Genomic DNA, 52110 nt, shown 5'->3' on the forward strand with positions numbered 1-52110 from the left:
TGATTGGTTATTTTTAATTGATTTGATGCGGTTTATTCAGGTTTTATGATTGGGCTATGAATAATCTAGGTTAAAGGTAATTTAGTATGAAATTTTTATGAATCCTACCAATTTACTAGATTATTAGACATAATTTTTTCTACATGATTCGCATATAAAAAAGACATTACAAAATATTATTTTCATAATCTGTAATGTCTTTCAAAGCTTTCAATTAATATCGTTTATCTACGCTCTAATCCAAATGATTGTGCTATAGCCTCTGCAGTTATTTGCGCAAGATGAGATCTATAGCTACTCGTTCTTAATAATTGATTTTCTGCATAGTTATCAATAAACAGATACTCTACCAATAAAGCAGGCATAGACGTATTACGCAAAACACTAAAGTTTGCTGTTTTTTGACCACGATCAATAGCTGATAGATTTTTCATTATATAATTATGAATCGTTATTTGTCTAGCTCTTGTTTCTTGACTGACATTTCCACTGTGGATAAAAGTCTCAAATCCGCTTGTTGTACCATTATGAGCATTCGTATGAATACTTAAAAAGAAATCGGCACCCCAAGCATTTGCCATTTTAGACCTATCTTCTAACTCAATAAATCTATCTGTTTCTCTTGACAGGTTTATATCCACATAAAGATATTGGTTCTGTAAAATATCAGCTAGTTTTAAAGCGATATCTAATACAACATCTTTTTCGTCTAGTCCGTAGCCTTGTCCACCTGGATCACGACCTCCATGACCTGGATCTAGGAAGATCTTAACGACTTTCTCATTTGCAATATCGTTAATTTTTTTGTATGTGACTTCATCAACAATCCCATTAACAATTAAGCCGTGATCTCTTTGGAATAACTTCACTTGTTCTTCCATATAAGAACCGTAAAGACTAGTCACAAGAATTCTTCCATAACCGAATAAATTAAGATTATGCTTAATCTCATTTATTTCAACATGTCGATTGTTAAGTTGGAAAGGGCTGTTGTATACTTCATCAAGTTTTAAAGATGTTTGCGCATCCATCTTTCCGGTTACCGGTATTCCGTAGTATGCTTGGAAATCCTTGACTCTATCTTCGGTATAATCGCCAAAATAATCCGTCACGAGTATGCCAGAAAAGCCTACTCTATTTAATTTAACTTTAAACTCTGAAATAGCTGGATGTCGGTTACCTTTTTGAAAAACTGTTACAGAAGTTAATTCCTCTAGCCTATCCAACGTCACCGCATCAACAATACCATTCTCAACTAAACCTTGGCTTTCCTGGAATTCGAGCACTTTACGCTCCATGTACGCACCATACAAGGTTGTGACCGTGATACCACCAAAGCCTAATTGATTTAACATTCGCTTAATTTCTGGTGTATCGTCGTGACGTTGATTCATTTGAAATGGGCTATAGTAGACCTCATCAAGCTTCTGGATCGTTGCTCTATCTGTTCTACCTGTCACAGAAAGGCCATAGTATCTTTGAAAATCTCTTACACGATCTGCTGTGTAGTCACCGTAGTAATCCGTAACAAGGATACCAGAGAAACCAATCCGGTTTAATTTTACCTTAATTTCCGAAATGTTAGGATGTCGATCACCTACTCGGAAGTCAGTTTTAGAAGCCTCAGCATTTAGTCTATTTAAAGTCACTTCGTCAACAATACCGTTAGCTTTAAGTCCATAAGCCCTTTGAAAATCTTTTACTCTGTCTTCCATATACTCACCATAGAACGTTGTAACAGTAATGCCACTAAAGCCTAACTGATTCAACTTTCGCTTGATGTCTTTAATATCATTGTGTCGTTGACCAAGCTGGAATGGGCTGTTGTATACTTCCTCAAGCTTCTGAATTGTCGGACGATCCAATCTTCCATTTTGAGAAAGGCCATAATATGCTTGAAATTCCTTTACCTTGCGTTCCATGTAATCACCAAATAAATCAGTTACAGTAATCCCTGAAAAGCCGACACGATTTAATTTTACTTTTAAATCGGAAATGGTCGGATGACGATCACCTTTTTGAAAAACAGACGGAGTATTGTTTAGGGAAAAAGCTCTTGGTTGTATAGCTTCTTCTTCAACTTCAACAACTTCTTTAGTCTCAGAAGCATCTTCATCTGGTTCCATGTCGTTTTGATTGATCTCAGGTTCACTCATATCTTCTATGTAAACCCCTTCAATCTGTTCATCGCCAACTGTTTCGGATTCATCGCGCGCTTGTGGTTTTTCTTTATTTTGTTTTGTTTCTGACTCTGCTATATCTGTTTTATCACTATTGGATTCTTTATTAACAATTTCTTCGTCGGCATGTTCACCTAATTCTACAAGACTACTAACTTGTGATTGATCAACAGCTTCCCCATCTATAAAAGTATTACTCTCCGAATCTTCGAGTACTAACTCAGCTTGGCTGGTTAACGGACTCAAACAAAATAGAGTAAGCAGTAACAATCCAATCCATGTTTTTTTCATATGTCTCACTTGAGTTTCACCACCTTTATTTTTTATCCTCGATAATTTCCCAAAGACAAAAAAATGAGCGAGGTTTGTCATTTTTTTGTGTCAGTTTAGCTCTGATAACTTATGGAAAAGTAGAAATTTGATCACTATTACCATCATAACATATTGGGTATGATAATCAACCTAATAATATATCTTTATCGTTAATTATGCATTCAATTATTGGTGCTAGTTTTACAATCAAATTATTTAACTTACACTTCAATCCTAAATTGGGCGATAATATTTTAAATGATTTGTTTGTATTTTTTACCAATCATAGTTTTGTTTAATATGAGTGTATCTTACCGTGATAATGGGTAATTACTAAATTACACATGTTTATTAAATAAGTATTAAGGTCTGAAAGTAAATATAGGTGGAGATGAATCTCATGAAACAAAATATATTAACACACTTAAAAGACGCACTGCCTGATGATGTCGTTACTTACCAAGTCTCAATTTACACAGTTGCTCTAGAGGCTTGGAGACGGGGACTACGGGTTAAATTTTTTAATTCTAGTAGAGGGTCTAAATACCCCTCACAGGCTTATCGATATTCAATATCAGATGGTAAAAATGAATATCACTTTGCTACGGCAAGAGGTTCAAAAACGACAAAAGAAGCGATAGAGGTAGTTATCTATAAATCAAAGTGTTACGAACAACTCAGAAAAGCAAATGTTCCCATTCCCGAAGGCGATACATTTTCTTTTACGGAAATATCCATTGATGAAATGATTGCTTATGGAATCTCTATCGGATTCCCCTTAGTTGTAAAGCCTGTTGATGGTGGCGGTGGTCAAGGAGTAGTAACGCACATTAAAGATGTTAATACATTAAAGGAAAGTATTTTATTCATTAAAAATGAACTTAAAAAAGATAAAGTCATTATTGAAAAGTATTTTACTGGCTTCGATTATAGATTTTTTGTAATAGAAGATCGGGTGATTGGTGTTACAAAGTCATATCCTTCCTATATTATTGGTGATGGAAAAAGCAACATCAGAGAACTTTGTAAAATAATGAATAGAAAAATAAAAGCCAATATAACAACTCGTGCTAGAACAATTGTCATTGATGATGATTTAATTTCTTGTCTTGAAGAACAAGGTTTGAGCCTTACTTCTATTCCCAAAAATAAAGAAAGAATCTTTGTTAGAAGACATGGCAAGCATCTCAACCTAAGATTAAATGTAGATTGTACAGATGAAATTGATCCAAAATTCAAAGAGTATGCAGTGAAAGCCTTAAACGCAATAGATGGACTCCCATATGGATCAGTCGACATGATTATTAATGAAGAAACTAATGAAGGAGTTATAAATGAACTTAACACAAGAGGTGAAATTATGATGCATATTTTCCCTATGGAAGGTGCGGCTAGAGATGTACCAAAAGCCATTGTTGATTATTATTTCCCAAATACAAAAAGAAAAACTGACTCTCTATATTTTGAATTTAAACCCATTAAAGATATGTTTTTAGCTGGTTTGGCCGATGAAATCCTAATCCCGCCTCTCCCTGAAGATACTTTATATGAACAAAAAATAGATATTAGAGGTGCTAATTTAAAAGGTTTCTATCTTAATGGGATATACAAAAGAGCGGCTAGAATAAGATTAATGGGAACAATCGAATTGATTGAAAATAAAAAAATTACCATGCGCTTAGTCGGTGCAAAAAGCAATTTAGAAAAATACAATAAATATCTTAATAAGTTTACGACTAGAACAGCAGAAATCAAATCCATTGACGTAAGTGATTATCATATACAACAAGATCCACAAATTATAAACTTAAAATTAACTGAGAAAAAAACGATCATAGAGACACTCAAATAAAACATGCATGATTTAAAGTAAGTGTCAAATAATCCCCACCTGCTTACAGATGGGGATTTAATATATGCTTTATATCGAAATATTCGCTTACTCTTTTATATACAGATAATTAGCGTTAGTGAGTTGCTACTTCCTGACTCACTAACGCTTTATTTTGCTCATTTAATTTATCATTTCAATGCTTCAACTTACACTCATTTTTTTATCTTAATTTCTTTTGGATCGAACCGTACGGAATGACTCTGTTAGCCGCCATGAGGTACTTTCCTTGATATAACGGTCTCGCTTTTGTAGTTGTTGTTTTTGTTTTGTTAATCTTGCTTTATCTTTCTCAGCTCTTTTTAGAAGTGAACCAATATTTTTTAGTCGATCAACATCAATGCTCTCGTCCATTGAAAAGCCACTTTTCACAGGACTATTCCAGTTTTCAATTACAACGCGTTTCACTTTTGCAATTCCATTGTTCGCTTTAATCAGACTCTTAAGTTCCTCGATTTTTGCCATACTTGAACTAGCGACAATCACTTCAATCTGGTTCGAATCTAGAATTGTAATCTGACCACTGATATCCAAATCAAGTGCTGACTCTTTTATATATCTCTGAAATCTTGCACCTTTTCTATTTGTTTTAACAATCATACGTCTCGTATAAATTTTTCCTACCAATGCCGGTAAAACGGTCACTTCTTGAGCAGAACGATTTTGTAAAGGCTCAAGTACAGCATTTAAGTCAAAATAAATTTTTTCTCGTTCTGTTTCTGTTCCTATTGTATCCGGAAAATAGTAGTCAACGATTCCTGATGGAATATCCCGAGCTTGTCCTTCCATCGGAAATAAAATGCCACCAATTTGTGCGGTTGGATTTAACTCAATGACAACAGCACCTTTTTCGATTGGACTATTTATATCAACAATAATGTCGACCCCTGCATGATATAAGCCAGGTACAGCCTTTACTGCATTAATTGCAATTTGCTTCATCTCTTGTGGGATCTCATCTGTCACGTCGATCGGGTCCCCACCAGCAGAAACGTTTGATTTTTCTTTAAGTAAAATTTTCTCACCTTTTTTTGGTACACTATCTAACGTATACCCAGCAGTTTGAATATACTCCATCGTTTCATCATCTAAATCAATTAAACAACTGTATAGTCTAGCATTTTTCATGCGTGCACCATTTTTTAGGTCTATTAATTCTTTAATAGTATGCTTTCCGTCAGCAATAACATTGGCTGGCAGTCGGTTATATGCAGCAATTACTTTATCTTCAATTACATAGACACGATATTCTTCTCCTGGCACATATCGCTCCAGTATTACATTTTCATATTGTGACTTGTGTCTGACAAAATCAATAGCTTTTTTCAGCTCTGAAATCGACTTGATATTTGTTACAACACCATTACCTAAACTAGCATCAGTTGGTTTAAAAACAAGCGGAAATTTGATTGTTTCTGCATACTCAAGAATCGCTTCATCTGAATCCTCTTTTGTAAACTTTCTTCCCTCGGGAACTGGGACACCTTTTTCTTTTAAAATTGTTTTTGTCAAACTCTTGTCGGATCCTATTTCAACAGCATCATTAGCTACTTTATCTCCTCTTGTTCTAAAGAAATAATGTGTTTTTGTTTCTGAACTTAACGAAAATAAACGCCCAGGAGGGTTTACACCAAAAGTAATCATATTATCATATTTGCCTGAATCAATTGTATACCACTTTAATGTTAAGCCACGACGCCACCCTTCAACTGCTACAGCGTAGGCACATAATTTTGTTTTTCTAGCACCTCTTACTATCTCGTTTGTAAGATGAGGTAGCGATATTACTGGATTATTTACGACCATTTTTAACATCCTCCAACTATTTTCCACGCACTAATTTTTTTAATACTTTCACTATCAATCCAATAAAACGGATTGGTGCCGTTAAACGCCAAGAAAAACTCCTATGATATTTATTGATTTTTTCACTTAATTCTTGGATATCACTATCTAGCTGTTTATTCTCAACTTGTAGTTGCTGCAACTGTAATAGTTGCAATTTACGCTCAGCTTTGATTTCAAAACCTACCTTTACAGGTTCAGACCATTCTTCAGTGATGATCTCTTCAACTGAAGATCTTTCTGGATCAGACAATATTGCCTGATCAAAATTGTTAATTATATCCGGATCATTGCCCATAACAACTACATCAATTCGATCATCTTCTCGACGTTTGACATAGCCACTTACCTTCCCTTCAAAGGCTCGCTTTCGAAGTCCTCGATGATAACCCACATTTAAGACGTCACCCGAAACAATAAATCGTTTACCATATATTTTTCCTTTGAGTGGAATAGACACCTTTGTCTGTGTAACAACTCGATTATTCAATGGCTCTAATAAATCATAGAAATCAAAGAATAATGGACTCTTGTACGGATCATTCTTAGTTTCAGGGAAGTAATAATCAATTATAGCCGATGGAACATCACGAGGTGTCCCATACATCGGAAATACTAGTGAGCCAATTTGAGCGGTTGTATTTATTTCTATAACAGTAGCTTCTCCACTTTCAGAAATTATTAAGTCTATTGCAGCATGATTTAGCCCTGAAATTGCTGCAATTGTTTTAATAGAAATATCTTTAACCTTCTCTGATAAGTCATCTAATACATCTCTCGAATCTCCACCAATCGAGATATTACTTTTATCTGTTAAGTACAACTTCTCACCTTTATCTAATATAGATGATAGTTTAAATCCTTGGTCTTTAATGAATGTTTTAAGTTCTTTATCAATCTTGATTAAACAAGAAATCAATCTCGGATTATGCTTTCTTAAATCGTTTTTAGCTTCAATTAATTCTAGAATCGTCGATTGACCATCACCAACAACGTTTGCAGGGATACGTTCAATTGCGGCGACTACTTGATCATCTATCACATAAAGTCGATGATCAGTTCCACTATATTGACGTTCTATTAAAATACTGACTATCTTAGGATTCTCTCTAAGCTTATTAAAAGCAATTGTAAGTTCTTGATCGTCTTTTATGTTTAAATGAACATCACGACCAAAGCTTCCCTCTACTGGTTTTATCACAACTGGATAGCTGATCTGATTTGCATATGAAAGTATTTCTTCAATTGTAACATCAACATTAAAAGATTTTCCTTCAGTTACATTAATACCATTTTTCTTAAGGGTTTCTTTTGTTCGTGCTTTATCCATCCCTATTTCTACGGCTTCATTGGTTACGACATCTCCTCGTGTCCGAAAGAAATAATGGGTTTTTGTCTCTGAACTTAATGAAAATAACTTTCCTGGTCGATCAACATACCATGTTTTCATGTTTTTAAAGTGCTCATCATCTTTAACATGCCAACGTAGTGTTAAGCCTCTACGCCAGCCTTCTAAGGCTATAATATACGCATCTAATTCAAACCCTCTTGCTTCGTACATTATTTCGCTATTTAAATTCGGTAACCACGATGTATTAGGTTTTTCCATTATGCATTTCTCCTAATGTCCTCAATTATATTATCAAAAAGTGTAAATTTTTTTCCGTTTATTAAATCTGTATTTAATCGTGCTTCTGCTTCTAAGTATAACTGACCGAGTTTTTGATCCGTTTTTAAATCGAATTGATCGAAGTTTCCTGGTTTAGGGGTAAATTCACCAAAGTATAGACCCTTATCTGTTCGTAAAAAATCAATTCGCATAAATGGTGCGGGGATTTGTAAAGATAATTTCAGTGCTTGATCAATTTCTTTTGCAACTACTCCCAAACCCTCAAATTGTTGTTTTTCATACTTACCAGTCTGTATCCGTTCTCCTCTCTTATCCCACCAACAATACCGTGCTTTAGTTGTTCGATCCACTTCCAAGATAAGCCCTACCTCGCCATAGAAACAATAAAATTTCAAGTCTCTAGCAGGTTGCTCTTCATTGAGTCGGAGAAGCTCTTCACAATACCATAAGTCTTTAGAGACCTTACCACTTTTTAAATCATCAGTCATTGCTTCAATTAATTCTGACCAAGCGAATAATTGTCGCTCTCTTTTAATATCAAATATATTGGTTTCATCTTTAATTAAATAAACACCACGCCCACCATCTCCAAAAGCCGGTTTTATTACTATCGCGTTCTTTTTAGGAATTGTTTTAATTGTATATACATGATCATGTTGTTTAGGATAAGGTATAGTTAATTGTTCGACAAAGCGATAAGCAGTCTTTTTATCATCTAAAATTGTTTCAGGCAATTGATTGGTTAATTGCTTTAGTCTAAAACGTTTCACTAATTGATCACTAAATGAATCAAGGTGAGAGCCTGATATGTTGCGTTGCTCATATTGACGAATCAAGTATTCTGGAAATTGTGCACGCTTGTAAAGTAAGGCCGTTTTTTCATATAAATAATTTTTTAATTCCTCACTTTTTAAGTGCCTATGCGACCTTGTTAATTGATCAATTATACGTTTAATTTGTTCTTGTCTCTTTTGTTCTTCGTCTACAAGTTTATCGATAAAATCAAAAGTCCAACCTTCTTGATTTAAAAGTTTAACAATTTTTCCTTCAGAATTGATATCTAACTTTTTCAATCCTTCTATCGCGCGATTTATAAAATTTAATTGGCTTTTTTGCTGATTAAGTAGATATTGTTTCTTCAAGAGTTCTTGTTTCAGCATAATATTTTCTTGATGGATGGCTCGACCTCTGAAGAGTATTGAAAAATATATTTTGACATAAGAAAAAGGACGTAAAATTTTGCTTAATTTAAAGCGGCGGCTTTCCTTGATATGTTTAATATCTTTTTCTAAGCGTATTGTTTCACGAGTTAGCTTATCTAAAGTCAGTTCTTCTTGATAAGTATGTGCCATTTGCTCTTCTTTAGCTATCTTGTTCAAGTCCATCATTCGTTCACCTCATAAATTTAAAACCTTTTTCTATCCAAGTCAGTAATTTATTTTTTTCTATTAGCTTAAAGCGATATTGAAGCTCACCATACTCATCTAACAAGTTCTTTCTCTTTAGCTTTAATGATTGGATTTGATCACTTAATTCTTCATTTGTCATTGATCTCAACCCTTAATTTTTTATTCTTGTATAAAAAATTGTTCAATATTTTTTTGTTGTCTACTTGTTAATTTATGACTCAACTCATTGTTAAGGCTTTTAGTATATATCTCTGGTAAATATAATTGTTCATGGTCAAAAGCATCTGGTGTACCAATAATCGATAATTCAGTTCTTGCTCTTTCGCCGTAACAGACAACACTAATTTTGCGCTCATTAATTAAATGACGTACCTCTGCTGATATAGGTAAATCAGGAGTTTCACCGTATCTATAAACTTGGACAATACCTACTTTTTGTTTTTTGTTAGTTAATTCTGTTAATTTTTTGATGATATCACTAATATTTTGATTAGCTTCTCGAAAATCAGCACTATAAATGACATCAAACGCTCTAAATTCTCCTTTAGAGACGTCACGTTCTGGCAACATAGGATTAGGTGCTTCAAATGGTCTATTAGACTGTGGGTAATCATAATAAAGATTAGATGCTGTTTGATGATAATTTAATTGAGCATCTCGATATTCCTTTCGAACACCCATAAAATAACCTGGAAATCCAAAGACTGAATTTCCTGTTAATGAGTCTGCTGATTGTCGCTGAAAGGACAATGGACCAATCGGAAGCTCTACAACTGCTTTAGGACCAAAAATATGTTTAATTCTCATAATAAATTCTGAGTCAGCCGCAAAACGCACACTATCCCAATGCCCCAATTTATCTAACACTTCTTTTCGTCGAAACATAAATGAAGACATATTACTGAATATATATTGACCCGGTTTTCCTCGTCGATAAAAAGATAACTCTTCTGTTGCCCTTGCTTGCTCTGATGTATTCCCCATTACTTTATTATTTGCTAGTAAATGTCTTGCTTGTCTTGCTAATTTTTCTGGATGTGACCAATCATCTGCATCATTAATTGTGATAAAATCACCTGTAGCGTGTTGGAGTGCAATATTTCTCGCAACATATGGTCCACTATTCTTCGGTGTTTGATAAAATTTTACTCTTGGTTCTGAGTCTAAATAAGATTGAATAATGGATGCAGTATGATCTGAACTGCAATCATCCACAACAATTACTTCGATGTTTGTCCATGTCTGATCGAGTATGGATTCAATAGCCGTTCGAACTTGGTCACCTGCATTATAGACAGGAATAATCACTGTAATCTTTGCTCGATTACTTTGCTGATCACTTTCCAGTTGATTTGTTTCTAATTGATCATAATATGATAAATCGATGCCTTTATTTAAGTGAACAGGTTCAATATTATAAAGTTTTAAAGCTTTATTGATCCACTCTATTCGCTCATTAACATTTTCAACTGTATTTGCGAAGGCTAAATATAAATCTGGGTGCTCTCCTATCTTAATTGCTTGCTTTAAAACATCTTTTGCCTGATTTAGCTTCCCGAGTAAATGTAAGTTTTCCGCTGCTAAAATTGCTCGCTTCCGTTTCTGTTCTACAGTTATTTTCTCTTTGCGTAATCGATCTAAAAAAACCAAACTTTTATTTGCATCATCTACTGTATATTGATCAGCATGCCAAATAGCCAGCTCAAAGCCAGCTATTTCAGTTAACAAAGGATCTTCAGTCTGATTAAATAAGTTAAGCATTTCTTGGTACCCCGACTTCTGAAAGCCTAAGTTTTTCAGTCGATATTTCGCATGATTTACTTTCCGCATTCTTGCTTGTTTTTGACCTGCACCAAGTAGCTTTCTTAATTTGTCCTTCGCTTGATCAGAAAGACTATTTTTTAAAAATTGCTTTACGTATTTTGGAACAAGCCTGTCATAAATAATCTGTCCTAAGTCTGATAATTTATTTCTTATAGCTTTTAACAATTTAGTTCACCCGTCTTTTTCTTGCTCTATCTTCACTTGCTTTTTCGCGATAGCTTGCAACAACTTCTTCTGCTTTTCCATCCATAACAATTTCACCATTATCTAACCATATGACCCGTGTACATACTTTTTCAACAAAATTCATACTATGAGAAACGATAATAACAGCCTTAGCTTCTTCCATCATGTCTTGAATCTTCTCACTTGCCTTTTGCTGAAAAGACATATCACCTGTTGATAGGGCTTCGTCAATAATAAATATATCTGGTTCTAGAGCTGCAGCTATACTAAATCCTAACCGCGCTCGCATTCCACTAGAATATCGTTTAATTGAACGGTCCATCGCTTTCTCTAATCCTGCAAATTCAGCAATATTTTTTAGATTACGCTCAACAACATCTTTAGGGATACCGAGTAACATTCCATTTAAATAAACATTATCAGTCCCTGATAATTGTCTATTAAATCCTGTCCCATAGTTTAATAATGCAGTTGTCTGACCATTAACTGTTATTTCTCCTTCATCTGGCTTTAATATTTGGGTTATAACCTTGCATAATGTGGTTTTACCAGCTCCATTTCGACCGATTAAACCTATCACTTCTCCTTCATTAATTGTAAAAGAGAGGTTTTTTAAAGCCCAATGATGATCTTTTCTTAATTTAAAGTTTATACCGACATTTTTCAAATCAATAGCAACATTGTCTCTCATTTCAGTATCAATGTTTTTTAACTGAAGCCTCTTAGTTACTCTACGTTTTGCTCTCGGCACAGTTTTTTCATAAAGACTAATCACAGTATCTGGATCGCCTACTTCTTGAATCTTTCCTTTTTCAAGCCAAATTACACGATCACAGTGTCTACGTGCAAAACGATGACTATGTGTAACGATAATAACCATTTTCGCTCGGCCTACAAGTTCTTTCATTTTTTCAGCTGCCTTTTTACTAAAGGCTTGATCCCCAGTATTTAATGCTTCATCTAATATTAATATCTCCGGATCCAAGTGAGCAGCTACACTAAACCCTAATCGTGCACGCATCCCACTTGAATACTTTTTCATCGGTTGATCAAAGAAATCTCCTAAACCGGAAAATTCATGTATATCATCTATAGCTTTATCAATATCCTCTTTTGAGATCCCGATCATAAGCCCGTTTAAGTAAACATTCTCGCGTCCACTAAGTGTTCGATTTCTACCGATTCCATATGAAAATAATGCTGAGACTTTTCCTTTTACAGTGACATTTCCTTCATCAGGAGATAGAATGCCAGTAAGGACTTTACATAAAGTCGTTTTTCCTGAGCCATTTGAGCCTACTATACCTAATATTTCCCCTTTATAAGCTTTGAAGTTAACATCTTTAAGTGGCCAAATGGGTTTTGATTTAGCTTTGTTGTCACTTTCTTTTCGACCAAGATAATCAATCATTAACGATTTATAATCATCAATATTATGCTTAGATTTATATACAACACCTAGATTTTTCGCTTCAATAATGACTTCTTTGGATAAACTCATTTTCTAACCTCTTTTATTAATTAATCATCTTATAATGATTTAATTATTTTATGTTCATTCTTCCTGTAATGGTTTAATAAATAAAATAACACTACCATCGAACCTAAAGCAACAATTCCAAGAGCATTTAAATTTGGAGTTTTAGCATACATTAAAACATCACGATATGCATTCAGAATAATACCGATTGGGTTTATTTCTACAAGATAAGCATATTTTTCAGGTAATAGTCCTCTTCCCCAAATAACAGGTGAAGCATAAAACAGAATTCGGGTTGCATGTTTTGTTAAATTATTTATATCTCGAATAAAGACAGAGAAGTAACCAATTCCAAGACTAAGTGCTAATAGGAATATAAGTTGGATTAAAATGATTATTGGTAGAAAAATAATTTGCCAACCTGGTACAACACCAAACAATATCATGAAAATAGCAATTACAAAAAGCCCAAAACTGAAGTTAAACATTTCGCTAAGTGTTGTTGATAAAGGAAAAATAGCTTTTGGTAAGTATACTTGGTTTATAATTGATGAATAATTCGTGATGGATCGAGATGATTTATTAATCGTTGCATTCATCCATTTCCAAACGACGAGTCCAATTGCCAAAAATACTGGTAAATCAGGTTCAGACCGTTCCATTATAACAACTCTTAAAAAGTAAAATATCAAGACATTAAGTAATGGGTCAAGTAGCCACCAGAAATAACCTAAATAACTATCTCTGTTGTCTGCCTTTTGACCAGACATAATGAGATAGACTATTAAATCCTTACGTTTATACATTTCTTTTATATAATTGATCATATTTCACACTCCAAATTATAGATTGAAGATACCTATTTCATGTACTTTATATAAGCCCTTAATTTTAAAAAAGCATATTGGACAAAGTACCAACTTGCAACAGGTAAACTTAGCTTTTCTACATCGCGAAAAACGCGCCAGTTTTGTTTTGCCATTTTTATTTTGTTACTTGATAAAGAATTACCTCGGACACGATAGTTTGCGAGTACTTCTTGGATACCGATTGGTTGGAAACCTTTACGCGTTAACTCAAGCCATAAAGCATAGTCTTGTCTCGATCTCATATCAACCATTTGTAGAGTTCCAGTTATTTCTTGATTAATCATCACAGTTAAACAACCTATTTTATTTTCTTTTAATAATTGCTTATAGTTTTGTGTCGTTGGTACTGAGACTTCCTTTATTTCTATATGCCCATCGCTATCAATTTGAACTCGATTATAAGCTGTAAAAGTAAAAGCTAAATTGTTTTTTTCCATATAGGTAACTTGTTTAGTTAGTTTATCGGGTAGCCATCTGTCATCACTATCTAAAAATGCAATATATCGACCTTTTGCTTTACGTAGACCGGCATTTCTAGTTTTAGCCGTACCACCATTTTCACGACGTTCGATCAGTTTAATTCTTGGTTCATTTTCAATATATTGTTTGATTACCTCTACTGTCCGATCTGTAGAATGATCATCAATAATAATCATTTCCCAGTTTTGATAGCCTTGAATGAGAACTGATTCGATCGTATCACTAATAAACTTTTCAGCATTGTAAGCTGGTGTAATAATCGACACCAAAGGATTGGAGTTTTTATCTTCCATTTTATCCCGCCTAATTTCCAATCATTTTTATCATGGTCTACATCCCCTTATTGGGCGATCTCTTTATACCATGTTATAAGTTTTTCTTCTTCGACTTGCCAATTTAATTCATTTAGAATCGCTCGTCTACCGTTATCAACCATTTGCTTGCGTTTTTCTGGGTTAGTCTTCAATTCGTGAATCGCCTCTTCCCAGGTGTCTGAATCAGTTGGATTAACCGTAATTCCGCATTGGTACCGGTCAATGAACTTTTGCCAAACAGGAAAGTTAGAGCATATAATCGGAATACCAGCTGTCATATATTCAAAGAACTTCGTTAATTCTTTTCGTTTATAATGCTCTGTCGGTGGAAAGATTGCTAATCCCGCAAGCCAATTTTTTTCAATATAAGCTTTATCAATGTCTACACGTTCAACAAAGCGGTCAATGCCGGTGAAGTGGAGTCGATCATTGCTATTACCAGCGAGTGCATTCATTCTTTCAGCAATCTGAGCATCACATTTTCCGTAGAAGTAGACTTCAGGTTTAGATGGGAGTCTAGGTAAAGTCGCGTGTAAATCTGAGCCCCTCACTTCAGTTACATTACCAGTATAAATGAGTGCATTTGATAGCTTCTGCTGATTACGATCTGCGCTAATCAAATCTTCATTTAAAATTGGATAATTTAAAATTTGTTCGCCTTGTGGGTAACGCTCTTGATAGTACTTTTCAGCCAAGGTTAATTCCATTTCTTTAATGAAAAATCCTTCAATTTTATTGTATAGTTTTGCGATCGCTTTTCTAATCGGCTGTTTCAAATAATCTTTTTGTAATATACCCGTGTAATAATCTTCGTGAACATCATAAATAACTATATTGTTTTTTTTCTTTAATAACCAGCCGACCCATAACAGTTCAGGATCGTGAAAGTGATAGTAATCTGCTTGTTCTTTTTTTGCTAAGCGATAAGTCTGCCATGTTGAAAGGAGCATTCTCACTATGCGATTTTTGCGTTTCTTTGTTGCGATTAATCGAATGCCATCCTCCGTAACGACTTCGTCTCCTGTGCTTTTATTTTCTAAAGAAACGATTAGACTGACATTGTAACCAGCTTTATCTAAAGAAAGACATTCTTTATGATATATTCGTGTGTCGAAAGGATGATGAACAGTCGTTAAATGAACGACTTTTTTTTGTTTTGCCAAATTAGACATCCTCCTAGTATTCTATTGTAACAGATTTTCAAAAGTTGATTGATACTGCTTAACGATCCTATCAGCGTTAAAAAACTGAACCCGCTGATAACCCTTGTCTATTATATCATTAAGCGGTTGATTTGCTAAATTCAAGATGGCTAAAATATTTTCAGCGATCTCGTCAACGTTCCCAACTTCTACTAGGCGTCCATACTTTCCGTTCTCTAGAATTTCAGCTGGGCCAGATCTACAATTTGTTGACACAACAGGAGTGCCAGTCGCAAGGGCTTCTGCCAATACGTGACCAAAACCTTCGAATGTTGATGTTAAAACAAATAAGTCAGCTGCTTCAAAGAACAAGTATGGATTGTGTTGAAAGCCAACAAAGTGAACATGTTCACTTACATTTAGATCTTGTGTTAGGGTGGTTAAGTCTTCTAATAGCGGACCTTCGCCTAAAATAATTAACCGACTTTTAATTTGTTCATTGATTTTTGCAAAAGCTTTAATTAATGTTGTTTGATCTTTTTGTGGAACAAGGCGTCCCACATTTATAATCGTTTTCCGGTTAGATTCGAAAAGTGCTTGATATTCTGATTTTAGCTGTTCTGTGGTTATCCTTTTTTGAATTTCGTTTATATCAATTGGATTATAAATGACCTTGATGTCTTTGGGATTTAATTTATATCGCTCAATGAGATTGACTTTAACACCTTCGGATAGTGAAATGACTTGATCGGATAATTTATAAATACGGCCAAAAGCTCTTAATTTTAGTCTTTCAATAAAATCGCCATCTAAATTCGATGCTTCTCTGACAACACTTTTTGCTTTAGTAAATGATAAACGTGTTGCTAAAATCGCGATTGTATTGACTCTTGGAATTGTACTAAAAACAATATCAATCTTTTCTGTTCGAATTATTTTTGCCAATTTAAAAATCGAACGGCTTAACCTTTGCGTGTTTACTTTTTTAAAAATTACATCATCTTTTATTTCTGATTCATAAGAACCGTTATAATCTAGCGTCACAAGAACTGGCTGATATTTTTTACGATCTAAATTATTAATAATATTTAGTAGAGTTCGAGCGGCTCCACCAGCTCCCATTTGGTAAATAAAAAAAAGGATTTTAATTTTTTTCATTATTTCCAGCCTTTCACGAAATTTGATCAAGTACTACAATGAGATCTAATCATATTCCAATTTATCCTTTGTGAATTTATTTGCCATTTTTTAGTGATTGCTCTTGTAGTTGGCTTTTCTTCTTTTATAAGTATGTTTAACAACTCGCAGTAATGGGGTTTTTCCATTTCCAATTACCCCAACCATTTCTGCAAAAGCCTGTAGTATTAACAACAAAGCTACAGAAAGTACAACTGTAACAATTAATGAAGACTTAGTAAATAGAATCGCAATTAAGCCAAATAGTGCCGAAAATGCATAAATAATTAACACGGTTGCTCTGTGACTAAAGCCTGCTTCTAGTAGTCGATGATGAATATGCTTTTTATCAGGTAATAAAATGTTCTCTCCATCAAGCATTCGACGTACTATTGAAAATAATGTATCAAATATTGGGATTGCCAAAATAATGATTGGTAAAATGAAACTAAATAAAGTTACATTTTTAAATAAACCAAGGGTTGAAATAACTGCTATTGAGTACCCTAGAAACATAGCACCGGTATCTCCCATATATATTGTTGCTGGATAGAAATTATGGTAAAGGAATCCCATGTTACTAGCAATTAAAACTACAGCTAAATATATAACGATGTTATTACCATCCATAATTGACATTACTAATATACTAATTAGACCAATTGTTGTTACACCTGATGCTAGACCATCTAAGCCATCAATCAGATTAATCGCATTAGTGACTCCAACAATCCAAATTACGGTAATAAATATTGCGAAAAATTGATTAAATTCAATCATGCCAAGAAAAGGTAAAGTGATTTTTTCAATCATAACCCCACCTGACATTACTACTATCGCCGTAGTTAGTTGACCTAATAATTTAACAAGTGGTCTTATTTGATATTTATCATCAATTAGACCAACAATAACGATAATAATCCCACCAGTTATAATTGCTGGCATAACTGGCTCATTCAAACGTAAATACAACAGGCTGATAGCAACTCCAACAAAAATTGCCAAACCACCTATTCGTGGTGTTACATGCCGATGAATTTTTCTTTTGTTCGGTTGATCAAGAAAGCCAAATTTAAATGCAATCTTCTTGACTGGATAAACTAATAAAAATGTTGAGATTAATGCTATAAAAAATGCAATAATTAATTTTGTTATATTCATTTTCGCCCCTACTCTATTTTGTCTTTAAATTTTTGCGTTGTTAGATAATAATTTCTCTCTAATTAGACCTTTTCATTACAGAAAAGTTTCAAGTTACTTTACTTTAATTTTAACGAACAAATTCTTTGCAGTATCCTATTAAAACAACATAGACAGTATACCATAAATAATTCGGGAAATTGTGTAATATCTATATGAAAATTAGGAGGATTTAACGGATGATAAGTATGTCTTAACTTCTTTATCTATTGGTTAAACACTTAACATCATCAGTAATACATTGTGAGTGGAGTAAAATATGTAGAGTTTTTACAAGTAGTATGGATATAAGCTCCATACACTTTCGAGTGATATATTACTTGAAAGTGTATCATTTAATATATCACCCGATTTTGTGCATTTTATTAACTTTTAGACTTTGTTTTATTCTTCTTCGTCCTCTGGCGTGATTCGATTTTTACCACCTTCAGATTCCTCAGGTGCGTCATTATCGTTAGTATCGCCTGTGTGTCCGGTGTCATCGGTTTCTTGATCCATTTCATCCTGGTTCATGTCACCTTCATCAAACATTTCGTCTGTCTCTTCTTCCATATTATCTATGTCGTCTTGAATCTCTTCATCGATCGGTTGCTCATTGTCTTGCGGTTGTTCCTCATCTTGCATACAACCAGCTAGTAGGCCTATCGTCATTAGTGAAATCAGCAGTTTGGCTAGCATCTTGTTCACCTCTTTTCTTATAATTTACATCCATAGTTTGTCCTTGTAGTAAGATTCTAAACAAACTGATTTTAGTTTTTTTGAAGAAGGATTTGTGTACGAGTTTGGCGATTTGTTCTGAAGTTGGGTGAAATGCTCTCAAATTCAGTGATTTGCTCTCAAATTCAGTGATTTGCTCTCAAGTTCAGTGAAATGCTCTCAAGTTCAGTGAAATGCTCTCAAGTTCAGTGAAATGCTCTCAAGTTCAGTGAAATGCTCTCAAGTTCAGTGAAATGCTCTCAAGTTCAGCGAATTGCTCTCAAGTTCAGCGATTTGCTCTCAAATTCAGTGATTTGCTCTCAAGTTCAGTGAAATGCTCTCAAGTTCAGTGAAATGCTCTCAAGTTCAGCGAATTGCTCTCAAGTTCAGCGATTTGCTCTCAAGTTCAGCGAGTTGCTCTCAAGTTCAGCGAGTTGCTCTCAAATTCAGTGATTTGCTCTCAAGTTCAGTGAAATGCTCTCAAGTTCAGTGAAATGCTCTCAAGTTCAGTGAAATGCTCTCAAGTTCAGTGAAATGCTCTCAAGTTCAGCGAATTGCTCTCAAGTTCAGTGATTTGCTCTCAAATTCAGTGATTTGCTCTCAAGTTCAGCGAATTGCTCTCAAATTCAGTGATTTGCTCTCAAATTCAGTGATTTGCTCTCAAGTTCAGCGAATTGCTCTCAAGTTCAGTGATTTGCTCTCAAATTCAGTGATTTGCTCTCAAGTTCAGCGAATTGCTCTCAAGTTCAGTGATTTGCTCTCAAGTTCAGTGATTTGCTCTCAAGTTCAGTGATTTGCTCTCAAGTTGGAGGTATTGCTCTCAAGTTCCAGTTGTGCACGAGTTTGATGATTTGTGCACAAGTCAGCTGTTTTATGCACAAGTTCCATGATTTGTGCACAAGTCAGACGATTTATGCACAAGTTCCGTGATTTGTGCACAAGTCGGCACTTTTATGCACAAGTTCCGTGATTTGTGCACAAGTCGGAGTTTTTATGCACGAGTTCCGTGATTTGTGCACAAGTCGGCGGTTTTATGCACAAGTTCCGTGATTTCTGCACAAGTCAGCTGTTTTATGCACAAGTTGACCGATTTACGCACAACTTCAATTAGAATCGTAAAATAAAAAACTCCCCCACGTCAAATTCTGTGAGAGAGCTTAGCTTGGTTATTGAATCGCGAACATGATTTCTGCTTCGCAGGCAACTTCGCCGTCAACGGTTGCTTTGGCGCGGCCTTTTCCGATTGGGCCTTTTAGGCGGATGATTTCAACTTCGAGGGTCAATACATCGCCTGGTCGAACTTGTCGTCTGAACCGTGCTTTGTCGATGCCGGCGAGAAAGCCGATTTTTCCTTTGTTTTCTTCTTTACTTAAGATTGCGACGGCTCCAGTTTGTGCGAGTGCTTCTAGGATTAAGACGCCTGGCATGACTGGGTAGTCTGGGAAGTGGCCTTGGAAAAACGGTTCATTGATCGTGACGTTTTTCTTTCCAACAACCCGATTTTCTTCAATTTCAAGAATTTGATCGACTAATAAAAATGGATAGCGGTGTGGAATGATCGCTTTAATTTCTTCACTGTTTAACATCGTTATCTCGCTCCTTTAGTACCTGGTATTTATTTGGTGAAAATTCTGTCTTATCCATTCGGTAAAAAAGCAGGTTAACCGGATCACGATTAAACTGCTTTTGTTTTTTTAAATGAAAAATTCTCCAACGTGATGTTCCGTTATTCGACTCCTTTAATGATGTCGAGGACTTTTTTCCAGAAGTCAAAAGTGAGTACTTCCAAGGCGTCGGTTCCGTCACCGAGGATTGTGTATCCGACGATCATACCTAGAATGAGTGCAAAAACGGCTAGCAAGAAAATCACAACCAGGCGAAGCCAGATCGGGAAAATACGGCGAATTGGAGTTTTTTCTCGTTTTCGCTTTTGTTTTTTCTCGACGTGTCGATTGATCCGTTTTTGTTGTTTCGCTTGAGTTTGTTTTTCTTGTTCAGTTACATTGGTACTTTGCATAGGTAGAGCTCCTTAGCGTAGTTGATTAATCAACCCGCGCATTTGATCGTGCATTGTAATTGTGCGTGCGTTATATTGGTAAGCACGTTGTGTTTGTAATAATTCTGCCATTTGTGTCGCGAGATCGACGTTTGATTGTTCGAGTGTACCGCTCTGGATCTCGTTATCAAATTGATCGACCGCCGTAACAATATCTTCTGCGACGTAAGCCGCTTCTGTTAGATCTGGTAAACGGAAGAGGTTTTTTCCTGCTGGTTCTAAAAATTGTGGTCGGACCGCTTCAACAAGTGCTAGTCCGTCTTCAACAAATTCTGTTCCGCCACGACGTGTAACAATTTGTCCGATTTCGTTAATTCGAATGTCTTCAATATTTTCATCGAAAATGATTGCTCCACCGGTTTGTCCAATCACTGGGTGGCCATCGCTAGTTGTTAGCATCAATTGTCCACCGTCGATTGGTTGCAAGTAGAGTGTTCCGTCACGTGTGTAGCGTGTTTCGGTGTTACCATTTTCGGTCACTTCGATCTGCAATAAATGGTTGTCGCGTAGTAATGCGATATCTAAACCGCGGTTCGTTACATTTAACGCACCGGCTGATAGATTGATATTCGTATGGCCAATGCGTGCGCCTGAACCTAAGCGAATCCCGTGTGGTGTTTGTCTACCTGGTGCGTTGGCAGCCTGATCTCTAAGGTTATCAATATTTTGATAGATTAGTGATGAAAAATTAGCTGACTGTGATTTGTAACCACTCGTATTTAGGTTTGCGACGTTATGACTAATTAAATCTAATTTATTTTGTAGCTGTCCCATCGTAACGGCAGCTTGAATATTCATTCGGCTCATCTGATCTCGCCCCTTATGTTAGTCGTCCGATTTGATTAACAGCAATATCCATCGATTGATCGTAAGCTTGAACGACTTTTTGGTTCGCTTCAAACAATCGGTAGGCTTGCATCATGTCCGTCATTGTTTGAACAAGGTCAACGTTTGAGTTTTCTAAATAGCGCTGTTGGACGGCAAAAGATACTCCGGCCATACCACGCGCGTCAACCGCTTCGCCTGCTCCTTCTGTAAATGTGAACAAATCATGATCATCTTTAATCAAATCATTCACATTTTCCGTATAGGCAATATTTAGTGGAATCATTGTGCCACCGATTTCGAGTTCACCTTCACTTGTAACACTGAACACTTGTCCATCTGTGAAAATCGGGTCTCCCGCTTGGTTTAGGACATAGTAACCTTGATTCGTTGTCAAGTATCCCTCACCATCGATGGTGAAATTCCCATTTCGAGTGTAGCGAACATCCCCGTCTCCATTTTGAACGGCGAAAAATAATCCGCCTGTTTCATCTGGTAACTCAACATTGATCAACGCCATATCCGTTGTCATACCGGTTTCCTGAAGGCCACCTTGTTGGTGGTCGGCAATTGTTTCTTGGACATAGACGCCTGTATTCAACGAACCAATTGCTTGTTGAGTCGGCACCGAAAACGGTCGAGTCGTCGGAATATTTTCTTTCCCTATTCGGTTAATCAGCAGTTCGGGAAATGCTCGAATCGCTGCTTGATCCTGTTTAAAACCAGGTGTTTGTGCGTTTGCTAAGTTATTCGACAATGTCTCCTGACGACGCTGTTGCGCCTTCATCCCGCTTGCCGCTGCATAATATCCTCTTAACAAGTCACCTCTCCCCTTCCATGACAAATAAGCATCACCCCTATATTAGCATAAATTCTACAATATAGGGCAATTTCAATGATTTTTTATCAAAAATTGTGGAATTTTTGGCTGAGAAAATTAGATAATTGATTTTCTTTCGATTTTGTCGATATTTTCTAACATCAGGCCTGTCCCTTTTGCGACACAGTGCATTGGTTCTTCGGCTAAGAAGACTGGGACTTTGAGCTCTTCTGCGAGCAGTTGGTCGATGCCGTGGATCAGTGCGCCTCCACCTGTTAGAATCACGCCTCGATCGATGATGTCTGCTGATAATTCTGGTGGTGTTTTTTCCAAGACATTTTTAGTTGCTTGGACGATAATACCGACTGATTCGCGTAGTGCTTTTTCGATTTCGGCTGATCCGATGGTGATTGTTCTTGGTAGGCCTGTGACCATATCGCGACCACGGATATCAATTTCTTCGTTGCGTCCGTTTGGAAACACAGTTGCGACGTGGACTTTAATATCTTCGGATGTGCGCTCACCGATTAGTAATTTGTACTGGCGTTTAACGTAGTTTAGGATTTCAGTATCAAATTTGTCACCGGCCATTTTGATCGATTGGGCGGTAACAATGTCGCCCATTGATAGGACGGCAACATCTGTTGTTCCTCCGCCAATGTCAACGACCATATTTCCGCTTGGTTGGAAAATGTCCATTCCTGCACCGATTGCGGCAACTTTCGGTTCTTCTTCTAGATAGATTTTTTTACCGCCTGATTTTTCTGCGGCTTCTTTAATCGCTTTTTGTTCAACTTTAGTAATGTTAGTCGGGCAGCAAATAAGCATGCGTGGTTTCGAGAACATGCCTTTTACTTTAATTTTATTTATAAAATATTTTAGCATTGCTTCAGTCACGTCAAAATCAGCGATAACACCATCTTTAAGTGGGCGAATCGCTTCAATATTTCCTGGTGTTCTTCCGACCATTCGGCGGGCTTCTTCCCCAACTTCTAATACGCGGCCAGTCGTCCTGTCCATCGCGACAACTGAGGGTTCATTTAAGACGACACCTTTTCCTTTTACATGAATCAAAACATTCGCTGTACCTAGGTCAATTCCAATATCTCTTGCAAACATGTGTACGATCCTCCCTATGTAAGTATCTTCCGATAATTTCTTATGCATCTAATAGTATATAATAGCATATATAGGTAAGTAAAGATAAACTATTTTGATTAGATTATGTCAAATTTCAAAATTCATTTATTGTTTTTGAAAATTTAGTTGATTTGTTTTTTTGCGAGAGAAATGTAGAGAGGATCAATGGTGTTGCTTAGCCACGAATCGACTGTTGTTGGTATTTGCGCTTGGTCGCTTCACCACCTCTTAAGTGGCGGATCGATTTGTGGTATTCGAGAATTTGTTTAACTTCTTTGGCAAGAGTGGGGTTGAGCTCGGGCAATCGATTTGTTAAATCTTTGTGAACAGTGCTTTTCGAGACGCCAAATTCCTTCGCGATCGTTCTGACTGTTTTTCGGGTGTCAATAATGTATTGCCCTGTTCTGAGTGTTCTCTCCTTAATATAATCATGCACATCATTTGCCTCCTCTTGTTGTCTGGTCAAGGTGTGGGAGTTTGGATAGCACGAATGGATACTGACTGATTCAGTTGTGATTGTGAAAAATCCTCAGACCTTCTTCATTGTTTGTACCATTTTATTAATTAAAACGGTTGAATATGCGTGATGGAGGGGATTTTATTGCGCGTTGTGTGGTTATGTAGGCTTGTGGAAGGGATTCGTTACGCAAACGGAGTGGTTGGGGTGGGATTTGGATCTGATTGGGAGTTATTCGTTACCCCTGTGACGAGTTTTCGGCAAGACAGGGCACGATTAGGGGGTATTCGTTACCCCTGTGACGAGTTTTCGGCAAGACAGGGCACGATTAGGTGCTATTCGTTACCCTGTGACGAGTTGTTTGATGAGACAGGGCACGATTAGGGGGTATTCGTTACCCCTGTGATGAGTTTTTCGACGAGACAGGGCACGATTAGATCCTATTCGTTAGAAATCCCCTTGATCAGGATGACGATCTCTGATGATTAGCTCCTATTCGTTAGAAATCCCCTTGATCATGGTGACGATCTCTGACGATTAGCTCCTATTCGTTAGAAATCCCCTTGATCAGGATGACGATCTCTGACGATTAGAGCCTATTCATGAGAAATCCACTCGATTAGAACCACGATCTCTGACGATTAGCTCCTATTCGTAAGAAATCCACTCGATTAGAACCACGATCTCTGACGATTAGCTCCTATTCGTTAGAAATCCCCTTGATCATGATCACGATCTCTGACGATTAGAGCCTATTCGTGGCAGATCAGCTGAATTACCGACCGATCTCTAAAGATTACCAACATTCCAGGTCAACCAAACCTTCTCACTAAAAGTTAAAGACCGAACGCATTATTTGAGTTCGGTCTTTAGGTGGATCCTCTGGCTTAGAAAATTTCTCCGTGCTCGGGATCGCTTAGAATTCCGACACGGCCTGGATCTCTATAGATTTCGCCATGTTCGGGATCTCCAAAGATCTCACCGTGTTCCGGATCTCTAAAAATCTCACCATGCTCGGGATCACTAAAAATTTCCCCGTGCTCGGGATCGCTGGCAGCCTCGACAGAAGGTGTAAAGTCTAGTTGTGCGACTGACAAACCAGTAACAATCATGAGTGTTAAAATAACCTGAGTTACTTTACGCAACATGTTTGTCACCTCCTTAGTTTTTATATGAATCAACTGAAGCTACAGCGTTTGCAATGCTGTTAGTGGTAGCCGTGCAAAAAAGTGATCGCTACGGTGCTCTAGGAATTCATTATACGATTGAAGTAGGATGCGACGATCTTGGTAAGCACGCCCGATATAATACTTGGTGAATGGCGTATCTTCAGTTACTTCTGATAAAATACGTTTAGCTGTTTTAAAATCCCCCCGTGCTAAAGCTAGATGTGCTTGTTCACTTTTGTTTGGTGTTTCTATCCCTTCAGTCCGTTTAAAATGTGCATAAATAAATGGTTTATTTGAATTCTGCACGGCTGATATTAATTTTGGCAAGTTATTTTTTTCAGCGAGACGAATCGTTTCATTTAAATGATAATTAGCTAAATCAAAATCATCAAAAATATACGATAAGCTCATGTTGATGTGCAAATTCGCTAAATACCGAATATTCGTCGTGTTAACTAATGATTCAAAACCATATTTCCTAGCCAAAACCATTTCATTCCGCTTCCAATAATGGTGGAATAACACGAGATTCAGGCGTTGCTTCAACAAAGGCGATAAAATCGGATCATTAACTTGCTTAAGTTTATCCGTAAGTGGGTCTAATCTGTTCGCAACCGCACTGTAATCAAAGATATCAAAGTAGATTGAAATCTCTAAAAAAAGCTGGATACATTGTAATTCAACTTCATCTGTCCGAAAGCTTTGTGCTAATTCAAGTAATTCACTCTTAGACAATGTTCGTTTTTGCTTCATCATGATCAAATTATAGAGATTCGCCCACTCTCGGTTTCGTTTCGAGCGACTCTGGTTATTTTGTTCTAACAACTGGTCAAAAGCTTCCATGTAACCATTCATTAGTAAAAACTCTAAACCGATACATTGTGAATATGAGTCGGTTGTTTTGAGAAAGTAGGTTTTTAATTTTTCAGGGTGCGATTCAACATCATGATGTGTTTTTAACCAACTCAAATAATGGTCAGCATCTCTAAAATCTGCTAGTCCATCTATCTTAGACATTGAATTCCCTTCCCTTCATTCCCATCTATTTATATATACCCATTATTACATATTTTCATTTTTTTACAAGGAGTTTTTGTAAATATATTCAACTATAAACAATGAATATGACAAACTGTTCAATAATTCAACCTTTTTCGCAAAAGACAGATTAAAAAACCCAGTACTTTATTATAAGTACTGGGTTTTCTGAGATCAAGTTTGCGGTTTTGGTAAGCTTGTTTCGAGATCTGGATTTTCACGTTCTTGATCTGGTTCAGTTGGCGCCTCGCTTGCTTCAACAGTCAAATCTGCCACTGATTGATCAATATACAACTCTGGATTAACCGGCTGATCATCTTTACGAATTTCAAAATGGACATGAACACCTTTATCCTTATTGAAGACGTTCGTTCCAGCATGGGCAATCACTTCACCTTGAGCAACACTCTGCCCTTCCTTCACCTCAACATCAACCAAGCTCGAGTAGTATGTCGTCACATCATGATCATGCTTCATCTGAACAACAAGCCCAAGCAACGGATTTTCCTTCACTTCAACAACTTCACCACTTAAAGCAGCGACGACCGGTAACGGCTCATCATTTGTCGCAGCAATATCAATGCCTTGGCTCTGGTAGTATTTATTGTTGTAGAATACAAGTGCTTGTTCTTGATCCTCTTGATCCGCCTCATGATCATAAAACTTAGTCACAATCTGCGTCTTACTCTCAGCCAAAATTGGTAAACTGACATTCTCCACAGGTGTCGTCACCGGCTCAGATGGCTCATCCAAACCAAGCGCCTGATCACCCCTGAGCTCATCTTGATAATTAAAATCAAGATCTAAATCTGGCTCCGAAATTCGATTCGTATTTTGAAACCAAAGTACACCAGTTAACAACAATGCCGCAACAACAAGATAAAGCGCCGGGAAAAAACCTTTCTTACCAACAATCCGCTTCCAGTGGTGCTTAAGACCACGCTTTTCCTCTTTCATATTTATCACCTCAGCAACCATTGTGATCAGAAAGAGGCATTTATATACATTTAAATTATTTTTTTAGCAAAAATATTAATCAACCCGCGCCGTCACCCACTCCAACTGAGGTAACTCCCCCTCACTCAACTGCGAAATCTCAACCCCCTGATAATAGTGCGCGACGATCTCCGCATACGTCTTCCCTTCCTCCGCCATCCCATTCGCTCCGTACTGACTCATCCCGACCCCATGACCAAAACCCTTCGTCGTAAAAATCAAATGGTCATCCTTTTGCTCGATCTCAAAATCAGTTGAACGCAAACCCAAAACTTCACGAATTTCTCTTCCTGTGAAAAATTCTCCACCCAACTGAACCGTTTTTACCCGACCACTATTTGTATACGTTGTCGGCGCCTGTTCAATTTGCACGTTAAGCTGAATCCCAAGCAGTGACTCAACATCAGCAATCGCGATACTCTTCTGATCTAAGTATCTTGGTGAAACAACATCCCACGGACTTTCAACACTGACCAAATAAGGCAAAGGATTTTCCCAATAGTCTTCGGCATTTTCTGTCTTACCATTACTCGTTGAGAAAAAAGCAGGTGTAATTGGTTTTTCCTGATACGTTAAGATTTGTCCGGCTGTTCCGAGCACGGCGTCAGTAATTTTTTCCATTTTCCAGTTAAAATCAGTCCCCCACTGTTCCTTCAGTTCATCTTGATTTTTATAAACCTGATGCTGAACGGTATCGGTAATGATTGGTTCTGGATCAACGGAGCCAGTTGATAGCATATACTGAACGATATATGTTCGGGCTGCTAAAGCTTGGGCTTTTAATGCCTCCAACTCAAATTCAGCTGGCATTTCAGAAGCAACGACACTCGCTACATATTGTTCAAGTGGAATCGATTCGACTTCATTTGAAACCGATCGCTCGACATGAACAGTGAGCTCACTTTCATTCGTTAGATCTATGACGTGATCAACGGACTCACTCGTTACCCGCTCTACTTCGTCTTTTGAAAATAGTAAAATAATTAATGATGGTAGGCTCAAAACCAAGATGGACGTTGTGACAATTAAAATGACAATCGGTTGAACTGACCTGCGCTTCGACTGTTTAGCTAAAATCATTAAGCCCTCCAATCTAAATATGGTAAACATTATACTCTATGAAAGGGGAAGTTAAACTATGACGGTTTATTGAGTTAATGATTTAGTTGAAGAACGCACGTGATTTTCACTCTAGGCGGACGCGTTCCGTGGGCATGGCCTCAACTTTTATTGTTCCACTGCCGTGTCACAATAAGGATTTTCGGACTCATGCTATTCCCACAGGAGTCGCCGCCTGCCGTTACAATCACTGGATTAACTTTCGTCAAATTTATTGAATTAAAATGATTATATATAAGGTTTGCTAAATATAATGACTTGATGATTAGCAGTTAGCCGAACCGTAGACTCCAGTGGGACCAGCACGAGCTGAAGATCCACCTAGGAAAGCGATCTTCTTTCCTAGGTTAGCTGAAGCCGTGCCCACGGAACGCGAAGGTTCGGCTAACTGCGGGTTTAAATCAACCAAATCTAAAAAACTCCCCTTAGGGTTAGGTTAATTTTTTGTTAGAAATTAGCCTAAGCTTAAGGGGAGTTTGGACGGTTTATAATGAAGAGACTTGTTCGACCGTTTCTTCTGGTGTAATTGTTGAGCTTTCGTTGACACGTTCGATGTCGGCACCGAGTGCGCGTAAGTTTTCAACAAGGCCGACGTAACCACGGTCGATGTGCTTCAGTTCAGTGACGCGTGTATAACCGTCTGCGACGAGGCCAAGCAAAACAAGCGATGCACCTGCTCTTAGGTCTGTTGCTTGAACTTCTGCACCTTGTAATTCACGATCACCTTTAATGACGACACTTCGTCCCTCAATTTTCATATTCGCATTCATGCGACGAAATTCTTCGACGTGCATGAAGCGATTTTCAAAGACAGTTTCTGTGACGATACTTGTACCTTCAGCTTTAAGCATGAGTGTCATCATTTGTGACTGCATATCGGTTGGGAAGCCTGGGTATGGCAATGTTTTGATATCAACTGGGATCAGTTTTTCCGGTCCAATGACACGAATACCATTTGGTTCTGGGATAATCGTGACACCCATTTCTTCAAGTTTTGACACGATTGCACGACAGTGGTCAATTTCTGCACCTTCAACGAGAACATTTCCACCTGTTAGGGCAGCTGCAGCCATATAAGTCCCTGCTTCAATGCGATCAGAAATAACGGTATGTTCTGCACCTTTTAGTGTGTCAACACCGTAGATCTTGATCGTTTCTGTTCCAGCGCCAATCACTCGGGCGCCCATTTTATTGAGGAAGTTTGCTAAGTCAACAATTTCAGGTTCTTTAGCAGCGTTTTCGATAATTGATTTTCCTTTAGCAAGTGTTGCGGCCATCATAATATTTTCCGTTGCACCAACACTAGGCACATCCAAATAGACCTTTGCGCCTTTCAAAGGTTTATTTGCATATGCTTCAACATAGCCATTGCCTACATGGACTTTTGCTCCGAGTGCTTCGAAGCCTTTTAAATGTAAATCAATCGGACGTGATCCAATTGCACAACCGCCTGGCATGGCAACTTTCGCATGGCCATAACGAGCGAGCAGTGGTCCTAAAACGAGTACCGATGCGCGCATTTTTGTCACGTATTCTAATGGTGCTTCTGTAAGTAACTGATTAGTCGCATTGACGGTTAGTTGGTTATCTTTTAAATTAACATTTGCGTTCATATGTTTTAAAACATCTTTTATTGTGTATACATCTGCTAGTGCAGGGACGTTATTGATTCTTGATACACCTGTAGATGCCATCAGTGTTGCGGCGATTACGGGTAAAACAGCATTTTTTGCTCCTTCAACCTTAACTGTTCCGAATAAACGGCTACCACCTTTAATGATTATTTTTTCCAAGATGCATTCTCCTCTAAATTTCAAAGTCTATATATCATTAGTATTCAGTCATTAGGATAGGTGTGCCTATCATGATTTGTTTTTCTTGATTCGACCTTTGTCTGACTGAAATCTGTACGTTCATTTGTTCATTTCCATAAGGTATCTGTTGGTTAAATTGTGTTGTATAGCCTGAGATGACTGTTAGATCAGGCTCTTCAATTCTATCAATCTCTTGATAGTTTAAGTTTTTTTGGATTTCCGCAAAAAAATATCCACTTAACATCATATCATGACTAGATATCTTTAAACAAGCATATTGTTGCTTTTCTGTTGTGTAAATAGTGGAAATAAGTGATTTAACAGTTTCAGCATAATCATCGGTTCGATTCATGTGGTTAACATTTCCTAAAAGCTGATAATTAACGGCTTGATTGACTTGCTCGATCGAATCGATGATTGTGATTATTTCATGTAGATCATCGTTTAGCTTGCGTTCGTATTGATTGACTTCATTTGTTTTTTGAAAACCTGCTCTGATCAGGGCGAGTTTAATTTGTTCAGTTTCGCTTGTTGTGAATGTTTCTTTAATTGTTAGTTCACCGAATTCAATTGGGTAGTCGTGTTGGTCGGCAAATTGAATCAGTTCGTCTAATGGTGTTTCAACTTTAGTTGGCATCGGCATAATCAGTTGAATCATCATTAAAACAAGTAAACTATGAATCATTATTTTCATTTGTTTCTCCTCAGTTCTTTTTAGTACCCAGTATCACCGAGGAGGATTGGTTTTATTCATTTGGTTTAGTATAACCTTCCCGATTTCTAAAAAAGTTAACCTGTTTTTTGTGTTTGAGGTTGGATAGATGGTTTGGATTGTTGTTGTGGCGGGGATTGTGTTTGGTGAGGCTTTCTGAAAAAGGAGGGGGGATTGTGATTTTTCGCGGTTGGAAAAATCACTGGGGTGGTTAAAACAAGTATGATATTTGTTGTGTCCAATTGATTAAGTCAATGAAAAAATGACTGACGGTTGAACCGATTGTAATTGTTAAGAAGATGATTACAATCCGTGCTTCTGTGATGCGGTTTTTCTTAAACAGCTCGTCTAAGCGGACGGCCTGAAGTACTTGCCAGGTAATAATGATAAAAATAAAATGTGAAATCATATTGACAAGTGCTTGTGTGCCAAGGTTTTGTAACATGTTTATTCCTCCTTCGATTTGTGTTATTTCCCGGGAAATATTAGCGGTTGATGTCGAATGTTTATAAGAAAGTTGTTTCTTACCTACTAAAAAAACTTTAACATAGCTCGTGCAATTGTTAAAGTTTTAATGTTGGATCAATTGTTGAAATGAATTGTGTTGGTGGTCAGATTCAATTGTGACATTGATTAAATAATGGTTGAGCGGTTTGCTATCAGAGAGGTCGATTTCTGTTTCAAGTAGTCCCGCTTCAATCCCATCTGCATAATAAAGTTGACCGAGATACGCGAATGTGACTGGGTCATAATGATCGACAGTTAGTGAGTCACTCTGATCGGCAATTTGAAGTCGAAGATGATAAATCTGCTCATCTTTCGTACTTTGCTCGAGTTCAAAACCAGCAATTTGGGGAAACTCTGCTGTTTGGTTAATAAATAAATACGGTAAATCATAATTCTCTTCCTCGATCGTTACAGTTAAATAATCTTGATGGATTCCTGTCTCAAGTTGTTGCGGTCGAATCGATAGTTTGACTTCAATCGGCGTTGGCTCGTTCGGTTCGAGTATTGTTGTCATTGGTAGCGTCCATTTGATTCCCTGTTTAATCTGCGGTCGCTTGAATGCGAGCTTGATCGGCTCAGTCGTTAGATTAGTCACCGTTAATCGATGGGTCTGCTCGTTGATTCGTTGATCAATTAGACCAAAGTTAATCGTTGAATTTTCAATTAAAACTGGCGTTTGAAGACTTTCAGTTAAATTGACTTCTCCCATCCCTTGCTCAATCGGCGCTTGATTTGCTAGTCGGGTTGCTTGGGTGAGCAGGGCTGCTTTTAATTGGGCTGGTGTCCAAGTCGGGTGTGCTTGTTTGAGAACGGCGAGTACTCCAGCGACATAGGGGGCAGCCATACTCGTTCCTTGTAAGCTTGCGTAGCCGTCGGGAACTGTGCTGATGATATCAACACCAGGTGCGACGAGATCAGGCTTGATCTGCCAATTGGCGGTAACCGGACCACGTGAACTAAAATTGGCAATTTTATTCTCATGTATTTCATATGTTGTCTCGAGCCAAACAGTCGGATTCGTTTCGACTTCTGATTTGAGCCATTCACCGTCGGCTTGTGAAATAAAGACGGCCGGTAAATCGATTTCGCCATCAACACCTGCTTCGATCGGCTCCGGGGAATCATTGTAGATCACTGCCGCTTCTGCATTCGCTTGTTGAGCTTGGGTGAGTTTTTCATAAAAACTGATCTCCCCACGTTGGAATAAGACGATTTTTCCGGTTAGATCCGGGAGTGGCTCAGTGCCTAAGCCGTGGTCTGCGATTGGATAATCTCGGGTGAGTGTCCAGTCTGGGGTATTGGCAATTTGGCTGAATTCGATTTGTTTTCTGTGCTTTGGTTCGGTCAAGATCGGTGTTTGGTACATTTGGGTTGATGCGCCGACTGCGATCGCGTCGGTGGCGGTAGCTGGTGAGCCGACCGTCCATTCGTCTGGACCTGAGTTTCCGTTGGCGATCACGACTGTGACACCGTGTTTGATCGCTTCGTTGACGGCTAGACTAGTCGGATAGTCTGGCCCGTTAACATTGTTGCCGAGCGAGAGGTTGATGATGTCCATCCCGTCGGTGACTGCTTTTTCGAGAGCAGCGATAACTTGAACAGATGTGCCTGTGCCACCAGGACCAAGTGCGCGATAGCTGTAAAGTTCCGCATCTGGTGCGACGCCTTGGAATGTGCCATTCGCTCCGATGATTCCGGCAACATGGGTGCCGTGGAGGGTAGGGTTCCCTTGAGTAGGGGTCGTTTCCATCGGATCATCGTCAAAATCAACGAGATCGTAGCCACCTTTGAAGTTGGGCGCGAGATCTGGGTGGGTATAGTCGATGCCAGTGTCGATCACGCCAATTTTGATTCCCTTTCCAGTGTAAGTTTGGTCGGTGGGTTTCGGTTGTGCTGGCAAGTCTAAGTCGGCTTGATTGAGTAATTGGATGTTTTCAGGTGTCACCGTGTAAGTTGTGACCGGATATGCTTGCTTTACCGCATCAAGTTCACCGATGCGATCGAGCTGGTGTTTGCGTCCTTCAATCGCAATTCCGTTAAAAAGGGTGTCGAATTTTTCGAGAATTGTGACTGATGGGAAATATTTTTCAAGCTCTGTTTCAAAGTCTGTTGCTGAAGTATGTAATTCGAGTAGTATTTTCGTTGTATGATGTTGTTGGGCGCTAGTTGGGAGTGGCAGCGCGATGAGTAGAAGAATAATTAATAGACTATTTCTCATTAGTTCCACCTCTTTTTTTATTGTAGTATGGTTTGTTTGGTGAAAAAAAATACATTCTAGGAATTGCTCTCAAGTTGAGCGATTTGTTCTCAAGTTCAGCGATTTGCTCTCAAGTTACGCGATTTGCTCTCAAGTTCAGCGATTTGCTCTCAAGTTACGCGATTTGCTCTCAAGTTACGCGATTTGCTCTCAAGTTCAGCGATTTGCTCTCAAGTTGAGCGATTTGCTCTCAAGTTACGCGATTTGCTCTCAAGTTCAGCGATTTGTTCTCAAGTTCAGCGATTTGCTCTCAAGTTCAGCGATTTGCTCTCAAGTTCAGCGATTTGCTCTCAAGTTCAGCGATTTGCTCTCAAGTTCAGCGATTTGCTCTCAAGTTCAGCGATTTGCTCTCAAGTTCAGCGATTTGCTCTCAAGTTCGTCGAATTCCTCAATACACAGCGAACCATTTTTGAAAAATAAAAAAACTGCCTCTATAGAAGAAGCAATTTTTTGGTAGTTCTATTTATTTTGTTCCGAAGAGGCGGTCGCCTGCATCGCCTAGTCCTGGAACGATGTAGCCTTTTTCGTCGAGTTTCTCGTCAATTTGTGCGAGGTAAATGTCGACGTCAGGGTGTTTTTCTTGTAAGTATTTGACACCTTCTGGGGCAGCGATTAGGCAAACAAATTTAATGCGTTTGGCGCCGCGCTTTTTCAAGGAATCGATCGCGTCTACAGCTGATCCACCTGTTGCAAGCATCGGGTCAACAACGATTAATTCACGCTCAGAAATGTCGCTGGGCATTTTGAAATAATATTCGACAGGTTGTAATGTTTCAGGGTCGCGGTATAGTCCGACGTGGCCGACTCTTGCTGCTGGGATGTGGCGTAAAACTCCATCAACCATGCCTAAGCCTGCTCGTAAAATAGGAACGATCCCAATTTTCTTACCGCTTAATACGTTTGATTTCGTTTTTGCGACAGGTGTTTCAATTTCGATTTCAGTTACAGGCAGGTCGCGTGTGATTTCGTAGGCCATCAGACCAGCGACTTCATCAACTAATTCACGGAATTCCTTTGTTCCTGTGTCTGTTTTTCGAATATGTGTGATTTTGTGTTGTATTAATGGATGATCCAGTACAAATACATTGCTCACGTTCGATCACTCCTTTTAAGATTATATATATCTCTAAAATTGTACAGAAAATCGTGGTTGCTTTCAAGTGAAGTTTGAATGTTTTTGCGATATTTATTAATTAGGTCTATTTTCAGACGAAAAAGTCGAAACACAACTCAGCTTGTTTCGACTTTTTAATTTAATTATAAATTGGGAAACGATCTGTGAGTGCTTTGACTCGTTGTTTCGCTTCTTCAAGTTTTGCTTCGTCTTGATGATTTTTTAAAGTAAAGGCAATGATTGAGCCGACTTCCTTAAGTTCTGCTTCTTTAAAGCCACGTGTTGTGACAGCTGCTGTTCCGACGCGAACACCACTTGTAATAAATGGTCCTTCAGGGTCAAAAGGAATCGTGTTTTTGTTCGTTGTCATGCCGATATCGTCGAGAATTTTCTCAGCGTCCTTACCGGTGAGGTTCAGCGCGCGCACATCAAGCAAGAGCAGGTGATTATCGGTTCCACCAGAAACGAGGCGGATTCCCTCTGCTTCGAGGCTCTCAGCAAAAGCTTGTGCGTTTTTAATAATTTGCGCTGAGTAATCTTTGAAGCTTGGCTCAAGTGCTTCTCTGAGTGCCGTTGCTTTAGCAGCAATCACGTGCATTAGCGGGCCACCTTGCATGCCTGGGAAGACTGATGAATCAATCTTTTTCGCGTGTTTTTCTTTTGTCAAAATCATGCCGCCACGTGGACCGCGGAGTGTTTTATGTGTCGTCGTTGTGACAAAATCGGCGTAAGGAACTGGGTCTGGATGGTGACCTGTTGCGACAAGTCCTGCAACGTGTGCCATATCAACCATCAGGTAGGCGCCAACTTCATCAGCGATTTCACGGAATTTTTTAAAATCAATTATGCGCGGGTATGCACTTGCACCTGCAACGATTAATTTCGGTTTAACTTCGAGCGCTTTTTCACGAACGGCATCATAATCAAGTACCTCAGTTTCTTGATCAACACCGTACTCTTCAAAGTTATACAGTTTTCCACTGAAGTTAACTGGGCTACCGTGCGTCAAGTGCCCACCGTGAGATAGATTCATTCCAAGCACTGTATCGCCTGGTTCTAGAAATGCAGAGTAAACGGCCATATTTGCTTGTGCGCCAGAGTGTGGTTGCACGTTCACATGCTCAGCACCGAATAATTCCTTAGCGCGATCACGGGCGAGGTCTTCTGCGATGTCGACATACTCACAACCACCGTAGTAGCGCTTGCCTGGATAACCTTCAGCGTATTTGTTTGTTAAAACTGAGCCTTGCGCTTCCATAACTGCCTGTGAGACAAAGTTTTCTGAAGCAATCAGTTCAATTTTATCGTGTTGACGTGCTCTTTCTTGTTCAATCGCTTGGTACAATTCTTGATCACTTTCTTGTAAAAATTTCATCCTAATCGTTCCCCCTCAATCCTCTTTTGTAAAAATATTATTTGATCGTAGATGCGTTTGCTCTACTGAATAATAAACAGTTCAGGACCCCTTTTTTCTAGTTGCTAGGATTACATTTTGTCATGAGGACCAGTTTTTTTGTTAGCGATCTTAAGCTTCGTAATCAGAAACTTTGTCGATTCGACGTTGGTGACGACCACCCTCAAAATCTGCGCCAATCCATGTTTTAACAATTTCCTTTGCGAGGTCGACACCAATAACACGTGCACCCATCGCTAGGACGTTTGAGTTATTATGTTCGCGTGTGACGCGTGCTGTATAAACGTCATGGACCAGTGCACAACGGACGCCTTTAACTTTGTTCGCAGCAATTGACATCCCAATTCCTGTCCCACAAACAACGATCCCGCGGTCATATTCACCTTTAGCAACAAGTTCGGCTGCTGGAAATGCGTAGTCAGAAAAATCGACAGAATCTGCTGTATTTGGTCCTGTATACGTTGCTTCGACGCCAAGTTCTTCTAAAAATGGCTTCAGCTCTTGTCCTAGTTCATAGCCAGCATGATCTGCTGTAACAATTACTTTCATGTTTCATTCCACTCCTCATAAAATATCATTATGTCTATTGTACTCATTTTTTCGCTTAATTAATAGCTAATTTCTCATTATTCTGGCAACTTTTCGATTAATTTATCGATTGCTTGATCAATTTCTTCGTATGCTTGTTGATAGACAGCTTCGTCTTGGCCAAACGGGTCAGCGATATCTAAGTTTGGTACCTTTTCTTCAAGTCGAGCAATTTCATCTTGCTCTTCTTGGAAAAATGTACTTAGGTCATGGGCGTGTGCTTGGTTAACGAGGGCACGTTTTTCTTCAATTTTTAAGCGCGCCTCTTTAAGCGCTTGCCAAATCGCTTCAACCTCGTCACTAACATACTCTTTTAGTGTATATGTTTTGCCAAAGCCCGCTGGAAAAAGAGACACAACCGCATGTTTATGTTGATTTGTCATCGTCAAAATTAAATCAGCCCAGTTAATCAGATCATCCGTGATTGGTTGTGATTCACCACTGAACTCAATTTTGTTTGCTTTAAGTGTGGTGATTGCCTTTTGATTTGTCGGTTCGCCAGCTATCGCTGCGATTCCTGCCGATTGAACTTTGAGATCTGATTTTTGTTGAAAAATTGCTTCTGCCATCGGACTTCTGCATGTGTTCCCTGTGCAGACAAATAGTATCTTCATCATTTCTCCCCTTAGCTTTTTTAATCCTCTAAATCATATCATATCAGAGGGATTCAACCAAGTTGAGCAAACCGATTTTAGTGCGTTGTCTTTGATGATTAGGGTGAGTTTTTAACGAAAAAAAGAGATCGCTGAAAAGCTGATCCTCGGATTAGAACTAGATTTTTTAGTGAAGTCTGATGAATCGTGCGGATAACAACCGCTATGATTAGCTATAAAAAATAATCTTCAGGCCGATTAGGCAGAGGATTGCGCCGCTGATCCAGGTGAGTGAACGGTCGAGGTTGCGTTGGACTTTTTTCGCGATTAGTAGGCTTGTCCAGGCGGCACACATCGAGACACTGCCGAAGAGTGCGATTGCCAACGTTGTTTGAAAGCCGGACATGCCGAGGCTGATGCCGACAGGAAAGCTATCGATGCTGACTGATAATGCGAGCATAATGATTGCTGGGATTGTTAATGTTCTGGGTGGTGCTTGGCGGATTTGTTCGGCGAAGGTTTGAAAAACGAGGTGGGCGCCGATGCCGAATAGTAAAAGACCGCTGAGTAGTTCGGCAAGGTGTGTGATTCGGTCGATCAGGATGCTACCGATCAGGATGCCGAGCAGTGGAATGAGCATGTGAAAGAAGCCGATCCAGAGGCCGATGGTGGCGATTTTTTTCAAGCGGAGTGGGCGGAGGCCGATGCCGAGGCAGACCGAAAATGCGTCAAAGGCGACGACAATTGAGAGTATTAGCGGTGTGAGCATTGAGCGTAGCATGGAAATCCTCCTTAAGCAGACGAGCTAACTTAAGTTTATGCTTGGCCAAATAAAAAAATGACTCGGTGATTCACCTGTCATTTTCTTCTGTTTCAATCCGATCGGCGGCTTTGTATAGGCGGTTCATAATCGCTTGACCAAGCCCATCTGTCGGAAAAACCTCCGCCAAAATAAGATCGACTTCCGTTTGTTTAAAAGCTCTGAGTGATTGGTAAAGCTGGTTTGCGATTGTGGCGATATTTTCGATCGTGCCACACATATGAATCTGGTCAGCACTAAGCGTGGTTGCTAGTTCCTCGCTCGCCAACACACCGACCTTTTGCCCGTTCGCTCGGTAGTGATCAATTTTTGCTTGAAAAAAATCTTTGTCGCCATCGATTAAGACTAACGGCACGTCCGGTTGATAGTGAGTATATTTCATTCCGGGTGATTTCGGTTCGTGTTCGGCAATCGCCACGCTAGTGATTTCAATCGGATAACCGAGGACTTCCTCGATCTCTAATTGTGTCACGCCACCTGGTCGAATAATTTCTGGTTGATCCCCGGTACAATCAACGACTGTCGACTCCAAGCCAACACCTGTTGATCCGCCATCTAGAATCGCTTTGATTTTTCCATTTAAATCTTGAAACACATGGATTGCGCTCGTCGGACTCGGTTTCCCGGAAAGGTTCGCGCTCGGCGCCGCGACCGGCAAGCCAGCTTTTCTAATCAATTCTTGTGCAGCCGGATGATCTGGAATGCGAACACCGATCGTGTCTAAACCAGCCGTCACCTGAGTGGAGATTTTTCCGTTACTTGGTAGCACAACCGTTAACGGTCCGGGCATAAAAGCTTCGATTAATTTTTTCGCATCGGGCGAAATTTCTGTCACGTAGCGTGCGATCTGCTCAGTGCTCACAACATGAACGATGAGCGGGTTATCAGCCGGCCGTCCTTTAGCTGAAAAAATTTTCTCCACCGCTTCAGGATTTGTTGCATCTGCCCCGAGACCATAAACCGTCTCAGTCGGAAACGCAACGACTTCCCCCGCTTGAATATATTGAGCGAACTGATCTGTCGCCTCTTCATTCCAGATTAAAAATTCTGTTTGCATTGACATAAATGAGTCCTTCCTTCATCTTACAGAGTTATCCACAGCTTATTAACAAGCTAAATTCACCATGCGCCTATTTTAGCGGTTAATTTAAATTTACACAAGTCAGTTTTTGGTGATTGTTTTATTAAAAAATTGACTCGCCTTGATTTCCAGTCGGAATATGGATCTAAACCCTGCCATGATGGCGTTTCTGTGATCAATTGATCTAGATAGGCAAAAATTAAGCAAAATCAATGATTAAGAAAACTTTACAAACGCTTAATCATGTAAAATTAAAAGTCGTGTAAGTGTGGGTGGATAACTTACACCCGCCTGTGTATAAGTTGTTGCTAACTGTAGCTATAGCCTAACGTGTCTGTCGCAGTCGTCCAACGCTTAAAACCAAGCAAATTTAATAGCTCAATTAGCGGCTCTTCTTTCGTTTCGACGAGCAAATGATCGGCATCTTGCCGGTCGACCTTTTCGAGAATGTGATAAAAAATTTCAATCAATTGCTCTGAATGATCGAGTTTGGTCACAACAAATTTTGTTAATTTGTATGTGCCCTTTTCTAATTGTTCGAGTTCGACAAAGCCAATGATTCGTTCTTGATGCTTGATTAAATACGTCACAGAGTCGGTTAGATTTTGATTAATTAGATCTTGAAAAGGTAATTCATTTACGCTTTCTTCTGCTTGCAGTTGGGTCAATCGCATCTCAATCGCTCCCTCTCATCGTTTTCTAGTTTAGTCTATGAAAGTTAGCAATCAATCATGATAGATTACTTAAACCATTCGAGAAAAAAGAATGAAATTTTTGGCGCTTCATCTGCTGTTTCTTCCTCGTCGGTTGCGACAGTCGTTCCAGCTGAAAAGTCAAGAAAGCATAATGGTGGAAATAAGACACACCACCAGTTCGAACCTTCCCCTTCACCTAACGTAATTAAAATTGCTTCATATTCTCCAGCCGGATAAACGTAGCGATCATATAGCTTAGCGGGAAATAAAACTTCCGGATTGTAGTCAACAGTGTAGTCAATTGATGAGCCGTGTTCGCGTAATGTGGTCGCGACAATTTGGTCAATTTGATCGAGACGTGACTGAATTTTTTCACGTGCTTGCTCGATGCTCGTCAGCTCTTCAACCCAGTCGGTAATTTCTAAATTAACCGCATCACGAATCGCATATTTTAATTGTTGATCTCTCGGATCGTCACTCTCCGCTAAAATTCTCAGCCTGATCGCCTCATCTGGAATGACTTGATAAGTGTCAGTTCGCGGTTGATTTGTCAGTAAAAGTAGGCATATAATTAGTGCTTGAATCAGCTGTTTCATTTCGTTTCCCCTCCGAAAATTGATCATACGACTAGTATCACCAGAAGGGGAATCTTTTAAACTAGCAGTTTGCGAAAATGATCCGATCTTTTTTGTTAATATCTTGGATCACTTCAACTTTGCTCGTCGGAAAAGCTGACTGAATCAGGCTTTTGACGGCTTCAGCTTGTTGATGCCCGATTTCAAACGCAAGCGCACCAGTCGGTTTGAGCACTGATTTTGCTTGCTCAACAATTGTTTTGTATGCTGCCAAACCTTGCTCGTCAGCAATTAGCGCCAGCTCCGGATCAAAGTTTTTGACGGTGTCTGATAAGGTGCTCCGCTCTTCCCATGCAATGTACGGTGGGTTCGAGACAATCAAGTCAAACTGCTGACCCGAACCGAGCCATTTTTGCAAAAAATCACTTTGATGGAAAACGACGTCCGCCTTGAGATTGACTGCGTTTTGCTTGGCGACGGTGAGCGCTTGTTCGGAAATATCGCTCGCCTCGACTGTCAGCGTCGGGTCTTCTTTCTTCAGTGTGATCGGAATCACGCCACTGCCTGTGCCGATGTCGAGTAGCTTGAGTGGACGCGGTTCTGTTTGCGTTTTTGCTAGGATCAGTTGCACGAGTTCTTCTGTTTCTGGGCGTGGGATTAGCACGTGTTCATTGACTGTGAACTGGCGTCCGTAAAAATGTTCTGTGCCTGTTAAGTGTTGGACCGGTTTGCCTGTTGTTGCGTGCGTTTCGAGATCGGCACGGAATTTTTTGTGAATTACGGGATCGATCGGTTCGTGCAGATTTAAGATCAGTTCTGTTTTGGTAAAATTAGTGTGATGAAGCAAGAGAATCTCAGCGACTTTCGGTTCGCGGTCATGTTGTTCTAAAAAAACAGAAGCCCTATGGAGGACTTCTTGGATTGTCTTGTTCATCTTAGTCACCGATGTGCTCCATTTTATGAGCTTGTTCTTCAATGACGAGCGCGTCAATAATCTCAGCGAGCTTCCCTTCTAAAATTTGATCCAATTTTTGAATCGTCAAACCGATGCGGTGATCGGTGACACGGTTTTGTGGGAAGTTATACGTCCGGATTCGCTCAGAACGGTCACCTGTACCGACAGCCGATTTCCGGTTTTGGTCGTACTCTGCTTGCGCTTCTTGTTGGTACATGTCATAAATACGCGCACGCAAAATTTTCATCGCTTTTTCTTTGTTTTTAATTTGCGACTTTTCATCTTGCATTGAAACGACGATTCCAGTCGGTTCGTGTGTTAAGCGGACAGCAGACATCGTCGTGTTAACACTCTGACCACCCGGGCCAGATGAGGCAAACGTGTCGACGCGGATATCCTTTTCATGGATATCAACTTCAACATCTTCTGCTTCTGGGAGTGCGACGACGGTTGCGGTTGACGTATGAATTCGGCCACCTGATTCAGTCTCAGGGACACGTTGGACACGGTGCGCGCCATTTTCATACTTAAGTTTTGAGTAGGCGCCTTTTCCATTAATCATAAAAATGATTTCTTTGTAGCCGCCAACACCTGTCGAGCTCGCTTCCATAATTTCCATTTTCCAACCTTCAGCCTCAGCAAAACGGTGATACATTCTGAATAGATCACCTGCGAAAAGGGCGGCTTCATCACCACCAGCTGCACCACGAATTTCCATAATAACGTTTCGGTCGTCATTCGGGTCTTTCGGTAACAGAAGAATTTTTAGTTTTTCTTCGAGTTCAGGAATTTGCGGTTCAAGTTCTTCTAGCTCAAGCTGAATCATTTCCTTCATCTCCGCATCTGTTTCCTCTTGCTGCATCTCTTTTGCGCCGTCTATTTGTTCAGTAATATCTTTATATTCACGGTAAGTATCAACAATATCTTGTAAATCGGATTGTTCTTTCGAGTATTCACGTAGATTGTTCGGGTCACTAATGACATCAGGGTCACTTAATAATTCGTTCAATTTCTCATAACGTTCTTCTAGACCTGCTAATTTGTCAAGCATTGATTTCACCTCTTTTATTCGAATCATACACTTCATTATATAATATTGATAATGACTAGGTCAAAATTGTTTTTATTTTAGCTTTGTAGTCAGGCTTCTTTGGCACTTGATGGCATTTTCTGCATCGTGGTTCATAAGATTCTGCCGCCCCAATTTTAATAATCGGATCATCATAATTTGCCGGTTTTCCGTCAATCAGTCGCTGCGTTCTGCTCGCATCCGCACCACATTGTGGACAAATCGCATTCAGTTTTGTGACTGATTCGCTTAGTGCCATCAGCTCTGGCACAACACCAAACGGTTCACCACGAAAATTCGTATCAAGGCCAGCGAGGATCACACGATAACCTTGATCCGCAAGTTGACTAACGAGATCGACGATTTCTGTTTCGAAAAATTGTACCTCATCAATTCCGACAACATCAATTGCTGGGGTGAGTTTTTCAATAATCTCAGTTAATGATTTGACTGGGTGTGCGTTGATTGAATTTCCATTATGTGTCATGATTGTCTCTTTCGAATAGCGGTTGTCGATCGCGGGTTTGAAGACAATGATGTTTTGGTTGCCGTATTTTGCGCGGCGGATGCGACGAATGAGTTCTTCGGATTTTCCGGAAAACATGCTGCCACAGATCAGTTCGATCGATCCTTGTTTCATCGTGTTCAGCCTCCATCTTGTTGTTGTTGGAAAATAAAAAGACAGGCTCGCTTTAACGGTGGCCTGTCTGAGTTTTAGACAGCCGGTGTGGCTGCCGTGATAGTTCTTAATTAATGTTATATTTTTTCTTGAATCGATCAACACGGCCACCAGCAGTATCTGCTTTTTGCTTGCCTGTGTAGAACGGGTGAGATTCCGAGCTGATCTCAACGCGGATTAATGGATATGTGTTTCCATCTTCCCACTCAACTGTTTCTTCAGACTTTTTCGTTGATCCTGTTAGAAACTTGTAGCCAGAGCTCGTATCTAGAAATACAACTTTTTGGTATTCTGGATGAATTTCGTTTTTCATGTGTTCCAACTCCTTTTGCCCTGCATCTTTCGGAAACAGAGTTAATTTTGGCTAGCTTACAACAGCGGGTTAAACTGCTCCAAACTGCCTTTTTACATACTTTTTGATTATACCAGTGTCAGATATACAATGCAACAGTTTTTTATGAAAAATTCACCTGCTCGTCGGGGAGGTTGTGTTGGAAAATATTGGTGAGGTTGAAAAGTTGTTTGTATTTTGAACAGGTTGAGAGCAATTCGGCTAACTTGAGAGCAATTCGATCAACTTGAGAGCATTTCGGCTAACTTGAGAGCAAATCGATCAACTTGAGAGCAAATCGATCAACTTGAGAGCAATTCGATCAACTTGAGAGCATTTCATCTAACTTGAGAGCAATTCGATCAACTTGAGAGCATTTCGACTAACTTGAGAGCAATTCGATCAACTTGAGAGCATTTCGGCTAACTTGAGAGCAAATCGATCAACTTGAGAGCATTTCGGCTAACTTGAGAGCAAATCGATCAACTTGAGAGCATTTCGGCTAACTTGAGAGCAAATCGATCAACTTGAGAGCAATTCGGCTAACTTGAGAGCAAATCGATCAACTTGAGAGCATTTCGGCTAACTTGAGAGCAAATCGATCAACTTGAGAGCAATTTCACTAACTTGAGAGCAAATCGATCAACTTGAGAGCATTTCGGCTAACTTGAGAGCAAATCGATCAACTTGAGAGCAAATCGATCAACTTGAGAGCAAATCGATCAACTTGAGAGCATTTCGGCTAACTTGAGAGCAAATCGATCAACTTGAGAGCAATTCGGCTAACTTGAGAGCAATTCGATCAACTTGAGAGCATTTCATCTAACTTGAGAGCAATTCGATCAACTTGAGAGCATTTCGACTAACTTGAGAGCAATTCGATCAACTTGAGAGCATTTCGGCTAACTTGAGAGCAAATCGGCTAACTTGAGAGCAATTCGATCAACTTGAGAGCATTTCATCTAACTTGAGAGCAATTCGATCAACTTGAGAGCATTTCATCTAACTTGAGAGCATTTCACCTAACTTGAGAGCAATTCACCTAACTTGAGAACATTTCACCAAATCTGCGGATTATTTTTTGTTTAAAATACTTAAATCATACTGAACTGCTTTTTTCCCTACAAAATTCACTGTCGGAAAATCTTTGAGCAAGCGATGGGTTAAACTTTTACACTCCACCCCCAACCACCTTCTTGCGGTGCGGTTGTTGATCGATGTGCCAAATAATCTAGCGTAGTCACGGAGTGCTAAGTGATGCGCGGTTGGGTCGGATAGTCCGCAGGCTGGGCATGTCCATGTTGCGAACGCACGGTGCATAAAAACTTTTCGACAATCGCGGCAGAGGATGCCTGGATTTAAGTCAGAAAGTTGAATTTGGTATTCTGCAATCAAATCAACTGCCAGCGGTTCGTGCAATTTCTTCAGTAATGTTTTCATTTGCTTGAGTTGGTGGTTGTTGTAGCACTGTTGGCGGGATTTTTCCAAAATATTATTGATGTGAAATGAGACTTCTTGGGCGACGATAACTTTTGTTGATGTGATTGATGGGTCGAGTTGGGTCGTGTTGTGTGTAAATGCGACGATTGGAACGATTGGTATAGCTGGGAATCCGTGGCGTCTGAGTATATAGTCGAGTTGTTGTTTTTGGATTTCGACTTGGTTTTCCGGGTTGTCGAAGGTGACTAATTGATTCGAGTACTGCTGGAGATACTGGCCGTGTTGGTTTTTTGAGATTAATCCTTTGCGGTGCTTTGCTTCGATAATGAACAGGATTTCTGGTGTGGCGATGAGGTGGTCAAGTTGGGTAAAAAATGTGCTGCCTTTGAGTCGGAGACCTGCGAAGTGTGTTACTTTTGGCAATCGCATAAATTCAAAATGATAACGGAGATTTTTTTCACCGAGGTAGCCGGCAAAATCTTTTCCTAACTGGGCCGCTAATTCTCGATAAGCTGGAAATGACGGTTTCAGTCGTGGTACAACCGCTTCTAATTGAAGTAATCGCTCGGTTTTTTTAACTAATTGATAAGTCATACGTTCATTCCTTTCAAAATTTTTTATTAAAAACTCTCAACCCGCAAACAGGTTGAGAGTTACAAAACAAATTATGGTTTGATATTTTTTCGTTTCATTTCATCGATGGTTTGCTGATAAAAGTCTTCGTTCGATTTCGTGGAGCGAATTTTTTTCAAAAAGCGTTCGACGAAGTCTGGTGTGTCTTGCATTACTTTACGCATTGACCAAACAATGTCGAGCTTCTCTTGTGAGATCAACAGCTCTTCTTTACGCGTGCCCGAACGCAACAGATCGATCGCTGGGAAAATTCGGCGTTGTGCGAGCTGGCGGTCGAGGTGAAGTTCAAGGTTACCGGTTCCTTTAAATTCCTCGTAAATCACGTCATCCATTCTTGAGCCTGTCTCAACTAACGCAGTTGCGAGAATCGTGAAGCTGCCACCTTCTTCAATGTTACGCGCTGCACCGAAGAAACGTTTTGGTCGGTGAAAAGCAGCTGGGTCGATCCCACCCGATAGCGTTCGCCCACTCGGCGGAATCACAAGGTTGTAAGCACGCGCCAATCTCGTAATACTATCCATCAGCACGACGACATCTTTTTTGTGCTCTACTAACCGCATGGCGCGTTCTAAAACAAGTTCAGATACTTTAATGTGATTTTCTGGAACCTCATCAAACGTCGAGCTAACCACATCAACATCAGGGGCAACCTGACGCTCAATATCGGTCACTTCCTCAGGACGCTCGTCAACAAGGAGAATAATCAACTTAACATCAGGATGGTTTTTCGTGATGCTATTGGCAATCTCGGTCAACAGCATCGTCTTACCCGCTTTTGGTGGTGCTACAATCAAACCACGTTGCCCGAATCCAACAGGTGAAATAATATCCATAATTCGAGTTGAGATTTCTTGAGGTTCTGTTTCAAGGGTCATCATTTTATTTGGGTACAGAGGTGTCAAAGCTGGAAAATGGACACGCTCTTTAGCAAGCTCAGGATCTTCACCGTTCACCGCATCGACATGAAGCAACCCGTAATAACGCTCATTTTCTTTCGGCGGACGAACCTTGCCTGACACTTTATCACCATTGCGCAAATCAAATCGACGAATCTGCGAAGCCGAAATATAAATATCCTCAGCACTCGGCGAATAATTGATCGGCCTTAAAAAACCAAACCCCTCTGACGGAATGATTTCCAAAATACCATCCATAAATAAATAACCACTCTTTTCAGCCTGCGCCTTCAGGATTGAAAAGATCAGCTCCCGCTTCGTTAATTTTGCATAGTAAGATACCTTAAATTCCCTAGCCTTATCGTAGAGATCTTTTAAAGTAAGCTCCTCTAATTGTGAAATTGTTACTTCCGACACGTGATCATCACACCTATTCTTTAATTTAATTTTATTTTAAAAATTGGGAAAATAATTTCAGAAGATTTTATTGAATGACTTCAGAAGTATGCGGTAGATATTTTTATCGTACTCCTTTTTGAAAAAATTTTCAACCGCTTTTGTGAAATAATGACCATTTGGTGGTGTTTCCTCCGCTTTATCGTGGATTTTTAGACATACCTTAACAAGTACGGAGCTAATTTTAACAAAAATAATGCGAACACCCTAAGTTGGACGTTCGCATCGGTCGGTTAATTTTGGGTTTGGCTCAATTCTTCTTCAGTGACGGTCTCTTTCCAAATCTTTGCACCGAGGTTGGCCAATTTATCCGTTAAGTTTTCATAACCACGCTCAATATGTTCAACGCCAGTAATTTCTGTGATCCCTTCTGCCATCAGGCCCGCAATGATCAGCGAGGCGCCAGCACGAAGGTCAGAAGCGCGGACTTTGGCTCCTTGAAGTTTTGTCGGACCATAGACGATTGCGCTTGATCCCTCAACTTTAATTTTTGCGTTCATCCGTCTAAGTTCGTCTGCATGCTTAAAACGCGCACTATAAATCGTATCTGTGACAATCGATGTGCCTTCAGCTTTTGTTAGTAATGCAGTAAATGGTTGTTGCAGGTCTGTTGCAAAACCTGGATAGACAAGTGTTTTAATATCAACAGCAGTCAGGTTATCTGACTTGCGAACACGTAGGTGCTCTTCACCTTCTTCGATATCGACACCCATCTCACGTAATTTTGCAATGACTGGTTCTAAGTGCTGCGGAATCACGTTGTCAATTAAAACATCTTCACCTAAAGCGGCTGCTAAGATCGTATATGTTCCGGCCTCAATTCGATCAGGAATAATTGTGTGCGTACAACCAGACAATGTATCAACGCCTTCGATTCGAATCACGTCGGTTCCTGCCCCTTTGATTTTCGCACCCATACTTGTTAGAAGTGTGGCCACATCAATAATTTCCGGCTCACGAGCAGCATTTTCAATCACTGTTTTTCCTTTTGCTCGAACAGCAGCAAGCATAATATTAATTGTTGCGCCAACACTAACGACGTCAAGATAAATTCTAGCACCGATTAATTCATCAGCACGGAGATAAATGGCTCCTTGTTCGTTGGTGACTTTTGCGCCAAGTGCTTCAAAGCCTTTAATATGTTGATCGATTGGACGCGGGCCAATGTGACATCCACCTGGTAGCCCAATGACGGCACGTTTAAAACGACCGAGCATTGCTCCCATAAAATAATAAGATGCACGGAGTTTTTTTACTTTGCCGTTTGGTAATGGCATTGAGGTCATTTTTGTTGGGTCGATATGTACGGTACTGCCGTCGCGTGTGACTGTACCGCCGATTTCTTCAATTAATTCGCTTAAAATCAAAATGTCTGAAATATCAGGCAGGCCTTCAATACTGACCTCTGAGTCTGCTAGGATTGTTGCTGGTAGCAGGGCTACTGCGCTGTTTTTTGCTCCGCCAATTTTTACCGTTCCCTTTAAAGGTATACCACCTTCTACAAATAATTTATTCATAATCGATAGCCTCACTTTTTATAGTTGTCGTCTCGTTTCGTTACTTATAGTGTATACGTTCTTGTCGCTTTGATTCGTGGATTTAATCATCTGTTTAAAACATTATCTTATTGTCTTATGTGAACCAAAATTACTTATTCTTTTCCATTATACGAATAAATTGCTTATGTATCCAGTTTATTTTAAAATAAACTGTTTTATAACAGGCTATGATGAAAAAGGAGTTGTCACAAAAGCAGTTAACTTTTATAACAACTCCATCTATTTCAATCGACTATTGATTACTCACGATCGTAAAACTTACGCTTTGTTAGAAGAACCAAATTCACGCATTTTACCAATAACAGTCTCTTTAATTGTATCACGAGAAGGTCCGAGGTATTTACGTGGGTCAATCATATCTGGATTCGCAGCTAAAACTTCACGTACAACTTTAGTTTGTTGGATTTGGTTCTCAGTGTTGACATTAATTTTTGCTGTTCCGAAAGAAATTGCCTTTTGAATATCTTTTAATGGGATACCTGTTCCACCATGTAATACAAGTGGTACACCAGTTGCAGCACCGATTTCTTCCATCTCTTTAAAGCCTAGGTTCGGTTCACCTTTGTAAGTACCGTGTACAGAACCAAGCGCTGGAGCTAATGTATCGATACCAGTACGCTCTACTAGTTCTTGACATTCTTTAGGGTCTGCATACATAACGTCACCTACAACGCCATCTTCTTCTCCACCAACGATTCCTAGCTCAGCTTCTACAGAAACGCCGTGTAAGTGAGCAAGCTCAACAACTTTTGAAGTTGTTGCAACGTTCTCTTCAAACGGATCGTGTGATGCGTCAATCATTACTGATGTAAAACCAGCGTGGATTGCTTTTGCACACTCATCAAAGCTTGAACCGTGATCTAAGTGAATTGCGATTGGAACAGTCGTTCCTTGCGCTTCCATTACTGCTGTTACCATTGCAACGACTACATTGTAGCCACCCATGTAACGAGCTGCACCTTCAGAAACACCTAAAATTGCTGGAGATTTTTCCTCTTCTGCTGCTTGTAAAATAGCTTGGACATATTCTAAGTTGTTAATGTTAAATTGTCCGACAGCGTATTTTCCTGCTTTTGCATCTTGAAGCATTTGCGTCATTGATACTAATGCCATGAATTGTTCCTCCTAAGAATTAAGAAATTATTGATTCATATTTTGGCATGGTCAATTAAAATTGAACATGCTGTTATATCCAGTCAAAAAAAGTTCATTGATTGGCTACTCTAATAGCATACCAATTTCGATGAATCGGTGCAATAGAACTACAAAAATGTAAGCGATTTCGTCATAAAATTTTAACAATTCGGTTTGGATTTAAGTTAAAAATAGGATTATATGGTATATATAGATAATAGCTTATTTGTTATTTTCCAATAATTGGTTAATTGTGTTTTTTGCTTCAATAATATTAAATGGTTTAGAAAAGTACGCTTTGACTGTTTTCATTTTTTTAGCCGTTGATTTTACGGATTCGATCAGACCACTCATGATGATCGTTGGAATTTGATAGCCTTTTTCTTCGAGCAGTTCAATGATTTCTGTTCCGCTTTTAATTGGTAGTTGATGATCAATAATAATTAGGTCGGGTTGATTTATTTCTATTTCTGCCATTGCACTTATGCCATCTTCGAAACTTTTTGCATGATAACCTTCGTTGCGAATAACTTCTTCAAGTAATAGTCGAATGCCTCTTTGGTCGTCAATAATCAATACTGTTTTAGTCACATGTTTTCCCTCCATCTCTTGATGTTAAACAAAATTTTATCTTTCTGTGGGTGTTAATGTATTTTTACAGTAACTAAACATATTAAATTAGATCTTATTCGGATGGAGCCTTTTCATGCATTATGAAATAAAAAGTGATGAATGGCGTTGGTTTTCATTCATCACTTTTGCATGATTATTTATCGACAATTGCTCCGACAAAGCTTGAGAACAATTGATGTGGTCTCGTTGGGCGTGACTTGAATTCAGGGTGGAACTGTGTTGCGACAAACCATGGGTGGTCTGCTAATTCAATCACTTCAACTAGGCGATTGTCGGGACTTGTGCCAGACAGGACTAAGCCGTTTTCTTCTAAAACTTCCCGGTAATCATTATTCAATTCGTAACGATGACGGTGGCGCTCGTGAATCACGTCCGCTTGATTATATGCTTGTTTAATTTTTGAGCCGTCTTTTAAGTGACAAGCGAATAAACCAAGGCGTAATGTGCCACCTATATTCTCCAAGTCTTTTTTATCTGCTTGAATATCGATAATGGGTTCAGTTGTATTTGGATCAATTTCTGTTGAATGTGCGTTAGGTATGTTGAGTACATTGCGGGCAAATTCAATTGTTGCTAATTGCATTCCTAAACAGATTCCTAAGAATGGAACTTTTTCTTCACGTGCATAGCGAATGGCTTCAATTTTACCTTCAATACCACGATCACCAAAGCCACCTGGAACAACAATCCCATCAACATCTTTTAAGTAAGCAGAAGCATTACCGTTAGTGATGTCTTCTGAATTAATCCATTTAACCTCAACATCAACGTCATGTGGATAGCCAGCGTGTTTTAACGCTTCGACAACTGAAATATAAGCATCAGGTAATTCAATGTATTTTCCGACTAAACCAATCGTTTTCTTGCCAGATAGGTTTTTAACTGTTTCCGCTAATTTTTCCCATTCAGCCATATCTGGTTCAGGGCAATTCAGGCCAAAATGGTCACAAGTGATTTGATCGAGCCCTTGAGCTCGTAATGAAAGTGGGATATGGTAAATCGTTTCTGCATCTCTTGATTCAATCACATTTTCCGTTTTAATATCACAAAATAGGGCAATCTTTTCTTTCATTTCTTGATTGACTGGCATTTCAGAACGTAAAATAATGACATCTGGTTGAATCCCTAATGAGCGTAACTCTTTTACGCTATGTTGCGTTGGTTTTGTTTTTAATTCACCAGCCGCTTTAATATATGGAACGAGTGTTGTATGAATGTACATTACATTTTCTCGGCCAACTTCATTTTTAATTTGACGGATCGCTTCTAGGAATGGCAGGGATTCAATATCACCGACTGTCCCACCGATTTCTGTAATCACGACGTCTGCATGACTATGTTCGGCAGATTTGAACACTTTATCTTTTATTTCATTTGTAATGTGCGGAATCACTTGTACCGTTGCACCCAAGTAATCACCACGACGTTCTTTTTTAATGACTGAAGAGTACACTTTCCCCGTCGTAATGTTTGAGTATTTCGATAGATTAATATCAATAAAACGCTCATAGTGACCAAGGTCTAAGTCTGTTTCAGCACCATCATCAGTCACAAAAACTTCTCCATGCTGATATGGACTCATCGTACCTGGATCCACGTTAATGTATGGATCAAATTTTTGAATCGTTACATTTAGTCCACGATTTTTTAACAGTCGACCTAGTGAAGCTGCTGCAATTCCTTTTCCGATTGATGAAACAACTCCACCCGTTACAAAGATGTATTTTGCCACGATTTATCTCGCTCCCTTTTCATAAAAAATACTTATCTACTTGTAGATTATCCAAGCAGAACGGTTATATGTTTGTTAAATACTCTACGCTTAAGTATAAAAATTGAGATAGGGGGAGGTGACTAACCTCCGTCCCTCTCACACCACCGTACATACGGTTCTCGTATAC

46 protein-coding genes are annotated in these 52110 nt (G+C 39.1%); 1 reads left to right on the plus strand and 45 read right to left on the minus strand.

Features of this window, described 5'->3' with window-relative positions; genetic code table 11:
* Window positions 1–224: 224 nt before the first annotated feature.
* Window positions 225–2471 (minus strand): peptidoglycan-binding protein, encoded by a 2247-nt coding sequence (locus tag ABD814_RS06925; protein ID WP_344911713.1) that lies wholly within the window; start codon window positions 2469–2471, stop codon window positions 225–227.
* 421 nt (window positions 2472–2892) lie between these two features.
* Between ABD814_RS06925 and ABD814_RS06930 the strand changes: the two genes are divergently transcribed.
* A complete protein-coding gene (locus ABD814_RS06930; RefSeq protein WP_344911645.1) occupies window positions 2893–4344 on the plus strand; it encodes an ATP-binding protein in 1452 nt (483 codons plus the stop codon).
* A gap of 207 nt (window positions 4345–4551) precedes the next feature.
* On the opposite strand, the gene ABD814_RS06935 is transcribed toward ABD814_RS06930, so the two are convergent.
* The 44 genes from ABD814_RS06935 to pyrG all read right to left on the minus strand — a co-directional run bounded on the left by ABD814_RS06935 (window position 4552) and on the right by pyrG (window position 51941).
* Window positions 4552–6189, minus strand: coding sequence for an ATP-grasp domain-containing protein (locus ABD814_RS06935; protein WP_344911646.1), 1638 nt, complete (start codon window positions 6187–6189; stop codon window positions 4552–4554).
* Window positions 6190–6205: 16 nt separating this feature from the next.
* Window positions 6206–7837, minus strand: coding sequence for an acylphosphatase (locus ABD814_RS06940; RefSeq protein ID WP_344911648.1), 1632 nt, complete (start codon window positions 7835–7837; stop codon window positions 6206–6208).
* Window positions 7837–9246 (minus strand): ATP-grasp fold amidoligase family protein, encoded by a 1410-nt coding sequence (locus ABD814_RS06945; protein WP_344911649.1) that lies wholly within the window; start codon window positions 9244–9246, stop codon window positions 7837–7839. Before ABD814_RS06945 ends, ABD814_RS06940 begins: the two co-directional genes overlap by 1 nt.
* Before the next feature lie 4 nt (window positions 9247–9250).
* The gene (locus tag ABD814_RS06950; protein ID WP_344911651.1) at window positions 9251–9406 is read right to left on the minus strand and encodes a hypothetical protein; all 156 of its coding nucleotides are present in this window, start codon (window positions 9404–9406) and stop codon (window positions 9251–9253) included.
* A 20-nt stretch (window positions 9407–9426) separates the two neighbouring features.
* Window positions 9427–11256: a glycosyltransferase family 2 protein gene (locus ABD814_RS06955; protein WP_344911653.1), complete on the minus strand. Its 1830-nt coding sequence runs from the start codon at window positions 11254–11256 to the stop codon at window positions 9427–9429.
* A 1-nt stretch (window position 11257) separates the two neighbouring features.
* Window positions 11258–12778, minus strand: coding sequence for an ABC transporter ATP-binding protein (locus tag ABD814_RS06960; RefSeq protein WP_344911654.1), 1521 nt, complete (start codon window positions 12776–12778; stop codon window positions 11258–11260).
* 29 nt (window positions 12779–12807) lie between these two features.
* A complete protein-coding gene (locus ABD814_RS06965) occupies window positions 12808–13584 on the minus strand; it encodes an ABC transporter permease (RefSeq protein ID WP_344911656.1) in 777 nt (258 codons plus the stop codon).
* Window positions 13585–13616: 32 nt separating this feature from the next.
* Window positions 13617–14399 carry a glycosyltransferase family 2 protein gene (locus tag ABD814_RS06970; RefSeq protein WP_344911657.1) on the minus strand — a complete coding sequence of 261 codons (783 nt, stop codon included), beginning with the start codon at window positions 14397–14399 and terminating at the stop codon, window positions 13617–13619.
* Between the two features lie 47 nt (window positions 14400–14446).
* Entirely contained in the window at window positions 14447–15583 is a 1137-nt protein-coding gene (locus ABD814_RS06975) for a glycosyltransferase (RefSeq protein WP_425549065.1), read from the minus strand.
* A gap of 21 nt (window positions 15584–15604) precedes the next feature.
* Window positions 15605–16720, minus strand: a complete 1116-nt coding sequence (locus tag ABD814_RS06980; RefSeq protein WP_344911660.1) for a glycosyltransferase — start codon at window positions 16718–16720, stop codon at window positions 15605–15607.
* Between the two features lie 90 nt (window positions 16721–16810).
* Window positions 16811–17899, minus strand: a complete 1089-nt coding sequence (locus ABD814_RS06985; protein ID WP_344911662.1) for a glycosyltransferase family 4 protein — start codon at window positions 17897–17899, stop codon at window positions 16811–16813.
* A gap of 423 nt (window positions 17900–18322) precedes the next feature.
* Window positions 18323–18616 (minus strand): hypothetical protein, encoded by a 294-nt coding sequence (locus tag ABD814_RS06990; RefSeq protein ID WP_344911663.1) that lies wholly within the window; start codon window positions 18614–18616, stop codon window positions 18323–18325.
* Between the two features lie 1184 nt (window positions 18617–19800).
* Window positions 19801–20220: a 3-hydroxyacyl-ACP dehydratase FabZ gene (gene fabZ, locus ABD814_RS06995; protein WP_344911665.1), complete on the minus strand. Its 420-nt coding sequence runs from the start codon at window positions 20218–20220 to the stop codon at window positions 19801–19803.
* 140 nt (window positions 20221–20360) lie between these two features.
* Window positions 20361–20651 carry a DNA-directed RNA polymerase subunit beta gene (locus ABD814_RS07000; RefSeq protein WP_344911667.1) on the minus strand — a complete coding sequence of 97 codons (291 nt, stop codon included), beginning with the start codon at window positions 20649–20651 and terminating at the stop codon, window positions 20361–20363.
* Between the two features lie 12 nt (window positions 20652–20663).
* Window positions 20664–21497, minus strand: a complete 834-nt coding sequence (locus ABD814_RS07005) for a flagellar hook-basal body protein (protein ID WP_344911669.1) — start codon at window positions 21495–21497, stop codon at window positions 20664–20666.
* A 13-nt stretch (window positions 21498–21510) separates the two neighbouring features.
* A complete protein-coding gene (locus ABD814_RS07010) occupies window positions 21511–22335 on the minus strand; it encodes a flagellar hook-basal body protein (RefSeq protein WP_344911670.1) in 825 nt (274 codons plus the stop codon).
* Window positions 22336–22452: 117 nt separating this feature from the next.
* Entirely contained in the window at window positions 22453–23454 is a 1002-nt protein-coding gene (gene mreB, locus ABD814_RS07015; RefSeq protein ID WP_344911672.1) for a rod shape-determining protein, read from the minus strand.
* A gap of 196 nt (window positions 23455–23650) precedes the next feature.
* Window positions 23651–23911 (minus strand): sporulation transcriptional regulator SpoIIID, encoded by a 261-nt coding sequence (spoIIID, locus tag ABD814_RS07020; protein ID WP_344911674.1) that lies wholly within the window; start codon window positions 23909–23911, stop codon window positions 23651–23653.
* A gap of 908 nt (window positions 23912–24819) precedes the next feature.
* Window positions 24820–25080 carry a hypothetical protein gene (locus ABD814_RS07025; protein WP_344911675.1) on the minus strand — a complete coding sequence of 87 codons (261 nt, stop codon included), beginning with the start codon at window positions 25078–25080 and terminating at the stop codon, window positions 24820–24822.
* A gap of 39 nt (window positions 25081–25119) precedes the next feature.
* Window positions 25120–26118: an AimR family lysis-lysogeny pheromone receptor gene (locus ABD814_RS07030; protein ID WP_344911676.1), complete on the minus strand. Its 999-nt coding sequence runs from the start codon at window positions 26116–26118 to the stop codon at window positions 25120–25122.
* A 195-nt stretch (window positions 26119–26313) separates the two neighbouring features.
* Complete coding sequence (spoIIQ, locus tag ABD814_RS07035) at window positions 26314–27096, minus strand: stage II sporulation protein SpoIIQ (protein WP_344911678.1); 783 nt, start codon at window positions 27094–27096, stop codon at window positions 26314–26316.
* Between the two features lie 75 nt (window positions 27097–27171).
* On the minus strand, window positions 27172–28215 hold the full coding sequence (gene spoIID, locus ABD814_RS07040; protein ID WP_344911679.1) for a stage II sporulation protein D: 1044 nt from the start codon (window positions 28213–28215) through the stop codon (window positions 27172–27174).
* 524 nt (window positions 28216–28739) lie between these two features.
* On the minus strand, window positions 28740–30047 hold the full coding sequence (gene murA, locus ABD814_RS07045; protein ID WP_344911680.1) for a UDP-N-acetylglucosamine 1-carboxyvinyltransferase: 1308 nt from the start codon (window positions 30045–30047) through the stop codon (window positions 28740–28742).
* A gap of 37 nt (window positions 30048–30084) precedes the next feature.
* Window positions 30085–30762: a YwmB family TATA-box binding protein gene (locus ABD814_RS07050; RefSeq protein ID WP_344911682.1), complete on the minus strand. Its 678-nt coding sequence runs from the start codon at window positions 30760–30762 to the stop codon at window positions 30085–30087.
* 229 nt (window positions 30763–30991) lie between these two features.
* Window positions 30992–31225, minus strand: coding sequence for a DUF1146 family protein (locus tag ABD814_RS07055; RefSeq protein ID WP_344911683.1), 234 nt, complete (start codon window positions 31223–31225; stop codon window positions 30992–30994).
* 126 nt (window positions 31226–31351) lie between these two features.
* Entirely contained in the window at window positions 31352–33505 is a 2154-nt protein-coding gene (locus ABD814_RS07060) for a S8 family serine peptidase (protein ID WP_344911685.1), read from the minus strand.
* Window positions 33506–34007: 502 nt separating this feature from the next.
* Entirely contained in the window at window positions 34008–34637 is a 630-nt protein-coding gene (gene upp, locus ABD814_RS07065) for a uracil phosphoribosyltransferase (RefSeq protein ID WP_344911687.1), read from the minus strand.
* Window positions 34638–34797: 160 nt separating this feature from the next.
* Complete coding sequence (locus ABD814_RS07070) at window positions 34798–36033, minus strand: serine hydroxymethyltransferase (RefSeq protein WP_344911688.1); 1236 nt, start codon at window positions 36031–36033, stop codon at window positions 34798–34800.
* Between the two features lie 150 nt (window positions 36034–36183).
* A complete protein-coding gene (rpiB, locus tag ABD814_RS07075) occupies window positions 36184–36621 on the minus strand; it encodes a ribose 5-phosphate isomerase B (RefSeq protein ID WP_344911689.1) in 438 nt (145 codons plus the stop codon).
* A gap of 77 nt (window positions 36622–36698) precedes the next feature.
* Window positions 36699–37274 (minus strand): low molecular weight protein arginine phosphatase, encoded by a 576-nt coding sequence (locus ABD814_RS07080; protein WP_344911691.1) that lies wholly within the window; start codon window positions 37272–37274, stop codon window positions 36699–36701.
* 208 nt (window positions 37275–37482) lie between these two features.
* On the minus strand, window positions 37483–38034 hold the full coding sequence (locus ABD814_RS07085) for a manganese efflux pump MntP (protein ID WP_344911692.1): 552 nt from the start codon (window positions 38032–38034) through the stop codon (window positions 37483–37485).
* Window positions 38035–38104: 70 nt separating this feature from the next.
* Window positions 38105–39136, minus strand: a complete 1032-nt coding sequence (locus tag ABD814_RS07090) for an L-threonylcarbamoyladenylate synthase (RefSeq protein WP_344911693.1) — start codon at window positions 39134–39136, stop codon at window positions 38105–38107.
* 326 nt (window positions 39137–39462) lie between these two features.
* On the minus strand, window positions 39463–39828 hold the full coding sequence (locus ABD814_RS07095; protein WP_344911695.1) for a hypothetical protein: 366 nt from the start codon (window positions 39826–39828) through the stop codon (window positions 39463–39465).
* Window positions 39829–39893: 65 nt separating this feature from the next.
* Window positions 39894–40445: a stage II sporulation protein R gene (spoIIR, locus tag ABD814_RS07100; protein ID WP_344911696.1), complete on the minus strand. Its 552-nt coding sequence runs from the start codon at window positions 40443–40445 to the stop codon at window positions 39894–39896.
* Between the two features lie 61 nt (window positions 40446–40506).
* Window positions 40507–41358: a peptide chain release factor N(5)-glutamine methyltransferase gene (gene prmC / locus ABD814_RS07105; RefSeq protein WP_344911715.1), complete on the minus strand. Its 852-nt coding sequence runs from the start codon at window positions 41356–41358 to the stop codon at window positions 40507–40509.
* Window position 41359: 1 nt separating this feature from the next.
* Window positions 41360–42430: a peptide chain release factor 1 gene (gene prfA / locus ABD814_RS07110; RefSeq protein WP_344911698.1), complete on the minus strand. Its 1071-nt coding sequence runs from the start codon at window positions 42428–42430 to the stop codon at window positions 41360–41362.
* Between the two features lie 55 nt (window positions 42431–42485).
* Window positions 42486–43088, minus strand: a complete 603-nt coding sequence (locus ABD814_RS07115; RefSeq protein ID WP_344911699.1) for a thymidine kinase — start codon at window positions 43086–43088, stop codon at window positions 42486–42488.
* A gap of 106 nt (window positions 43089–43194) precedes the next feature.
* Window positions 43195–43440, minus strand: coding sequence for a type B 50S ribosomal protein L31 (locus ABD814_RS07120; RefSeq protein WP_344911701.1), 246 nt, complete (start codon window positions 43438–43440; stop codon window positions 43195–43197).
* Window positions 43441–44532: 1092 nt separating this feature from the next.
* Complete coding sequence (locus ABD814_RS07125) at window positions 44533–45492, minus strand: nuclease-related domain-containing protein (protein WP_344911702.1); 960 nt, start codon at window positions 45490–45492, stop codon at window positions 44533–44535.
* Window positions 45493–45563: 71 nt separating this feature from the next.
* Complete coding sequence (rho, locus tag ABD814_RS07130; protein WP_344911704.1) at window positions 45564–46844, minus strand: transcription termination factor Rho; 1281 nt, start codon at window positions 46842–46844, stop codon at window positions 45564–45566.
* 272 nt (window positions 46845–47116) lie between these two features.
* A complete protein-coding gene (locus tag ABD814_RS07135) occupies window positions 47117–48400 on the minus strand; it encodes a UDP-N-acetylglucosamine 1-carboxyvinyltransferase (RefSeq protein ID WP_344911705.1) in 1284 nt (427 codons plus the stop codon).
* A 300-nt stretch (window positions 48401–48700) separates the two neighbouring features.
* Entirely contained in the window at window positions 48701–49555 is an 855-nt protein-coding gene (fba, locus tag ABD814_RS07140; RefSeq protein ID WP_344911707.1) for a class II fructose-1,6-bisphosphate aldolase, read from the minus strand.
* Window positions 49556–49798: 243 nt separating this feature from the next.
* Complete coding sequence (locus tag ABD814_RS07145) at window positions 49799–50167, minus strand: response regulator (protein WP_344911709.1); 369 nt, start codon at window positions 50165–50167, stop codon at window positions 49799–49801.
* Between the two features lie 175 nt (window positions 50168–50342).
* A complete protein-coding gene (pyrG, locus tag ABD814_RS07150; protein WP_344911711.1) occupies window positions 50343–51941 on the minus strand; it encodes a CTP synthase in 1599 nt (532 codons plus the stop codon).
* Window positions 51942–52110 lie beyond the last annotated feature (169 nt).

The sequence above is a fragment of the Amphibacillus indicireducens genome, assembly GCF_039539605.1.
GTDB classification, from domain to species: Bacteria; Bacillota; Bacilli; order Bacillales; family Amphibacillaceae; genus Amphibacillus; species Amphibacillus indicireducens.

Coding starts and splice junctions, on each gene's coding strand:
- ABD814_RS06925 (WP_344911713.1), bottom strand. CDS start 2,471: ATGAAAAAAACATGGATTGGATTGTTACTGCTTACTCTATTTTGTTTG.
- ABD814_RS06930 (WP_344911645.1), top strand. CDS start 2,893: ATGAAACAAAATATATTAACACACTTAAAAGACGCACTGCCTGATGAT.
- ABD814_RS06935 (WP_344911646.1), bottom strand. CDS start 6,189: ATGGTCGTAAATAATCCAGTAATATCGCTACCTCATCTTACAAACGAG.
- ABD814_RS06940 (WP_344911648.1), bottom strand. CDS start 7,837: ATGGAAAAACCTAATACATCGTGGTTACCGAATTTAAATAGCGAAATA.
- ABD814_RS06945 (WP_344911649.1), bottom strand. CDS start 9,246: ATGATGGACTTGAACAAGATAGCTAAAGAAGAGCAAATGGCACATACT.
- ABD814_RS06950 (WP_344911651.1), bottom strand. CDS start 9,406: ATGACAAATGAAGAATTAAGTGATCAAATCCAATCATTAAAGCTAAAG.
- ABD814_RS06960 (WP_344911654.1), bottom strand. CDS start 12,778: ATGAGTTTATCCAAAGAAGTCATTATTGAAGCGAAAAATCTAGGTGTT.
- ABD814_RS06965 (WP_344911656.1), bottom strand. CDS start 13,584: ATGATCAATTATATAAAAGAAATGTATAAACGTAAGGATTTAATAGTC.
- ABD814_RS06970 (WP_344911657.1), bottom strand. CDS start 14,399: ATGGAAGATAAAAACTCCAATCCTTTGGTGTCGATTATTACACCAGCT.
- ABD814_RS06980 (WP_344911660.1), bottom strand. CDS start 16,720: ATGAAAAAAATTAAAATCCTTTTTTTTATTTACCAAATGGGAGCTGGT.
- ABD814_RS06985 (WP_344911662.1), bottom strand. CDS start 17,899: ATGAATATAACAAAATTAATTATTGCATTTTTTATAGCATTAATCTCA.
- ABD814_RS06990 (WP_344911663.1), bottom strand. CDS start 18,616: ATGCTAGCCAAACTGCTGATTTCACTAATGACGATAGGCCTACTAGCT.
- fabZ (WP_344911665.1), bottom strand. CDS start 20,220: ATGTTAAACAGTGAAGAAATTAAAGCGATCATTCCACACCGCTATCCA.
- ABD814_RS07000 (WP_344911667.1), bottom strand. CDS start 20,651: ATGCAAAGTACCAATGTAACTGAACAAGAAAAACAAACTCAAGCGAAA.
- ABD814_RS07005 (WP_344911669.1), bottom strand. CDS start 21,497: ATGAGCCGAATGAATATTCAAGCTGCCGTTACGATGGGACAGCTACAA.
- mreB (WP_344911672.1), bottom strand. CDS start 23,454: ATGTTTGCAAGAGATATTGGAATTGACCTAGGTACAGCGAATGTTTTG.
- ABD814_RS07025 (WP_344911675.1), bottom strand. CDS start 25,080: ATGTTGCGTAAAGTAACTCAGGTTATTTTAACACTCATGATTGTTACT.
- ABD814_RS07030 (WP_344911676.1), bottom strand. CDS start 26,118: ATGTCTAAGATAGATGGACTAGCAGATTTTAGAGATGCTGACCATTAT.
- spoIIQ (WP_344911678.1), bottom strand. CDS start 27,096: ATGAAAGAGGAAAAGCGTGGTCTTAAGCACCACTGGAAGCGGATTGTT.
- spoIID (WP_344911679.1), bottom strand. CDS start 28,215: ATGATTTTAGCTAAACAGTCGAAGCGCAGGTCAGTTCAACCGATTGTC.
- ABD814_RS07050 (WP_344911682.1), bottom strand. CDS start 30,762: ATGAAAATAATGATTCATAGTTTACTTGTTTTAATGATGATTCAACTG.
- ABD814_RS07055 (WP_344911683.1), bottom strand. CDS start 31,225: ATGTTACAAAACCTTGGCACACAAGCACTTGTCAATATGATTTCACAT.
- ABD814_RS07060 (WP_344911685.1), bottom strand. CDS start 33,505: ATGAGAAATAGTCTATTAATTATTCTTCTACTCATCGCGCTGCCACTC.
- ABD814_RS07070 (WP_344911688.1), bottom strand. CDS start 36,033: ATGAAATTTTTACAAGAAAGTGATCAAGAATTGTACCAAGCGATTGAA.
- rpiB (WP_344911689.1), bottom strand. CDS start 36,621: ATGAAAGTAATTGTTACAGCAGATCATGCTGGCTATGAACTAGGACAA.
- ABD814_RS07080 (WP_344911691.1), bottom strand. CDS start 37,274: ATGAAGATACTATTTGTCTGCACAGGGAACACATGCAGAAGTCCGATG.
- ABD814_RS07085 (WP_344911692.1), bottom strand. CDS start 38,034: ATGCTACGCTCAATGCTCACACCGCTAATACTCTCAATTGTCGTCGCC.
- ABD814_RS07090 (WP_344911693.1), bottom strand. CDS start 39,136: ATGTCAATGCAAACAGAATTTTTAATCTGGAATGAAGAGGCGACAGAT.
- ABD814_RS07095 (WP_344911695.1), bottom strand. CDS start 39,828: ATGCGATTGACCCAACTGCAAGCAGAAGAAAGCGTAAATGAATTACCT.
- spoIIR (WP_344911696.1), bottom strand. CDS start 40,445: ATGAAACAGCTGATTCAAGCACTAATTATATGCCTACTTTTACTGACA.
- prmC (WP_344911715.1), bottom strand. CDS start 41,358: ATGAACAAGACAATCCAAGAAGTCCTCCATAGGGCTTCTGTTTTTTTA.
- prfA (WP_344911698.1), bottom strand. CDS start 42,430: ATGCTTGACAAATTAGCAGGTCTAGAAGAACGTTATGAGAAATTGAAC.
- ABD814_RS07115 (WP_344911699.1), bottom strand. CDS start 43,088: ATGAAACAAGGATCGATCGAACTGATCTGTGGCAGCATGTTTTCCGGA.
- ABD814_RS07120 (WP_344911701.1), bottom strand. CDS start 43,440: ATGAAAAACGAAATTCATCCAGAATACCAAAAAGTTGTATTTCTAGAT.
- ABD814_RS07125 (WP_344911702.1), bottom strand. CDS start 45,492: ATGACTTATCAATTAGTTAAAAAAACCGAGCGATTACTTCAATTAGAA.
- ABD814_RS07135 (WP_344911705.1), bottom strand. CDS start 48,400: ATGAATAAATTATTTGTAGAAGGTGGTATACCTTTAAAGGGAACGGTA.
- fba (WP_344911707.1), bottom strand. CDS start 49,555: ATGGCATTAGTATCAATGACGCAAATGCTTCAAGATGCAAAAGCAGGA.